Annotated in this window: 35 protein-coding genes, 1 rRNA gene and 1 CRISPR repeat array; of the genes, 9 read left to right on the top strand and 27 right to left on the bottom strand. The window is 67.1% G+C overall.

Annotation, left to right across the window (positions count from 1 at the left end; all coding sequences use genetic code 11):
* A CRISPR array of direct repeats spans nt 1-1,617; the repeat unit is 29 nt; unit sequence CGGTTCATCCCCGCTCTCGCGGGGAACAC.
* Nucleotides 1,618-1,728: 111 nt separating this feature from the next.
* Complete coding sequence (locus C556_RS0112725; protein ID WP_018748639.1) at nt 1,729-2,145, bottom strand: DUF4124 domain-containing protein; 417 nt, start codon at nt 2,143-2,145, stop codon at nt 1,729-1,731.
* A 157-nt stretch (nt 2,146-2,302) separates the two neighbouring features.
* Between C556_RS0112725 and C556_RS0112720 the strand changes: the two genes are divergently transcribed.
* The gene (locus C556_RS0112720; protein ID WP_018748638.1) at nt 2,303-3,808 is read left to right on the top strand and encodes a M48 family metalloprotease; all 1,506 of its coding nucleotides are present in this window, start codon (nt 2,303-2,305) and stop codon (nt 3,806-3,808) included.
* A 340-nt stretch (nt 3,809-4,148) separates the two neighbouring features.
* On the opposite strand, the gene C556_RS0112715 is transcribed toward C556_RS0112720, so the two are convergent.
* On the bottom strand, nt 4,149-4,943 hold the full coding sequence (locus C556_RS0112715; protein ID WP_018748637.1) for a hypothetical protein: 795 nt from the start codon (nt 4,941-4,943) through the stop codon (nt 4,149-4,151).
* A gap of 130 nt (nt 4,944-5,073) precedes the next feature.
* Here C556_RS0112715 and C556_RS0112710 point away from each other — a divergent pair, with 130 nt between their 5' ends.
* The 4 genes from C556_RS0112710 to C556_RS22315 all read left to right on the top strand — a co-directional run bounded on the left by C556_RS0112710 (nt 5,074) and on the right by C556_RS22315 (nt 8,842).
* The gene (locus C556_RS0112710; protein ID WP_018748636.1) at nt 5,074-5,814 is read left to right on the top strand and encodes a helix-turn-helix domain-containing protein; all 741 of its coding nucleotides are present in this window, start codon (nt 5,074-5,076) and stop codon (nt 5,812-5,814) included.
* A gap of 434 nt (nt 5,815-6,248) precedes the next feature.
* On the top strand, nt 6,249-7,868 hold the full coding sequence (locus tag C556_RS0112705) for a DEAD/DEAH box helicase (protein WP_040431148.1): 1,620 nt from the start codon (nt 6,249-6,251) through the stop codon (nt 7,866-7,868).
* Between the two features lie 111 nt (nt 7,869-7,979).
* Nucleotides 7,980-8,459 carry an SRPBCC family protein gene (locus C556_RS0112700; RefSeq protein WP_018748634.1) on the top strand — a complete coding sequence of 160 codons (480 nt, stop codon included), beginning with the start codon at nt 7,980-7,982 and terminating at the stop codon, nt 8,457-8,459.
* A 227-nt stretch (nt 8,460-8,686) separates the two neighbouring features.
* Entirely contained in the window at nt 8,687-8,842 is a 156-nt protein-coding gene (locus C556_RS22315; RefSeq protein WP_018748633.1) for a DUF1328 domain-containing protein, read from the top strand.
* Nucleotides 8,843-9,102: 260 nt separating this feature from the next.
* Here C556_RS22315 and efp read toward each other — a convergent pair whose 3' ends face one another.
* On the bottom strand, nt 9,103-9,669 hold the full coding sequence (gene efp / locus C556_RS0112690) for an elongation factor P (RefSeq protein ID WP_018748632.1): 567 nt from the start codon (nt 9,667-9,669) through the stop codon (nt 9,103-9,105).
* A gap of 85 nt (nt 9,670-9,754) precedes the next feature.
* Nucleotides 9,755-10,900 (bottom strand): elongation factor P maturation arginine rhamnosyltransferase EarP, encoded by a 1,146-nt coding sequence (gene earP / locus C556_RS0112685; RefSeq protein ID WP_018748631.1) that lies wholly within the window; start codon nt 10,898-10,900, stop codon nt 9,755-9,757.
* A 535-nt stretch (nt 10,901-11,435) separates the two neighbouring features.
* Between earP and C556_RS21725 the strand changes: the two genes are divergently transcribed.
* Nucleotides 11,436-11,963 carry an FxDxF family PEP-CTERM protein gene (locus C556_RS21725; protein WP_018748630.1) on the top strand — a complete coding sequence of 176 codons (528 nt, stop codon included), beginning with the start codon at nt 11,436-11,438 and terminating at the stop codon, nt 11,961-11,963.
* Nucleotides 11,964-12,372: 409 nt separating this feature from the next.
* On the opposite strand, the gene wecC is transcribed toward C556_RS21725, so the two are convergent.
* From wecC to C556_RS0112590, 18 genes are all read right to left on the bottom strand, one after another.
* Nucleotides 12,373-13,620 carry a UDP-N-acetyl-D-mannosamine dehydrogenase gene (gene wecC, locus C556_RS0112675; protein ID WP_157236154.1) on the bottom strand — a complete coding sequence of 416 codons (1,248 nt, stop codon included), beginning with the start codon at nt 13,618-13,620 and terminating at the stop codon, nt 12,373-12,375.
* Nucleotides 13,621-13,622: 2 nt separating this feature from the next.
* On the bottom strand, nt 13,623-14,747 hold the full coding sequence (wecB, locus tag C556_RS0112670; protein WP_018748628.1) for a non-hydrolyzing UDP-N-acetylglucosamine 2-epimerase: 1,125 nt from the start codon (nt 14,745-14,747) through the stop codon (nt 13,623-13,625).
* Nucleotides 14,744-15,502 (bottom strand): WecB/TagA/CpsF family glycosyltransferase, encoded by a 759-nt coding sequence (locus C556_RS0112665; protein WP_026263059.1) that lies wholly within the window; start codon nt 15,500-15,502, stop codon nt 14,744-14,746. The genes wecB and C556_RS0112665 overlap by 4 nt, the downstream gene beginning before the upstream one ends.
* A 31-nt stretch (nt 15,503-15,533) precedes the next feature.
* A complete protein-coding gene (locus C556_RS0112660) occupies nt 15,534-17,729 on the bottom strand; it encodes a heparinase II/III family protein (RefSeq protein ID WP_018748626.1) in 2,196 nt (731 codons plus the stop codon).
* The gene (locus C556_RS20295) at nt 17,713-18,777 is read right to left on the bottom strand and encodes a glycosyltransferase family 4 protein (protein ID WP_018748625.1); all 1,065 of its coding nucleotides are present in this window, start codon (nt 18,775-18,777) and stop codon (nt 17,713-17,715) included. Before C556_RS20295 ends, C556_RS0112660 begins: the two co-directional genes overlap by 17 nt.
* Nucleotides 18,774-19,805 (bottom strand): glycosyltransferase family 2 protein, encoded by a 1,032-nt coding sequence (locus tag C556_RS20290; protein ID WP_018748624.1) that lies wholly within the window; start codon nt 19,803-19,805, stop codon nt 18,774-18,776. Before C556_RS20290 ends, C556_RS20295 begins: the two co-directional genes overlap by 4 nt.
* Nucleotides 19,802-21,031 (bottom strand): polysaccharide pyruvyl transferase family protein, encoded by a 1,230-nt coding sequence (locus tag C556_RS0112645; RefSeq protein ID WP_018748623.1) that lies wholly within the window; start codon nt 21,029-21,031, stop codon nt 19,802-19,804. Before C556_RS0112645 ends, C556_RS20290 begins: the two co-directional genes overlap by 4 nt.
* Before the next feature lie 186 nt (nt 21,032-21,217).
* A complete protein-coding gene (locus C556_RS0112640; RefSeq protein ID WP_018748622.1) occupies nt 21,218-22,744 on the bottom strand; it encodes a lipopolysaccharide biosynthesis protein in 1,527 nt (508 codons plus the stop codon).
* Nucleotides 22,741-24,246 carry a hypothetical protein gene (locus tag C556_RS23030; protein ID WP_018748621.1) on the bottom strand — a complete coding sequence of 502 codons (1,506 nt, stop codon included), beginning with the start codon at nt 24,244-24,246 and terminating at the stop codon, nt 22,741-22,743. Before C556_RS23030 ends, C556_RS0112640 begins: the two co-directional genes overlap by 4 nt.
* Entirely contained in the window at nt 24,243-25,301 is a 1,059-nt protein-coding gene (locus C556_RS21720; RefSeq protein ID WP_018748620.1) for a nitroreductase family protein, read from the bottom strand. Before C556_RS21720 ends, C556_RS23030 begins: the two co-directional genes overlap by 4 nt.
* Nucleotides 25,298-25,984, bottom strand: a complete 687-nt coding sequence (epsI, locus tag C556_RS0112625; RefSeq protein WP_018748619.1) for an exosortase-associated protein EpsI, B-type — start codon at nt 25,982-25,984, stop codon at nt 25,298-25,300. The genes C556_RS21720 and epsI overlap by 4 nt, the downstream gene beginning before the upstream one ends.
* Entirely contained in the window at nt 25,981-26,868 is an 888-nt protein-coding gene (gene xrtB / locus C556_RS0112620; RefSeq protein WP_018748618.1) for an exosortase B, read from the bottom strand. Before xrtB ends, epsI begins: the two co-directional genes overlap by 4 nt.
* A 1-nt stretch (nt 26,869) precedes the next feature.
* On the bottom strand, nt 26,870-27,739 hold the full coding sequence (gene epsG, locus C556_RS0112615) for a chain length determinant protein tyrosine kinase EpsG (protein WP_018748617.1): 870 nt from the start codon (nt 27,737-27,739) through the stop codon (nt 26,870-26,872).
* Between the two features lie 10 nt (nt 27,740-27,749).
* Complete coding sequence (gene epsF, locus C556_RS0112610; protein ID WP_018748616.1) at nt 27,750-29,156, bottom strand: chain length determinant protein EpsF; 1,407 nt, start codon at nt 29,154-29,156, stop codon at nt 27,750-27,752.
* Between the two features lie 10 nt (nt 29,157-29,166).
* Nucleotides 29,167-29,973, bottom strand: coding sequence for a polysaccharide export protein EpsE (epsE, locus tag C556_RS0112605; RefSeq protein ID WP_018748615.1), 807 nt, complete (start codon nt 29,971-29,973; stop codon nt 29,167-29,169).
* Nucleotides 29,970-30,893, bottom strand: coding sequence for an EpsD family peptidyl-prolyl cis-trans isomerase (locus tag C556_RS20280; RefSeq protein ID WP_018748614.1), 924 nt, complete (start codon nt 30,891-30,893; stop codon nt 29,970-29,972). The genes epsE and C556_RS20280 overlap by 4 nt, the downstream gene beginning before the upstream one ends.
* Before the next feature lie 524 nt (nt 30,894-31,417).
* The gene (locus C556_RS0112595) at nt 31,418-32,890 is read right to left on the bottom strand and encodes an undecaprenyl-phosphate glucose phosphotransferase (RefSeq protein ID WP_018748613.1); all 1,473 of its coding nucleotides are present in this window, start codon (nt 32,888-32,890) and stop codon (nt 31,418-31,420) included.
* Nucleotides 32,891-33,086: 196 nt separating this feature from the next.
* Entirely contained in the window at nt 33,087-34,235 is a 1,149-nt protein-coding gene (locus C556_RS0112590) for an outer membrane beta-barrel protein (protein WP_018748612.1), read from the bottom strand.
* 894 nt (nt 34,236-35,129) lie between these two features.
* Here C556_RS0112590 and C556_RS0112585 point away from each other — a divergent pair.
* Nucleotides 35,130-35,372: a DUF6868 family protein gene (locus C556_RS0112585; RefSeq protein ID WP_018748611.1), complete on the top strand. Its 243-nt coding sequence runs from the start codon at nt 35,130-35,132 to the stop codon at nt 35,370-35,372.
* A gap of 101 nt (nt 35,373-35,473) precedes the next feature.
* On the opposite strand, the gene C556_RS0112580 is transcribed toward C556_RS0112585, so the two are convergent.
* Complete coding sequence (locus C556_RS0112580; RefSeq protein ID WP_026263056.1) at nt 35,474-36,274, bottom strand: mechanosensitive ion channel family protein; 801 nt, start codon at nt 36,272-36,274, stop codon at nt 35,474-35,476.
* Between the two features lie 107 nt (nt 36,275-36,381).
* The gene (locus C556_RS0112575) at nt 36,382-36,636 is read right to left on the bottom strand and encodes a hypothetical protein (protein WP_018748609.1); all 255 of its coding nucleotides are present in this window, start codon (nt 36,634-36,636) and stop codon (nt 36,382-36,384) included.
* A gap of 258 nt (nt 36,637-36,894) precedes the next feature.
* Between C556_RS0112575 and C556_RS0112570 the strand changes: the two genes are divergently transcribed.
* Nucleotides 36,895-38,484 carry an alpha-amylase family glycosyl hydrolase gene (locus C556_RS0112570; RefSeq protein ID WP_018748608.1) on the top strand — a complete coding sequence of 530 codons (1,590 nt, stop codon included), beginning with the start codon at nt 36,895-36,897 and terminating at the stop codon, nt 38,482-38,484.
* Between the two features lie 173 nt (nt 38,485-38,657).
* Here the strand turns inward: C556_RS0112570 and C556_RS0112565 are convergent, their stop codons facing one another.
* A complete protein-coding gene (locus tag C556_RS0112565; RefSeq protein WP_018748607.1) occupies nt 38,658-40,256 on the bottom strand; it encodes an alpha-amylase family glycosyl hydrolase in 1,599 nt (532 codons plus the stop codon).
* A gap of 598 nt (nt 40,257-40,854) precedes the next feature.
* On the bottom strand, nt 40,855-41,031 hold the full coding sequence (locus tag C556_RS23025; protein ID WP_157236150.1) for a hypothetical protein: 177 nt from the start codon (nt 41,029-41,031) through the stop codon (nt 40,855-40,857).
* Nucleotides 41,032-41,149: 118 nt separating this feature from the next.
* Here C556_RS23025 and C556_RS0112560 point away from each other — a divergent pair, with 118 nt between their 5' ends.
* Nucleotides 41,150-41,398: a hypothetical protein gene (locus C556_RS0112560; protein ID WP_018748606.1), complete on the top strand. Its 249-nt coding sequence runs from the start codon at nt 41,150-41,152 to the stop codon at nt 41,396-41,398.
* A 145-nt stretch (nt 41,399-41,543) separates the two neighbouring features.
* Here C556_RS0112560 and rrf read toward each other — a convergent pair.
* Nucleotides 41,544-41,656: ribosomal RNA gene (gene rrf, locus C556_RS0112555) — 5S ribosomal RNA — on the bottom strand.
* Between the last annotated feature and the right edge of the window lie 94 nt (nt 41,657-41,750).

The raw sequence follows: 41,750 nt of genomic DNA, 5'->3' as shown, positions 1-41,750 counted from the left end.
CGGTTCATCCCCGCTCTCGCGGGGAACACGATGCCAATGCAGGTAACACGCATGATGTGTCCGGTTCATCCCCGCTCTCGCGGGGAACACACGTGGGCAGCGCTCGCCGAACACGTTGTTTTCGGTTCATCCCCGCTCTCGCGGGGAACACGACGCAGGCCGAGACGAACGGCCGCTGCTGGACGGTTCATCCCCGCTCTCGCGGGGAACACCGGCAAAACCAAAATCTTGAGAGGAATACGGGCGGTTCATCCCCGCTCTCGCGGGGAACACTTGGAGTGGTTCTCGGCAAGTTTGCGTTGCCACGGTTCATCCCCGCTCTCGCGGGGAACACCGCAACGCCGGATTTAGGTCTCTCACCGAGGTCGGTTCATCCCCGCTCTCGCGGGGAACACGGATCTCGCCGCCTCGATCTCTCCCAGGATGGCGGTTCATCCCCGCTCTCGCGGGGAACACATGATCCTGCAAATCATGGGCGCATTCGCCGAAGGTTCATCCCCGCTCTCGCGGGGAACACAACACTCAGCAATTCAATAATGTATTTTCTATCGGTTCATCCCCGCTCTCGCGGGGAACACGCTCAATTAAGCGTTATGACTGGAGCGTCAATCGGTTCATCCCCGCTCTCGCGGGGAACACTTGCTTTTGAGCTTCTTGTTCTTGATCTTGAACGGTTCATCCCCGCTCTCGCGGGGAACACGTGTAAGTGCGTCGTTCTGTGCACGGGATGATACGGTTCATCCCCGCTCTCGCGGGGAACACTTTTGTAATGCAGAAAAGACCGCAACAACGGCCGGTTCATCCCCGCTCTCGCGGGGAACACTCCCTAGGCGCATCCGGAGCCGGCAAGACCACCGGTTCATCCCCGCTCTCGCGGGGAACACCCCCCCTGCCCGAAGTGCCTAAACTGGCGTCGCGGTTCATCCCCGCTCTCGCGGGGAACACCTGGGCAATCGCCGGATCGGCGTGCGCCATGAAGGTTCATCCCCGCTCTCGCGGGGAACACTGTGGCCCATCGTTTCGCATCGATCCAGTTGCCGGTTCATCCCCGCTCTCGCGGGGAACACATTTATTTGCCAATTGCCGGCATCCCTCGTGTCGGTTCATCCCCGCTCTCGCGGGGAACACTGGCTGGTCGTGGCGGACGTCTCCAGTGGCTACGGTTCATCCCCGCTCTCGCGGGGAACACCCGCCAGGGGTAGGCGTTGGCCCGCCGTCCTTCGGTTCATCCCCGCTCTCGCGGGGAACACTCTCAGCGATACCGCCCGAGATATTCGCGATTCGGTTCATCCCCGCTCTCGCGGGGAACACTTAAATATTGCCGATAGCTCACACCTTGATCGCGGTTCATCCCCGCTCTCGCGGGGAACACTCCGGCATCGTGATGGTGGCCATCCCGCAAAACGGTTCATCCCCGCTCTCGCGGGGAACACTTACCGCGAATTCGTCGCATACTCCCGGTAATTCGGTTCATCCCCGCTCTCGCGGGGAACACGATGGATAAGTGTTTTTTGCATCAGACGTACACGGTTCATCCCCGCTCTCGCGGGGAACACATCGATAAACTCCAGCTCAATCTGCCTGGGGGCGGTTCATCCCCGCTCTCGCGGGGAACACACCATTTACAACACATTGATTCCCCAGTCAAAAAACCATCTGCTGAAAACCACCAACCTTACGGGCGCAGCCGCGCCTCTGTCGTAGTCTTCGTCCAGCCTCCACACCCACTCACTTCCGCAACCGGATCCCCCCGCCTGCCGGCTGTGGTGGCCGGGGGCGGGCGCGCCAGTCGTAGAGGCGACGCAGGTTGTCGGGGGAGCAGAACACCGTGTCGCGGTTGGGGTTGTCCACGCTGCACAGGTCGGTGGCGCGCTGGTCGGGGTCGATGCGGGCCGGCTCGCCGGGGTCGGCGGGTTCGTTGCTGGCGATGGGCTCGGGGGTAGGCGGCGGCGCCTGGGTGGGATCGGGGACGGGGAAGGCGTCGGCGCTGGAGACGGCACCACCGGTGTAGTCCAGCCGCTTGCCGTCGCAAGGGCGGTCGGCGTAGATCACCTGGCCGTCCTTCAGGCATTTGTAGACTTCGGCCCCGGCCTGGCCCGCCAGCAACAGGCCGGCGAGGCCGCAGCAGAGCATGGCATGTCGCATGGCTTTTCTCCCTTGGTCCTGGCTTCGGTATGGGCGCGAAGAAGGGGCTCGGACTGCCGTGCAGGCGTCATAACCGACAGCCGGTCGCCGCATGTTGTCGAGCCGATTGGCATTGCCTTACAACGTGCGCCTGTCGATTGCGGAACCGAGTTGCGAGATGAACGAACAGCCCATCCTCGACCCGCAGCGCGTCGCTGCGCTGGAAAACGATGCCCACGCCCGCCCCACGCTCTATCGTATGCGCGTGACGGCGATGGCGGTACTCGGCTACCTGGCGGTGCTGGGGCTGGTGCTGCTGGGGCTGCTGATCTTCTTCATCGGTGTGCATACCGACCGCGTGCTGCTGACGGTCAGCGGCATCGCCTTCGCCGTGACCAGCGTCTACCTGGTGGCCAGCTGCCTGACCCGCGGCGACGATGCGCCCCCGGGGCGGCCGCTGCAACGCGCGGAGGCGCCGGATCTGTTCCGCCTGCTGGACAAGCTGGCGCGCAAGTCCGGTGCGGCGCTGCCCGATTCGGTGGTGATCGACCAGCGTTTCGCGGTGATGCTGGTGGAGCAGCAAGGCACGCTGGCGCTGCGCCGGCCGCGCCGCCACCTGGTGCTGGGGCTGCCGCTGCTGCTGGCGCTGTCGTCGTCCGAGCTGGCGGCACTGCTGGCGCAGGAATACAACCGGCTGCGCAGCGACCAGGGCCGTCTGGCAGACTGGCTGTGCGCGCTGCGCCGGCGCTGGGCGGCACGCTATGCCCGCCTGCAGGACGAGCACGGAGCGCTGAGCGAATTCGTGGCGCGCTTCTACCTGTGGTACATCCCGCGCTTCCAGACCTACACCCTGGCGCTGGCGCGCGAGCAGGAAATGGCGGCCACCCAATGGTCGGCGGAGGTGATCGGCAGCCAGGCCGCGGCGCACGCGGCGCTCAAGATGGCGCTGTTCGGCCGCTTCTTCGAACACCACTATTGGACCGCCTACTGGCGTCAGGCCGACAGCCGGGCCGAGCCGGGCCTCGCGCCGTATGCCGGCATGGCCGAGGGCTTCCGCCAGGGCGAGCGGCTGTGGCGCTCCAGCCGCTGGCTGAAGGAGGCGCTGGCCGAGCGCCCGAGCTACGACGATCCGCACCCCAGCCTGAAGCAGCAACTGGACCGCCTCGGGCTGGGCGCGTCGCCGGTGGGCTGGCCACGCCAGAGCGCGGGCGAGAAGTGGCTGGGTGTCACGCTCGGCAAGCTGGTGGGCGAGTTCGATCGCGAATGGCTGGCGTTGAACAACCAGGCGTGGAAAACCCGCTATCGCACCGCGCGCCAGGAAGAAGCCGAGCTGGAAACATTGCGCATGTACAGCCCGGACGCGCTGGACCTGAACCAGCTGTGGCGGCTGGCGCAGCTGACCCATTCCCGCCTGGGCGCCGCCGAGGCGCGACCGTTGATCGAGCGCGTGCTGGCGCAGCAGCCCGACCACGCGCAGGCGCGCTACCTGCTGGCGGCGATGCTGCTGGATGCCGGCGACGAGCGCGGTCTGGGCTGCATGGAGCAGGCGATGAAGCTGGACCAGCAACTGGTCGACGAGGGCATGGCGCGTTGCCAGCGCTACCTGGGCAAGCGCGCGCGCCAGCACGATGTGGAGGACATGTGGGCACGGCTTTCCACTTATCACGGGTGGGCGCACGCTTGATTGCCTGGGGGTAATGGCCTTTTTTGCTGCGGGGTATGCATCAGCTTGCCCCCGGCAAAGCCGGGCGCTCAGGGTTCGTGGAGCGCCTCGTAGCGGCAATCCTTGATTGATCCCACTCCCCCCGCCCTCGCCGCCGCGAGGGAGCCTCGCTGCGCTCGATGCTGTGGCAAGCGGGGGTGGATCACCGATGGCGTGCTGCCTCGCCTGTTGCGTGCGACACCGCTGCACATCGGATTGACTTGAACTGGACTTCGCTTGCTGGACTTGCATGTGGGGCGGCTGATCCGGCTGCTGCGGATCAACCGCTCGAATCCAGCGGGGTACCGGGCGTCGTCCGAGATCAGCCCTGCCGTGCCGCACGCTGGCGCAGCATCCATGCCAGCAGGGCGCAGGCCGCGGCGGCCAGCAGGTGCTTGAGGTGGTGGCCGCTGAGCCAGCCGCCGCTCAGGTCGTACACCACGGCGTCGCCCAGCTCGGCCACCTTGGCCAGGCCGTAGCACAGGCCCGCCTGCAACATCGCCAGCCGTTCCGACCACGGTGCGTCGGCGCGGTGCTGCCAGCACGGCACCAGCAGCAGCGGCGCCAGTTGCAACCACAGGTACGGACGCAGATCGCCGCCCTGCTCGCTTCCCAGGCCAGTGAAGTGCCACCACGCCACGCTGACCACGGCGAGCAACGCCGCCAGGGCCGCGGCCTCCCGCCCCCAACGGCGTGCGCCCGCCTCGGCCCAGCCCGCGGCCAACAGACCACCGGCCGCCAGCGCGATCGGCAGGCGATCCCACACCAGCCGCGCGTCGTCCGGCGCCCAGTGGTAGTAGGCCGATCCCAGCGCCGTCAGCGCCACGCCGGCGAAAAACAGGCGCCAGCCGACCCAGGCGCTGTCGTCGGCATGACGCGGCAGGCGTCGCACCTGGCGCAGGCCCCACCAGCCCACCAGCAGGAACGGCAGGTTGGACCAGACGTTCAGCGCGGCCGGCGTGCCCCACAGCGCCACGTCGCCGACGAAATGGTGATAGTCGGGCCATTGGCGGATGGGGCCGTACAGCCCCAGCGCCAATACGCTGGCCCACGCCAGCAAGGTGATCCACGACCAGCGACGCCGCGCCGGGGTACGACCGATGACCAGGGTTTGCATGAAGTGCTTCCTTTGCGATGAAAACGCCGCAAGGTTGCGTTTCAGGCCCTGTTTCCGCCATCGCCACGCGAAAAGTGCCGTTCATCGCATACTCTGGTATCGTTTTTCGATACTTAACAAGGAATGACGCATGCGGGAAGTGGACGAACTGCTGGTCGCGCTCAAGCGCCACCTGCGCCAACGCGGGCTGACCTACCGGGCCCTGGCGCCGCAACTGGGGCTGTCGGAGGCCAGCGTGAAGCGCCTGTTCGCCAATGGCCGTCTGACCGTGGAACGGCTGGCGGAAATCTGCCGTCTGGCCGATCTCACCGTGGCCGAACTGGCGTTGGCCGCGCAGGCCGGGCACGAGGTATCGCGCCTGAGCGCGGCGCAGGAGGCGGAGCTGGTGGCGGACGAATTGCTGTTGCTGGTGGCCGTGTGCGTACTCAACCACTGGCAGGCGACCGACATCCTGGCGCACTACCGGCTGGATGAACCGCAGCTGGTGCTGCGGCTGACGCGGCTGGACCGGCTGGGCCTGATCGCGCTGCTGCCGGGCAACCGCATCCGCCTGGCGGTGGCGCGCGATTTCGACTGGCTGCCCGACGGGCCGATCCGGCGCTATTTCCGCGAGCACGCGGAAGACGATTTCCTGGCGGACGGCTTCGCCGACGAGGCGTGCTTCTTCTTCAGCCACGGCATGCTGACCCCGGCGGCGCGCGAACGGCTGGTGGGGCAACTGGCCGAACTGCGCCGCGAATTCGCCGCCCAGCACCAGGCCAGCCTGCCGCAGGCGCTGGGCCAGCGGCGCGGCCACGGGCTGCTGGTGGCGCTGCGAGAATGGGAGCCTTCCGCATTTGCAAAATACCGGCGGACGCCCACTGGCGCGTGAAAAACGATTACGTATAATGCGAGAACTTTGCGCGATCCGATGCCATATCCCGGCCCTGCCCGGCCAGGAACCTGCCCCAGCCTTGTCCGCGGCAGTGTTCCAGGTGACACCGGTGCGCAAGGCGCGAAGCGCGCGGTGGTGTGAACACCCCGAGCGGCTTGTCACGCAGCAGCACCCCGATCATGCCCCGCACCCACAGGGCCGGATCGGAAAAAGCCCATGCACTGCGTGATGCTCCTTGGAAATAATGGGTTTTACCTGCGTCGCACGCCCTGCGCCTGACCTGTTTCGGGCCGGGCGCTGCCACGAAAAACGCGTGGACAGGCGCTCAGATCGCCGCTCCAGTACTCGTTTCCAGTCCGTCCTTTGTTTTGTCGAACCGCTGCTCGACTGGTGCCCCCGTGGGGGATCGCGGCGGTCTACACGGAATCTTTATGTCCTTTGCTTCCCTCGGTTTGAACGAGGCGCTCGTACGCGCCGTCACCGAACTCGGTTATACCGAACCCACTCCGATCCAGACCCAGGCCATTCCCGCCATCCTTTCCGGCGGCGACCTGATGGCCGGCGCCCAGACCGGCACCGGCAAGACCGCCGGCTTCACCCTGCCGATCCTGCAACGGCTGACCGAAACCCCGCGTGAAGGCGCGCCGCGCATCCGCGCGCTGATCCTCACCCCCACCCGCGAACTCGCGGCCCAGGTGGAGGAATCGGTGCGCAACTACGGCAAGCACGTGAAGCTGAAGTCGCTGGTGATCTTCGGCGGCGTGGCGATCAACCCGCAGATCGACAAGCTGAAGAAAAAGCCCGACATCCTGGTCGCCACGCCCGGCCGCCTGCTCGATCACGCCTCGCAAGGCACCGTCGACCTGTCCGGCGTCGAGATCCTGGTCCTGGACGAAGCCGACCGCATGCTCGACATGGGCTTCATCCACGACATCAAGAAAGTGCTGGCGCTGCTGCCGGAAAAGCGCCAGAACCTGCTGTTCTCGGCCACCTTCTCCGACGACATCAAGGCGCTGGCCGACAAGCTGCTGGACAAGCCGGCGCTGATCGAAGTGGCACGCCGCAACGCCACCGCCGACAGCATCGCGCAGAAGGTCCACCCGGTGGATCGCGACAAGAAGCGCCAGCTGCTCACCCACCTGATCAAGCAGCACAACTGGTTCCAGGTGCTGGTGTTCACCCGCACCAAGCACGGCGCCAACCGCCTGGCCGAGCAATTGTGCAAGGAAGACGTCCCGGCGCTGGCGATCCATGGCAACAAGAGCCAGGGCGCCCGCACCCGGGCACTGTCCGAATTCAAGGCCGGCACCCTGCAGGTGCTGGTCGCCACCGATATCGCGGCGCGCGGCATCGACATCGACGAACTGCCGCACGTGGTGAACTACGAGCTGCCCAACGTTCCCGAGGATTATGTGCACCGCATCGGCCGCACCGGCCGCGCCGGCGCCGAGGGCGAGGCGATCTCGCTGGTGTGCGTGGACGAACTCAAGCTGCTGACCGACATCGAGAAGCTGATCAAGCGCGATCTGCCCAAGCAGGTGATCGAAGGCTTCGAGCCCGATCCGCATGCCAAGCCCGAGCCGATCCAGCTGCGCAGCGGCCAGCGCCAGCAACAGCGCAACCCGCGCCAGGGCGGCGGTCGCGGCCAGGGCCAGCAACAGGCACAGGGCCAGGGCGAAGCGCGCGCGCAGGATGGGCAACGCCAGCAGCAGTCGCGCAAGCAGCGCCAGGGTCAAGGCCAGGGTGGCGGCCAGGGGCAACAGAACCAGGGTCAGCGCGGCAACCAGCAGCAAGGCCGCAAGCAGGGCCAGGGGCAAGGTCAGGGCCAGCAGCAGCCGCGCGGCCAGCAGGGCAAGGGCCGTGGCCAGCAGCAACAACAGAGCCAAGGTCAAGGCCAGGGCGGCAACCGCGGCACGCGCAACGGCAACGTCGAGCATCGCGGCAAGGACACCTCGATGTGGGACGAGCGCCAGCCGGCCAGCAACGAGAACACGCCGGTGTCGTCGTTGTTCGGCATGCCGCCGCGCCGCTCGACCGGCCGCCATCACTGAGCGCCCGCGCGGTCGCTTAATCTGAACGGATCGGCCTGCCCCACGGGGAGGACGATCCGCCCCGAAAGGGCGGCGCTGCCGCCCTTTTCGCTTCCACCCGGGACAAACCCCATGCACTTCGAACACCTGCTGCAAATCAACGACGACAGCAACCCGATGACGGTGGTGCTCAGCGCCGAGCAGTTGTGGCGCGGCCTGGTGCATCGCGCCCAGGCGCCGCAGGATTTCATGGAGCAGGTGGATCACGTGGCGCTGCTGCACCGCGAGGACAACTACCTCGAACGCGAGATGCGCATGGGCAACCTCAGCGTGATCGACCACATCACCTTCACCCCCGGCCAGCAGGTGCACTACGACACCCAGCCCGGCGACACCCACGGCGGCGGCTCGCTGACCATGACCATCGAACAGCCCGGCCCCGGCGCGCTGTTCCTGCGCGTGGTCTACGAAACGCCCCTGCCCGACACGCCCAGCGGCACCGACACCGACGACAGCTACTACGTCGATTACGTGAAGGAAGCCTACCGCCAGAGCGACATCGACACCGTGCGGCGCATCCGCGAACTGGCGCAGCGCGGCTTTTTCGACTGAGCGTGCCACCGGCGCCTCCGCTCGCTTGCGCGCCGCCGTAGGGGCGAAGGACGATTCGCCCTACAACCGTTTCGGCATCCGCCTACAGCGCATCGGGCGGGCTGCCGCTGGCCGGAAAACCGCGTGACGCAACCGCCGCCGCCGAGCCGGAAAACCGGCAATATTCCCTACGGAACAATCAGTTAGCGCCCCTAGAGTGACAGCACAACATCGCCGAGGAGCTTGCCATGCTGCACTACGCCATCGTTTTTCTGATCGTCGCCCTGATCGCCGGGGTGCTGGGTTTCGGCGGCATCGCCGGGACCGCCGCCTGGATCGCCAAGGTGCTGTTCGTGGTGTTCCTGGTGCTGTTCGTGGTATCGCTGATCCGCCGGAACACATAGGCCGGAACCTCGTAGGCTTAAACCCCACGTCTTGAACCACTGAGAACACAGAGAACACGGAGTTTCACAGAGAAAACCAAGGCAACCGAGCGTCGGGCTTGAAGCGTCCCCTGCTTTTGCCTTTCTCCGTGATCCTCTGTGCCCTCTGTGTTCTCTGTGGTTCAAGATTTGGGGTTCCGTCGAATACCACCCAGCGCGCCCCGGCGCAGCAAAACAAAACGGCCGCAGTTGCGGCCGTTTTGTTTTGGCATCGATCCCGATCAGGCGGCGCGCTTCTTGAATTCGCCGGTGCGGGTGTCGATTTCGATGCGATCGCCGATTTCGACGAAGGCAGCGACCTGGATCTGGGTCTCGGTGCCCTTCAGCTTGGCGGGCTTCATCACCTTGCCGGAGGTATCGCCGCGCACCGCGGGCTCGGTGTATTCCACTTCGCGCACGATGGTGGTCGGCAGTTCGACCGAGATCGCCTTGCCTTCGTAGAAGGTCACTTCGCAGACTTCTTCCATGCCGTCGACGATGAAGGCCACGGTGTCGCCCACGTTCTCGGCTTCCACTTCGTACTGGTTGTACTCGGAGTCCATGAACACGTACATCGGGTCGGAGAAGTACGAGTAGGTGCATTCGCGCTTTTCCAGCACCACCACGTCGAACTTGTCGTCGGCCTTGTACACCGCTTCCGACGGGGCGTCGGACAGCAGGTTCTTCATCTTCATCTTCACGACCGCAGCGTTGCGGCCGGACTTGTTGTATTCGGTCTTTTGGACCACGAGCGGCTGGCCATCGACCAGGATCACGTTGCCCGCGCGGAGTTCCTGAGCAGTTTTCATGACACTTCCTGTTGCCAAGTTCGGTCGATGCGCAGCCGGCTGGGCCACCACCGATGAACCTTCGATTGAGAAATAGAAAAACTCGCTATTCTAGCTTGGCCCGCGCAAAACTGACCAGATTGGCGGCGAGGTCCCTTTGGCCATCCAGATGGGCGGCCCAGCCCTCGGCATGCGCCGCCAGCAGCGGCAGCCAATCCGCCAGCGCGGCCCAATCGGGCGCCCCGCCCCGGTTCCACGCCAGCCAGAAATCGCGCACCGTCTGGACGGCCTCGGCCGGCAGGCCGGTCAGATAAACCGCCAGGAACGCCTCCAGTTTGTCCAGGTGCGCGTCGTCCTGCTGCGGGTAGATGTGCCACGCCAGCGGCCGCGCCGCCCATTGCGCGCGCACGAAGCTGTCCTCGCCGCGCACGAAGTTGAAATGGCAGCTCCACAGCAGCAGGTCGTATTCGTCCTGCGCCACGAAGGGCACGCTGTGCGCCGTCAGCGCCCCGCGCGTCACGCCCTGCGCCAGTTGCTGCGAAGTCACGCCGAGCGCCGCGGCCAGCGCCCGCACCACCTTGCCCTGCGGCACCAGCAGCAACACCGGCCGTTCGCCGGCGATCCAGGCATCGAGCAACGGCGCCAACGGCGGGTCGGCATAGGCGAACAACGACACGCGCAAGGCGTCGGGCGCCGCGTTCACGCCCAGGCGCGTCGCCAGCCAGTGCCGGGCGGCAACGTCGTCCCATGCGGCGCGGCGCGTGCTCAGCGCCGCTTCGCGCGGCAGACCGCCGGTGCGCGCGTTGAAGCCGGGAAAGAAGAAATACTTGCCCAGCCCGCCCGGCTGCGGCGACGCCAGGCCGTGGCAATCGGCGACCCAGGCTTCGGCCGACAGGTACTCCAGGTTGATCCACACCGGCTTGCGCGCCCGCGCGGCCATCCGCGCCGGCCACGACGCCGGCAGCGTACAGGCGAAGGCTTCGATCACCACGTCGCCGGGTTCGACGCCCGCCGCCTCGGCCTGCGGCCAGTGCACGACATCCACGCCGGCCAGACGCTGGCGCGGCCGTTGCGGGTCGAGCGCCGGTGCCAGCGGCGCGAAGCTGGCGAGATCGTCCACCCACAGGCGTACCGACTGGCCGAGCGCCGCCAATTGGCGTGCCAGCCGCCAGCACACGCCGATGTCGCCGTAGTTGTCGATCACCTGACAGAATACGTCCCAGCGCAGCTCGCCCAAGCCTTTGTTTTCCAAACCGTTCCTCCAAGACCAACGGGATGTGAGCGCGCCAGCTTACCCGCGCCGGCCACGAGCGGCTAACAAAACCCTCCTGGCTGCGTCGCGCGGGGGCGCCGAGCTGAACTTGCCGTACTACGCGTACTGTCTGCGTTCGCGCTTCTTACCAGGACCGCTTCGCTGGGTTTTGTTAGCCGCTCCAAGCCCCGCCTGTCCACATCGGTGCGTCGCATTGCACGATTCGTGCGCCCGAATATTGCGATTTTACTGCCGGAAGTGGAATCGAAATATGTCGCTTATTCAGCAGATGGATTGCTCGTTTGTGAACACAACGTCCATTTTCATTCAAGTAGTCTGGCAATTACGATTACAAACAAAATTGAATCCCGCAATTACTTACAGAAATACTTTCACTTATTTGCCGTCCATCTGTCTTACGCCAATTGATTCTCCCTTTTTGAATTGCCTCCAATAATATGTGAAGGCTGGTCAACCCCGTCATCAGAATGGGAAACCGGCAAATTGATGCAATTCAATCGAAAGGAGTGTCAACATGCAACTTAGCAAGATGAAGTCGCTCATCGCCGGCCTTGCGCTGGTGGCTGCCGGTGCCCAGGCCCAGGTCATCGACTGGGGTGCGCACGATCCGCTGGAAGGCGCTTTGGTCAAGCACGGCCCGGCCGAATCCGGCCAGTGGTTCGAAGACTACGTCACCTTCTCGCTGGGCCAATCCTCGCACCTGTGGCAAAGCACCGTGGTCAGCAACCTGGGCACGTTCCTGAGCCTGACCAACGCCCAGCTGGAGCTGTTCCAGGGCGTCTACAACGACGCCAACGTCGATACGCTGCTGGGCACCCAGGCCTTCGACGGCACCACCGGCAACCTGACCCGCAACTTCGCCAACCTGGCCAGCGGCGACTACTACTACAAGGTTTCCGGCTTCGTCGCCGGCAGCCTGGGTGGTCAGTACGCACTGGCTTCGGCCGTGGCTCCGGTGCCGGAACCCGAAACCTATGCCCTGATGGGCCTGGGTCTCGTGGGCCTGATCGCCGCGCGCCGCAAGAAGCACAAGGCGCAATAAATCTTTCGCAGTGTACGCCCCCTTGCAGTAGAAAAAGCCCCGGGGAAACCCGGGGCTTTTTTCATATCGCGCGCGATTTCATCCCGCCGATTCAATTCATCGAGCCAATACCCGTCCCGCCATCCTGGAGCGGCAACAATCTGCGCAAAATCGAATATCAAAACTGTCAATTCGATTTAACAATCCCCCCATGCCGCAACCCTGAATGGGCGCAATCGCGGACTCGCCTGCCATTTATCGACAATAGCCGGTAAAGCAAACCCCAGATCTTGAACCACAGAGGACAGTGAGAACACGGAGTTCCACAGAGCAACCCTGAAGCTTTTGTCTTGCTCCGTTTTTCCTCTGTGTTCTTCGTGTCCTCTGTGGTGCAAGGCGTGGGGTTTTGCTACCCCACAGCTCAGCCCCCTCAGCGCGACCAGAAGAAGCCGCGGGTATCGATCACCACGCGGGTTTGCAGCTTTTCGCGGCGCACACGCTTGAACTGCTTGTGATCGACCAGCAGCAGCACGATGTCGGCCTGCTCGATGGCTTCTTCGGCGTTGCTGAATTCCACCTTGCCTTCCAGCTTGTTCGGCAGCTTGTCGATGTGCGGCTCCACCACCAGCATGCGGCCCAGGTCGCGCTCGGCCAGGTCGGCGACGATGTCCATCGCCGGGCTTTCGCGCAGGTCGTCGATATCGGCCTTGAACGACAGGCCCAGGCACGCGATCACCGGGTTCTTGAAACGGTCGGCGGCGCGCGCCACCTGCTCGATCACGTGGTGCGGCTTGTTGTCGTTCACCTCGCGCGCGGTGCGGATGATGCGCGCCTCCTTGGGCGCGGAATCGACGATGAACCACGGGTCGACCGCGATGCAATGGCCGCCGACGCCGGGGCCGGGCTTGAGGATGTTGACGCGCGGATGGCGGTTGGCCAGCTCGATCAGCTCCCACACGTTGATGCCCAGCTTGTCGCTGATCAGCGAAAGCTCGTTGGCGAAGGCGATGTTCACGTCGCGGAACGAGTTCTCGGTGAGCTTGGCCATCTCGGCGGTGCGGCTGTCGGTGAGCAGGCATTCGCCGCGCACGAAGATCTGGTAGAGATCGGCGGCCATTTCGGCGGCCTTGGTCGTCATGCCGCCGACGATGCGGTCGTTCTCGACCAGCTCGCGCAGCACGTGGCCGGGCAGCACGCGCTCGGGGCAATAGGCCAGCTGGATGTCGGCGGCGTCGCCGGCCTGCTGCGGGAACGAAAGATCGGTGCGGTACTCGGCCAGCCAGCCGGCCAGTTGCTCGGTGGCGCCCACCGGCGAGGTCGATTCCAGGATGATCAGGTTGCCCTGGCGCAGCACCGGCGCGATGGCGCGGGCGGCGGCCTCGATGTACGACAGGTCGGGCTTGTGGCCGTCCATGAACGGCGTCGGCACGGCGATGATGAAGGCGTCGGCCTCCTGCGGCGTGGTGCGGGCGACCAGGTTGCCCTCCTTCACCACGTGGTGCACCAGGCCGTCCAGGTCGGGCTCGACGATATGCACCTGGCCGCGGTTGATGGTGTCCACCGCGTGCTGGTTCACGTCGACGCCGATCACCTTGACGCCGCGGCTGGCCAGCACCGTGGCGGTGGGCAGGCCGATGTAGCCCAGGCCGATCATGGCGACGGTATTGAATTTGTACATGGTCATGCGCTCCAGTTTTCGAGGATGTCGTTGATGCGGCGCGCGGCCTGGCCGTCGCCGTAGGGGTTATGGGCGCGGCTCATCGTCTGGTAGGCGGCCGCGTCGTCCAGCAGGCGGCGGGCTTCGTCGACGATCAGCGCGCGGTCGGTGCCGACCAGCTTCACCGTGCCGGCGGCCACGGCTTCGGGGCGTTCGGTGGTGTTGCGCATCACCAGCACCGGCTTGCCCAGCGACGGCGCTTCCTCCTGCACGCCACCGCTATCGGTCAGGATCAGGTCGGCCCGGCCCATCAGATAGACGAAGGGCAGGTAGTCCTGCGGTTCGATCAGGTGCACGTTGTGCCGACCGGCCAGCAGCCGGCGCACGGGTTCCTGCACGTTGGGGTTGAGGTGCACCGGGTAGACGATCTCGATGTCGCGGCGCTCGGACAGCTCGGCCAGCGCGGCGCAGATGTTCTCGAAGCCGCCGCCGAAGTTCTCGCGGCGGTGGCCGGTCACCAGTACCAGCCGCCGGTCCTGCGCCAGGAAGGCGAAGCGCGTGGCCATGTGGTCGGCCAGCGCGGCGTCCTGCTTCAGCCGGCGGTCCACTTCCAGCAGCGCATCGATCACGGTGTTGCCGGTGACCTGGACCGTTTCCGGGCGCACGCCTTCGCGCAGCAGGTTGTCGCGCGCGGTGTCGGTGGGCGCGAAATGCAGCGCGGCCACCGCGCCGGCGATCTTGCGGTTCATCTCCTCGGGCCACGGCGAATAGATGTCGCCGGTGCGCAGTCCGGCCTCGACGTGGCCGACGGGGATGCGCTGGTAGAACGCCGCCAGGCTGGCCGCCATGGTGGTGGTGGTGTCGCCGTGCACCAGCACGATATCGGGCCGCCACTCGGCGAACACGCCGCGCAGCCCGGTCAGCGCGCGGGCGGTGATGTCGGTGAGATCCTGGCCCGGCTGCATCAGGTCCAGGTCGAAGTCGGGCTTGAGCGCGAACAGCTCCAGCACCTGATCCAGCATCTGCCGGTGCTGCGCGGTGACGCACACCTTGGCCTCGAAACGCGGATCGGCCTGCAACGCGGCCACCACCGGCGCCATCTTGATCGCTTCGGGACGGGTGCCGAAGACCACCATCACCTTCTTCATGCGCGCTGCTCCCGCACGAACGGGCGCTTCGCCATGGCCTTGGCCAGCATCACGAAGAAGTACATGTCGTCGATGAAATAGCGCTTGAACATGCGGCGCGGCTCCTGCAGGAAGCGGTAGAACCACTCGAAGCCGGTCTTCTGCATCCACACCGGGGCGCGGCGGGTCTTGCCCACCATCACGTCGAAGGTGCCGCCGACGCCCATGGCGAACGGTACTTTCATCTGTTCCTGGTAACGACCGAGGAACTGTTCCTTCTTGGGCGAGGTGATGGCGACGAACAGGATGTCCGGCCGGGCCTCGGCCACCTGCCGCACCACCTCGGCCTCTTCGTCGGCCTTCCAGTAGCCGTTGCGGTAGCCGGCCAGTTGCAGCGCCGGATATTGCGCCTGGAATTTCTCCGCCACGGCGCTCACCACTTCCTCGCGCGCGCCCAGCAGGAACACGCGCCAGCCCTGCTCGGCCGAATGGCGCATCAGGTTCTCGAACAGGTCCACCCCGGTGACGCGCTCCTTCAGCGGCTTGCCCAGCAGCTTGGATGCCCACACCACCGGCATGCCGTCGGCGTTGATCAGCGCGCAGTCGTTGATGATCTGCTTGAGCGCGGGATCGCGGTGCGCCTTGACCACCTTGTCGGCGTTGATCACCACGTGCTGGTGCGGCCGGCCCGAGGCGACGAATTCGCCGATGCGGCCCAGCGTTTCCTGCATGGAAAGATTGTCTACATCGCAACCCAATATGTTCAGCCTGCTCATGTCATGGTCTCCGTTTTTGTCTTGGGGTGTTTCAACCCGAAATCTTCAGCAAGCCATCCGGCCCCGCTTCGAGGCGATAGCGGTCGATCGTCAGCGCGCCCTTTTCCAGCGTGGCCGCGGGCAAGGTCCGACAGCCGATGTCCAGCACGAACAGGTAGTCGGCGGCGGCGCTCGGCGCGCGCGCCACGAAGCGCGCGTGCCACGGCACCGCGTCGCGCTTGCCGCGTTCCAGCGGCCACTTCTGGTCGTCGTCCTGTACGAAATCGCTGGGCGGGCCGCTCAACTGGCGCACGCACAGCGAGCGCGCGCCCTCGCCCATCTGCTGGTAGCCGTCGCGCCCTTCGCGCCAGCCGGTGGTGCTGTGCAGGTTCCATTCCCAGCGGCGCGGCGTCGCCGACGCCAGCTGGTCGCGCACCAGCAGCAGGTTGGGCCGCAGATAGGCCCAGGCCCGCACGTGGCGCTTGAGCGCGCCGGCGTAGGCGCCGGTCAGGTCGGCCGCCACCGTGTCGTTGGCGCCGGTTTCGAAATCGAAGAAGCGCACGCCCGGCGCGGCCCGCCCCAGCGGCTGGCCCTGGCCGCCGTCGAAGGTGATCGCGTTGTGCGCCACGGTATTGCGGTACCAGTTCTTCCAGTGCGGCGAGCCGTACCAGTCGTAGGCGCCGCTGCTGCCGGCCAGGATCTTGCCGTTGGCGTGGATCAGGAACGCGCCCTGGTCGGCGTGGCTGTGGTTGACGCTGCTGCCGCGCGGATCGGCCTTGAGGTAGATCGACACCTCGCGCCCGCCGGCCTGCTGCTGCATGGCGACGATGCCGCTGTCGGGGAACAGCGCGGCGTTGGCCTTGGCGGGAAAATCGCTGCGCGTCTCGGCGGCCAGGCCCACCGCGCTGGCCAGCACCACCGCGGCCTTGCGCTCGGTGGGCTTGTGCTGCGCCGCGTACCAGGCGGAGAACGGCGAGCGCACTCGATCCATCGCGGCCAGCGCGTACACCGGGTTGACCGGGGTTTCGTGGCCATCGCCGAACAGGCTTTCCGGCGAGCCGGGCGGCAAGGCATAGGCGAAGAAGCGCGGCACATTGCGCAGCCAGATGTGCTGGTAGGGATCGAAACGGGTCGCCGCGCGGATCGCGTCCCATGCCGGCAGCGCCGTCATCAGACTCCATTGCTCGTAGGCGCCGCTGCCGAAGTAGCCGCCGTCCTGCGCGCCGTAGGGATGGCCGGCGTAGACGAACCAGCGCAGGTGCGCGGTCAGCGCGTCGCGCGCCACCTGCGAATCGGGCGCGATCAGCGCGGCGGCGGCCAGCATGGTGCCGATGCCGTCGAAGTGGATGGCGTTGGTCGGACGCAGCCGGTAGGTGGCCATGCCGATGCTGCGCTGGGTATCGCCGATGCCGGCCTCGATGCGACGGCGCAGGCGCTCGCGCTCGGCGGCCGGCAGTTGCTCGCCCAGCACGTCGTACACGTACGCCAGCGTCCACAGCCGCTGCCGCGCCGCGCGCGGGCTCTGCCGGTACGACGGCGTGAAGTCGTCGTCGTCGCCCAGTTCGGCCAGCACCTCGCGCACGTCGGCCAGGTAGTCGGCCTGCCCGGTGTGGTAGCGCAGCATGGCGCCGTACAGCAGGCGGTTGGACCAGCGCTCGACCTCCTGGTAGGCGTCGAGCGACGCGGCGCCGCTTTCCAGGGTGGCGGCCCGCTTCATCCGCGTGGCGGACACCCGATCCAGCCGGCGGTAGGCCGCCTCCACTTCCTTGATCGCCCAGCCCTGCCCGTTGCCGGCCCGGGCCTTGCCGCCGTCGAACAGGAACGGCCGGCGCAGGCCGCTGCGCCACAGCGCCGGCTGGCCGAAGTCTTCCAGCCTAGGGCTGTCGGCGGCGATGCGGAAGCATGTGGGCGCGCCCGCCGCCCCGCCCTGCGGCGCGACGCGCCAGCAGTATTCGCCCGCAGCCAGCGGCTGGGGCGCGATGTAGTTGTTTTCCTGGAGGTCGACGCTGCGCAGCACCTTGCCGGCGCCGTCGCTCAGGGTCAGGCGGTAGCGCCCGTTACCGGCCGCCGGCCACGCGATGTACGGCGGGTTCTGGTAGAGATCGAGCCCGGCCGGCGGCACCGCCTGCTGGGCGATGTTGGCAGCGGGCGCCGCCTCCGCCTCGTCGGCGCGGCCGGGCACCGCCTGCATGGCCAGTACGACCAGCGCCAGCGCGACGAAGGGGCTCGGCTTAGCCTTCGACCACATCGTAAAGCTCCTTGAGCTGGTGCTGCACCGCGGGGAACGAGAACAGGGTGCGGGCGCGCTCGCGCGCCTCGTGCGCCAGGCGCGCGCCCTCCTCGGGGTGCTGCGCCAGGCGTTGCAACGCCTGGAACAGCGCGTCGGCGTTCTGCGGCTCGATCAGGACGCCGGCCGCGCCGTCGCCCAGCGCGAACGGGATGCCGCCGACGCGGGTGGCGACGATCACCCGGCCGTAGGCCATCGCCTCCAGCACGCCGAACGGCAGCGCCTCCTGGTGCGACGGCAGGACGAACACGCCGCAGTCGCGCAGCAAGGCTTCCTTCTCGGCGCCGGTCACCCAGCCGACGAAGTTCACCGCGTCGGCGACGTCGTATTGCGCCACCTTTTCCCAAAACCACGGCATCTGGCCGCTGCCGGCCACGGTCAGCCGCGGCGACGCGCCCTGCTGGCGCAGCCGGCGCAGCGCATCCAGCAGTTCCTCGATGCCCTTGGCGGCTTCGATGCGCCCCAGGTAGAGCAGCGACAGCGGATCGGCCTGGCTCGCCACCTGCTCGGGGCAGCTGACGGCGTTGGGGATCACCACCACCGGCGCGCCGGGCGCCAGCCGGTCCACCCAGGCCCGCCATTCCGGGCTGAGCACCACCACGGTGGCGGCGCGGCGCAGCAGGTCGACCAGCAGGCGGCCGATCAGCTTGTGCTGGTTGCGCTGGTAGTAGATCGGGAACATGCCGCCGTGCAGGTGCACCACGTAGGGCCGGCCGAAGGCGCGCGCCAGCCAGACGAAGCCCAGCTTGCGCCACAGGCTGGCGCGGGTGGCGACGTGCACGTGCAGCAGCGCCACCTTGCCGCGCAGCAGCAGGCCCAGCAGTTGCAGCCACACGCCCAGCGCAACCACGAACTTGCGCAGGCGGTTGGCCTCGACGTGGCTGGACAGGTAACGGATGCGCAGCGCGGCCAGCAGGCCCGATTCGCCCGCCGACTTGGCCCAGAACGCCATGCCGCCGTGCGCCAGCGGCGAGGGGCCGACCATCACCACCTGTCGCCGCGCGCTCATCGGGCCACCTCCGCCACGCGCTCGTGCCCGACGTCGGCGCGCGCGCCGGGTTCCAGGCATACCGCGTCGATGCGCTTGTACGGCGAATCCAGCGGGTACAGCAGGCCGCGCACCAGCGCCGCCAGCCGGTAATGCCAGTGGAAGTACGAGAACGCGGTGTCGAGCAGGTTGCGCTTCTTGGCCAGCAGTGCCAGGAACACCCCCAGCCAGGCCGCGCCGGCGGCGACCGCCAGCGGCCACCATGCCAGCCCGGCCAGCGCCAGCAGCGCCAGGCCGCCCAGCAGCAGCGGCTGCTTGCTGATGCCCAGCGCGCCCTTGGCGTAGCCGTGGCGCAGGCCGGACTTGAGCAGCATGCCTTCCGAGCGGGCGTAGCCGTTGCGCCAGTGGCGCAGCAGCATGGCGCCGGTGCTCAGCGCGTGGCCGGTGTGCTGCACCGCCGGCAGCGGCAGCCGCACCATTTGCCAGCCCTTGGCGCGCAGGCGCATGCCCAGTTCGGCCTCTTCGTAGGCCGGCAGGAAGCGGTGCGCCAGGTAGCCGGCCTGGTCGACCGCCGCCTTGCGGTAGACGCCGCCGCCGTTCAGCCACGGCACCACGCCCGGCGTGGCCGACGGCTTCTTCTTCACCCGGCCGCGGTCGAACATGTTGCGCACGCAGGTATCGATCAGCAGGCCGCCGACGCCCGCCAGTTCCGGCCGGCGCTCCAGCTCGGCCAGCGCCGCGCCGACGAAGCCGGGCTGCACCACCATGTCGCCGTCGATCAGGTACACGTACTTGCCGCGCGCGAACTGGTAGGCCAGTTGCGCCGCCGCGCCGGCGCCGCGATCCTCGATACGCCGCAGCTGCACGATCTGCACCGGGTAGCGGCGCGCGATCTCGACAGTGCGGTCGGCGGACAGGCTGTCGGCCAGGATGATCTCGCACGCGATGCCGCTGGTTTCGCGCAGCAACGCCTCGATGCACGCGGCGATGTGCGTCTCCTCGTTGAGCGCCTTGATCAGCACCGACAGCAGCGGAGCGGGCTGGGTCATAGCAGGGTCGCCAGGCGACGGACGCCGTCGAGCGCCTGTTGTTTGAGCACCGGCACGCGTTCCTCCAGCCGGGCCTTGATCGTGGTCTCGTCCTGCTCCAGGCGGCGCAGCATGGCGCTGAGCGTGGCGGTGCTGACCAGCGGGGTTTCCAGCACGTACTCGGTGTGGCCGAACAGGTCGGCGTTGATGCCCTTGGCCTTGACGCTGTAGGCGATGGAGCACGTCGGCACGCGGGTGGACAGCGCGGCGATGGTGGCGTGGGTGCGCGCGCCGATGAAGAAGCGGCACTGCGAGATCACGTATTTGAGTTGCGGCGCGTTGAGGCCGGACGGCACCAGCCCGACGTGGGCCTGGTGCTGGCCCAGGCGGTCGTACAGCTGCTTGAGATAGGCTTCGTCGCTGTGCTCGGGGTTGCCGTCCAGCGAGGCCACGTGCGGGATCAGCATCACGTGGTAGCCATCGTCCACCGCCTGGCGCACGAAGGCGGCGGCTTCCTCCTGCAACACCGCGCGGGCTTCGCCGACCGGGCGATAGCGATGGATCAGCGAGCTGATGTTCAACCCCAGCACCGGCCGCTCGCTGCGCGACCAGAACGGGCCGAGGTCGATCGGCTCGGGCAGCATCCAGAACGCGGAATCGGCCACCTGGTGCAGGTTGCGCGACAGGCCGTGGCGGCGCAGGTAGTCGTAGCTCACGGTTTCGCGCACCGACACCATCGACAGCCGGTCCAGGTGGGCCATCACCTGCGGCACCACGCGCGGTTCCTTGTCGAACGGCCCCACCGACGCGCCCCACAGCGTGGCGGGCTTTCCCTGGCGCAGCGTGTACTCGGCGATGTTGACGAAGTGGAACAGCGACACCAGCCCGTAGTCGAGCGAGTAGTTGTCACCGCCGATGGAGATCAGCGCGTCGGCGCGATCCAGGTCGCGGCGGTGGGTGGCGTCGTAGCCGGTCATCGGCCACTGCACCGATTTGAACACCGGCGCGCGGCGGCTCAGGCGCCCCCACCAGCGATGCGCCGACTTGAGCGGAATCGCAGGCACGAAACGCACGCCATCGTCCGCGGCGCTGGGCCATTGCCGGCTGTCGCGGGCCATGTCGAACGACGGCACCATCACTTCGCAGCCGGGAAACACCTGGCGCAGCAGGTAGGCATTGGAACGCGTCAACGCTTCGCAGCCGCGGTTGCCGAAATTGTCCTGACCGGTCAGATAGAAATGCTTCACTTCAATGTTCTCTCAGTGGGGATGGGTTGAAAGGCAAATTCAAACCTTGGACCACAGAGGACACTGAGCGCACGGAGAAAACCCAAAGCGAGAAAACCCAAGGTCTTTCGGGTTTCTCCGTGCCCCCTCCGTGTTCTCTGTGCTCTCTGTGGTCCAAGATTTGGAATCGGTTTTTGCACCGCCGCCTCACCACACGAACAGCCGCCCCAGGCGGCCGGGGGCGACGCGGTTGACCCAGTCGCGTTCGTTGTCGCTGAACGGGCGCAGCCAGTGCAGCACCAGGGCGTACAGCGCCATGGCGGCGAAGCCAGTGGCGTAGGCGGCCAGCGGGGTGGCATGGGGGATGACGAACACGCCGGCGACCAGCGCCAGGGTGGTGCCGAGCAGCTTGCCGAAGCCGCGGAAATCGATGGCGATGGGGGCGCCGCTGCGCTTCAGGCCGTACCAGCACACCGCGCACCACAGCACCTCGCTGACCAGCGCGCCGCACACCACGCCCTGCCCGCCGTACCAGTGGCCGCCCAGCAGCGCCACCGGCAGGCCGGACAGCGCCGCCAGCGTGGCCGCCAGGCTGATGTTGGGCGAGCCGGTGGACATGTTGATCATGGCGAACGCGGTATGGACGCACTGCATCGACACCACCAGGATCATCACCAGCATGATCGGGTAGGCGCCGCCGTACTTGCCGTGGCTGATCAGGTCGAGGAACGGCTCGCCGGCGTAGACGAAGAAGATCAGCAGCGGGAACAAGGTGAAGTAGTTCATCTTCACCACGAAGTTGAACATCTCGTCGAGCACCTGCCGGCTGCCGCTGGCGGCGTAGCGCGCCACGAACATGGGCCGGATCACCCCCAGCAGCAGGTAGCCCGGCAGGTAGTTGCGCAGCATGTCGGACAGCGCCTGGGCGAAGCCGTAGTAGGCCGCCTGGATCAGCCCGGAGAACTTGCTGACCAGGATCCGCAGCACGTTGTTGCCGTAGATCTGGCCGATCACCTGGCTGATGTAGAACTGGAAGCACACCGACAGCATGGCGCGCCGTCCGCCGCGCAGCGGGCCGCTGGCCGCCGCCGCGCGCTCGCCCCGGCTGTAGAACGCCAGCGCCACCAGGCCGTACAGGCACGCGGCGACGGTGGCGGCCAGGTCGATGGCAACGATGCCGTAGAGCGTCGCCGCGTCGCCGTCCCAGGCGATCGCGCCGTAGGCGACCATGCGCAGCGCCGAGCGCACCAGGAACACGAACTGGGTGTGCCCCTGCAACAGCAAGGCGGGGAACACTTCGGTGAAGAAGCGCATCGCCGCCTCGAACACCAGCAGCACCGAGAACAGCAGCAGCAGGTCGGCATCCAGCTTCAGGTCGAACGCCTCGGCCAGGTGATCGAACGCCAGGAACACCCCGAGCGCGAACAGCACCGACAGCAACTGGCGCGCCACGCAGCTCCACCACAGCGCGCGATGCAGCGCCGCGATGCGCCCCTGCACCCGCAGTTCGGTGATGTATTTCTGGGCGAAGGTGGACAACCCGAAGCCGGTGTAGAGGTAGAAGATCTCGACGAAGGCGAAGATCGCCACGTACAGGCCGTACTCGGCGGGCTCCAGCAGCCGCGCCAGCAGCACCAGCGCCGCGAAGGTCAGGCCGGCCGACGCCGCCTTGCCGGTGAGGAAAGCGACGATGCTGCGCCGGGCGCCGCTGGCGGTATACGGATGCGCACTCACGATGCCCGTGCCTCCGTGTCGCCGCCCAGCAGCTTGCCCGCCAGCACCGTGTACGCCGCCAGGAACAGCAGGAACACCTGCATCACCGGCACCGCCATCACGTCGGTGTTGTAGATCAGCAGCAGCACCGCGGTCAGCATGGCGGCGGACGTGGCGCGCAGCCACGGCGCGTGGAACGAATCCGGCGCCACCTTCATCGCCAGGCGGCGCGCGCGGTGCGACAGCAGCAGGAAGAAGCCGCACAGCAGCGCGGTGCCCGCCAGGCCGCTTTCCCACAGCAGGATGGCCAGCGACGAGCGTCCCAGGCGGAATTGCGGGAAGTAGTGCCGCGCCTCGCTGCCGATCAGGGTCTTGGCCACCTTCACCGAGCCGACGCCGTGGCCGACCAGCGTGCCGTGCAGGTCGCGGCCGAAGTGGCGGTCGGCCCACAGCGCGATGGCGGCGACGCGCCCCATCTCGCCGGTCTCCATGTTGATCATGTTGGGGTCGACCGTCAGTTCGATGGTGTGCTCGATGTATTCCGGCAGGTCGCGGATCACCTGGTTCTCACCGAACTGCTTGAAGTACACGGTCAGCCCGCCCCACAGCAGCAGGCACAGCAGGATGGCGCCGACGATGAATTGCAGCGGCCGGCGGAACAGCACGTCGGCATACAGGTAGAGCGCCAGCAGCGGCAGCAGCATGAACACCACCTTGACCTCGGCCATCCCGATGCACAGCAGCGCCGCCAGCATCGCGCCCCAGAACAGCGCCGGGGCGATGCGCCGCTGGCGATACAGGCCCAGGCACGCGAAGCAGCCCACCAGCAGGAACACCGCCATCGCGCCGCTGGCGCCGCCGCCCTGCGGATCGCCGCCGAACGAGCCGACCACCGAATCCCAGCGCGCGCCCGCGGTGCGGGTCGGCACCACGAAGATCACCTGGTACAGCACGAACGGCACCTGGGCGATCATGGCCCACGGCACCAGCGACAGCGCGCGCTGGTACAGCGACAGATCGCGCTGGGTCAGCAGCAGGAAGAAGAAGAACGACAGGATCCACAGGTAATCCTTGCCGCCCAGCAGGAACTGCCACAGGCCCGACCAGTACAGCGCCGACGAGAAGGCGCCGATCAGGATGAAGCCCAGCAGCAACAGCACCGGCGCCATGGCCTGGCCGCCGCCGCGCGCGTCGCGGTGGATCAGCGCCTCCATCGGCAGCCGCAGGTAGAGCACCAGCCCCAGCAGCGCCGGCAGCCAGTTGGCCTGCTCCAGCCGCAGGAAGTAGATCGCCTGCCCGACCACCACGAAGGCGATGCCCAGCATCGCCCACACCAGCATGGCCGGCGGCACGAAGAACAGCACCAGGATGGCGGTGGCGCCCAGCACGCCGGCGGCGGCCTTGGCGCCGAGCATGCCGATGGCCGCGCCGGCCAGCAGCGAGAAGCCGGCCAGGATCAGCAGCAGCAAGGCGGCCTGGACAGTGGCCCGGCTGGGCCAGGACAGGGAACGCAGGACCGTCACGCCACGGCCTCCAGGCGATGGACCACGTCGTGCACGTGCTTGCGGTGCGACAGCGGCACCAGCGTCTCGGCCTTGGGATAGCCGACGGCGATCAGCATGATGATGGCCTCGGCGTCGTCCAGGCCGAAATGGCGATGCACCGCCTTGTCGGCCGACGGCGCCACGCACCAGTTGAGGCAGCAGCTCACCAGGCCCTGCGCCTGCAGGCCCAGCAGCAGGCTCATGGCGAACAGGCCGCCGTCGACGTAGGGCTGGTTGCGTTCGCTGGCGTCGAAGAAGCCGCGCATGTCGGCCGTCACCATCAGCACCAGCGGCGCGGTGTCGCCGAAGCCGCGGTTGCCGTTCTGGTAAGCCAGCAATTTGTCGCGGATCGCCGGCTGGTCGGCCAGGTGCACGCGGCACGGCTGGCGGTTGCACGCCGACGGGCTCAGTTGGGCGATGCGCACCGCCTCGTCGATCACCGACCGCTCCACCGCTTGCGGCGCGAAGTCGCGGAAGCTGCGGCGGATGCGGTACAGCTCGTCCAGCGACTGGCGATGGCGCTCGAAATCGATGTGTTCCAGGCTGAGCCGCAGCGGCGTGGTCGCGGCGGCGGCATCGCTGTCGGGCCAGCGCGGCGGCGCCAGGAAGGCCGACACCCGGCGCGTCACCGCGCCTTGTTTGTCCAGCGACAGCGCCACCAGGCAGTCGCGATAGGCCAGCAGGCTGTCCAGCGCGCCGCGGTAGATGGCGTCGTCGGTGGGAAAGCCCTTGGCCTCCCACGCCAGCAGCAGGCGCATCACGTGATCCGCCGCCTCGCCGCCGAACATGCGCTTGGCGCCGGGCATGCACATGCCCTTTTCCAGCTTGTGGTAGTAGAACAGCAGCCGCGCCTGGAGCTGGATCTGCGTCTGGCCCTGCATGCGGCCCCAGAACATGTGGCGGCCGACGCGGCTGACGTCGTACCAGTGGTAGACCAGCTTGCGCGCGGAACGCAGCTTGAGCTTGACGTGCCAGTACTGCTCGAACAGTCGTTCGTTGGCCGCGATGCGGGCCTTCAACCAACGCTTGATCATGCCCCCTCCGTGGCGCCGAAGAACAATGGGCGCGTGCTCGGCGGCAGGTCGTGGTACAGCGCGGCGAGGAAGCGCTGCTGCACCGCGTATTCGTCCTGCGGCGAGGTGCCGAGGGTGGACACGCGGAAGATCATGCCGTCGGGGATCACGCCGCGCACGCCGTAGGCCAGCTGCGCCAGCTTGTGCTGGGTGCCGTTGAGGGTGATGCGTTCGCCCACCGTCATCCAGTAGGTGATCGGCTCGTTGCGTTCGCCCAGGGTGGCGACCAGCCGGCGCACCGGCAGCGCGTGGCCGCCGACGTCCAGCGTGCCGTCCTGGCCCTGCGACACCACGAAGCCCTGCGCCGGGTAGCAGACGTCGGGCTTGTGCACCCGCAGGCCGTCGCTCTGGTCGCGACCGTAGGCGATGGACAGCATCACCCGCTCGCCGCGGCTGTTGACGTAGGTGCGGCCCAGCGTCTCGGTGTACAGCTCGGCCAGCTTGGCGCGCAGCTCGGGCGGCAGCGACACCACGTCCTGCGACGCCTCCAGGCGCCAGTCGCCCAGGCGCTGCGGGATCATCGCCTCCAGGGTGACGCGGCGGGTTTCGGCCAGCGATTCGGTGGGCTTCATCGCCCAGGCCAGCGCGGCGGCGGCCAGCATCAGGATCGCCAGCGGAATCTGCCAGCGGGTTGCGCGATTCATGCAATCACCTCGCGTTTGCGGAAGAACAGCCCGAGCACGCGGTCGAACAGGAACAGCGAGCCGAGCGCGGCGGCGAACAGGAACAGGCCGGCGGCGCCGTGCACGAAGCCCTGCCCCGCTTCGTCGCCGAAGTGGTAGGTCACCAGCACCAGCACGATCACCCGCAGCACGTTGGCGAAGAACGCCAGCGGCAGGATGGCGGCGATCAGCAGCAGGTTGCGCAGCACGCTGCGGTGCGCGGTCAGGTAGACGTACAGCAGGCCGACGGCGGACAGGCTGAACAGCGAATTCAGGCCGGAGCAGGCATCGGCCACCAACAGCTGGTACGGGCCCACGTTGAGCAGCACGCCGCTGCGGGCGACCGGGTAGCCGGCGGCGTACAGCACCATTTCCGCCAGCGCCGACACTTCCTGCTTGAGCGAGGCGGTGATGGCGTCGATGACGAAGCCGGGCAGCGGCACCAGGAACAGCAGGAAGAACAGCGCGAAGCTGCATGCGCGCACCGCGGCCCAGCCCTTGGCCGACAGCAGGATCGCCATGGTCAGCGGAATGAAGGCGCCGATCTCCAGCAGCAGGATGGCCTGCGAGCGGCCGAAGGCGTAGCACAGCGCCCCCAGCAGGCCGAACAGCAGGCCCCAGGCCGGGGCGCGCGCGTCGGGCAAGGCGGTCAGCGCGTCGCGGCGCAGCCAGAACAGCCACAGCACCAGCGCCAGCACGATGGGGCCGTGGCCCAGTTCCTCGGTCTGCCACACGGTGCGCGACAGGTCGTAGACCGTGGGCACGGCCAGCACCAGCAGCGCCACGCACAACAGCGCGTTGCGCCACAGCAGGCCGCCGAGGTCAGCGATCCCGAACGGGGTCGTGGCTTCGCTGCGGGCCGTCATGTCAGCGGCTCCCTTCGTTCAGCACGGCGCCGATCACGTGGGCGCCGGCGGCTTCCAGTTGCTCACGCAGCTGGGTCAGCTCGCGCAACCGCGAGCGGTGGCGGTCGGTCACCAGCACCATGCCACGCACCCGGGCGGCGATCAGTTGCTGGTCGGCGGCGTCGGTGGCGGGCGGGGTGTTGACGATCACCACGTCGTACTGCTCGACCATGCGTTGCAGCAGCAGCGGGAAATTGGCGCGCGACAGCAGTTCCTGCGGGTTGGGCGGCAGGGTGCCGGCGGCCAGCAGCGACAGGCCGTCCAGCGCGTCGATGCCGGTGACGCACTCGTCGCCGCAGCGTCCGGCCAGCAGGTCGGACAGGCCGTGGCGGTTGTCCAGGCGGAACAGCTCGTGCAGCGTCGGGCGGCGCAGGTCGGCGTCGATCAGCAGCGTGCGCTCGCCCAGTTGCGAGAACACCACAGCCAGGTTGGCGGCGAACACGCCGGTGGGCGCGCCGTTGTCGAAGCCGGCGAGGCCGATGGTCTTGTGGCCCTGGGCGATCCAGCGCAGCACCAGCTGGCTGCGCAGGCTGCGCAGCGCCTCGACCGCCGGGCTGAACGGCTGGTAGGCGGCGATCAGTTCGTGGCCGAGCGACAGATCGTTCGGCGCCAGGTACGAGTACGAGAACTGCCGCGCCAGCGCGTGGCGCAGGTCCGGCTCGGCCAGGTAGCCGAGCTTGACCGCGGCTTCGCCGAAACGCAGGCCCTCTTCGCGGTGCACGTCGAGCACGTGCTCGGCCTGCTGCGGGGTGAGCTTGCCCATCTCCAGCAACACCTTGCCGATGTGGCTGGCCTCGGGGGGCAGCATGCTGCCGACGGATTCCTGTTTCATGGCGCGGACCTCAAGCAGGTTGCAAGGAGGAAGGATTGGCCGGACGCGAACGGCCGGGCAGCCAGCGGCGCTTCTTGCGCGCCGGGGCAGGCGCCAGGGACAGCTCGGCCAGCACCGGCAGGTCGAGCGCGTGCTCGATGTCGCGGGCGGAGCGCACGCGGCGGTCCAGCAGTTCGGCCACCAGCGCGCAGCCGATGCCGAGCAGGCCGCCGGTGAAGATCGCCAGCGCCAGGTTGAGCAGCAGGCGCGGGCTGGACGGCTTGAGCGGGATCGGTGCGGCTTGCAGCACCGAGATGTTGGTGGCGGCGGCGCGGCTTTCCAGCATCGACTGCGAGTAGCGGTCGAGCGTGGTGTCGTAGGCGCGCTGGGCGTTCTCCACCTGGCGTTGCAGCACTTCCAGTTCGGTGCGGTCGCCCTTGAGCTTGAGCACCCGTTCCTTCTGCTGCGCCAGCGCGGACGCCAGCGACGCCTGGCGCGCGGCCGAGCTGCTGGCGGCGCTGGACAGGCCGGTGGCGTACTGGCGGGTCAGCTCGTTCAGCTCGTTGCGGGTGGCGTCCAGCTCGGCCTTGGCGGCGACGTAGTGCGGATGGTTGGGGCCGACCTTCTGCGCCAGTTCGTCGAACTTGGCCTGCTGAGCGGCGAGCTGGCTCTTCAGCTGCTGGATCAGCGGGTTGTTGAGCACGTCCGGCGCGTTGTCGCCGCGGGCGCGCGAGCGCGCGTCGTAGGCTTGCGACTGCGCCATCACCACTTGCGACGACAGGTCGTTCAGGCGCTGGGTCTCGGTGTCCAGGCGCTCGTCGCTGGCCACGATGCCCTGTTCGCGCTGGTAGTCGGAATAGCGGCGCTGCGCGGTCTCCAGGTTCTTCTGCAAGGTCTTGAGCTGGGCCTCGAAGAACACCGAGTTCTGCTGCGCGGCGTTGGTGCGGATGTCGCTCACCGTCTTGACGTAGGCCTGGGCGAAGGCATTGGCGATGGCCGATGCGAACTGCGGGTCGGCGGCGGTGAAGCGCAGGCTGATGATGCGCGAGTCGCGCGCCGGCTCCACTTCCAGCGAGCGCAGCAGCGATCTGGCCAGCCAGTCGCGGATGTTGCCGTGGCCCTCGGTGTCGGCGACGAAGGCTTCGCGGGTCTCGGGCAGCTTGTCCAGGCCCAGCGCGTCCACCACGTTGAGGGCGGTGTTGTGGCTGGTGATGATCTGCGCCTGGGTGGCCATGTAGTCGGGCGCCATCACGTTGGGCGCGGCCAGGCCGTTGATCGGGTCGACCGGCTTGGCGTCCACGGTGAGCACCACTTCGCCGGTGTACTGCTTGGGCAGCAGCAGGCTGACCACCACGGCGCCGACCACCACCAGGCCGAACACCATCAGCGCCAGCCACAGCCGGGCACGCAGGATCAGCAGGAATTGTTGCAGGTTCATTGTGTTGCCCTCAGAACAGCGCTTCGCGCACGAACACCACGTCGTTGGCCTGGACCACGTCGGTGGGCTTGGCCTGGAGCACGTCGGTGCCGCCGTCGTGCTTGGCGCGGTGGATCTCCAGCCCCTTCTGCGACGCGCGCAGGTTGTAGCCGCCGGCCACCGACAGCGCCTGCATCACGGTCATGTTGCGTTCCAGGCGGAACGAACCGGGCCGGTTGACCTCGCCGTAGACGTAGATCTGCTGGGCCCGCGGGATGTACAGCACGTCGCCCGCGCGCACTTCTTCGGCCTTCGCGGTGCCGTCCTGCGCCAGCAGCGCGGCCAGCGAGAATTCGCGACGCTCATTGCCGCGGGTCAGCACTAGGGTGTCGCCGCCGTTGGGATTGACGCCGCCGGCCAGCGCCAGCGCGTCGATCAGGGTGGCGGCGCTGTCGAGGGCGTAGCGGCCGGGGTTGGAGACTTCGCCGAGCACCGCCACGCGCTGCGAGCGGTACTGGGTGATCAGCACGTTGACGCTGGGCTTGTTGACGAAGCCGCCACGCTCCAGCAGCCCGGCGATGCGGCTCTCGGCCTGCGAGAACGACAGTCCGGCCAGCTTGACCGCGCCCACCAGCGGGAAGCTGATCTCGCCGGATTGCGTCAGCTGGATCTCGGTGGTGAGGTCGGGGTGGTCGTAGACGGCCACCTTGACCACGTCGCCGGCGCCGAGCACGTACTCGGCGTCGCGCGGCTGCGGGTCGGCGGCGTGCGCGGGGGCCAGCACCAGCAGGGTGGCGGCGCACAGGGCCGCCAGGCGTTCGATGCAGCCCTTCATCATTTCAGCCCCTTCACGCCGGCCTTGAGGTGTTCGGCGGTGCCGCCGGTGCCCGCTTCGACCGCGGGCGCCGCCGCGCCGGCCTGGGCGGTGGCGGTAGGCGCGAAGCCGTTGACGTACTCGACCTGGGCCTTGCCGCGCAGGTCGGCAAGGCGGGTGCGCGCGTCACGCTCGGTCTGGCCGTTGCGCAGGTAGGCGGTGATGGCCTGGGCGGCGTCGGCCTGGCTCACCGGCGCCGGGCGGCTTTCCTCCAGTTGCAGCAGCACGGCGCGGCCGTTGCTGTCCGGCAGGCTGACGATGTCGCCGACCTGCAGGGTGGAGATGCGCGCCAGCAGCGGCATCGGCAGTTGCTCGGCGGCGCGGCGGGTGCGGCTGGCCTTGTACTCGACGCCGGCGGCCTTGAGCGCGGCCTCGGTGTCGGCGGCGGTGTGGGCGTTCTCCAGCGTGGCGAGCAGCGCCTTGTCGCCGGCCGCGGCGGCCGGGACGCTGAAGCTGGCGAAGTCGTAGATGCGACGTTCGGAGAACAGCGCGGGGTTGTCGTTGTAGAACTTGGTGCGCGCCTCGGCGGTGGGGTCGGCCGGCTTGCCGATCACGCGCTCGGCGGCGGCCTGCGCCAGCAGTTGGCGCCGGCTCTGCTCCAGCGCCTGCAACACGTTCGGATCGCGGTCGAGCTTGAGTTCCTCGGCCTTCTGCACCAATAGCTCCTGGTCGACCAGTTGCTCCAGCACTTTCTGCTTGGTCTCGTCGCTCACCGGCTGCGGCTGGCGCGCCAGGACGAAGTTGAGCTGGTGAACGGTGATCTCCTTGCCGTTCACGCGGGCCAGCACCTGGCTGGGCGACTTGGCTTCCTGCTTGTCGCCGCAAGCGGCGAGCGCCAGGACGAGCAGGACGATACCGAATCGCAGGGGTCGGACGTTGCGCATGGCATTCCTTTCGAATGGTTGTTGGTACAGGGGCCCGTGGTCAGGCCCCGTTGTTGGTTTCAGCAAACGATGCAGTTCATTCGGGTACTGGGTATTCGAGTACGGCCAATCGGTGGTTCTTCCAAAGAGCATTACCGTGCCACCGCCAGCCCTCCCCGCGCACCGCACGCGGTACGCGAGCCGAGTCTTCCGCCAGCGCAATCAGCGACCGGCACCGCCCGGACTGGCGCCACCCACGAGCGCAGCGAGGCTCCCTCGCGGCGGCGAGGGCGGGGGGAGTGGAATCGTGTGGCAAGAGCCGTTGTCGGCTTCGCCCCGATGACGAGCATCCGGCTTTGCCGGAGGCTTGCCGCCAGCCGATCTCCAACCGCCGGGAACAGATTCCGCAGGCTCGTGCGGCGAGGGCGGGGGGAGTCGGGTTGAAGCAGGGGAACGCCGTGGCTGGCATCCCAGCGGAGGCTTCGCACCGGGCTTTGCCGGGGGCCTGCTGCGGCCCGATTCGATAGCGGTCGCATGCCAGCCCCCTAATAGGCGTTCTGATCGCGCGCCATGCTGGTCGCCGTCTGCAGCACGATCTTCAGATCGAGCCACAGCGACCAGTTGCGCAGGTAGTCGAGGTCGTACTCGATGCGCTTCTGCATCTTGTCGATGGTGTCGGTCTCGCCGCGGTAGCCGTTGACCTGGGCCCACCCGGTGATGCCGGGTTTCACCTTGTGGCGGATCATGTAACCGCGGATCAGCTTGCGGTACATCTCGTTGTGCGCGTTGGCGTGCGGGCGCGGGCCGACGATGCTCATCTTGCCCTCCAGCACGTTGATGAACTGCGGCAGCTCGTCGAGCGAGGTGCGGCGGATGAAGCCGCCGATCGGGGTGAGGCGCTGGTCGTTCTTCTGCGCCTGCACCACCTTGTCGCCGTCTTCCATCACCGTCATCGAGCGGAACTTGTAGACCAGGATGCTTTCGCCGTTGGCGCCGTAGCGGCGCTGCTTGAACAGCACCGGGCCGGGCGAGGTGAACTTCACCGCCAGCGCCACCGCCAGCATCACCGGCCAGATCAGCGCCAGGATCACCAGCGCCAGCACGATGTCGGACACGCGCTTGACCACGCCGGACATGCCGACGAACGGGCTTTCGCACACCGCCACCACCGGGATGCCGCCCACGTGGTCGAAGCGCGCCTGGATCAGGTCGCAGACGAAGAAGTCGGGCAGGAAGTAGATCGACGCGGTGCTGTCCTTCAGGTCTTCCAGCAGCGACAGCACGCGCGGCTGCGAGGTCATCGGCAGCGACACGTAGATGTGGCCGATGTTGTGGGTCTTCACGTATTCGACCAGCGCGGCCAGCTTGCCCAGCAGTTCGTCCGAATGGATGCCGTCCAGGCGGCTGGCGCTGCGGTCGTCGAAATAGCCGGCGAACTCCAGGCGCAGCTGCGGGTTTTCGCGGATGCGGTTGGCCAGCGCGATGCCGGCCTGGTTGGCGCCGATCACCACGGCGCGCGCCAGCGGGGTGTTGCTCGGGTGCAGCAGCGCGGCGCGGAACAGTACGTGGATGCCGATCAGCACCACCGGCGCCACCAGGTGCCAGGTGATGAGGAACGGCGGGTAGAAGTAGGCGTTGAAACCGGACAGGCGTCCGATCAGCCAGAGGAAGCCGACCACGCAACCCCAGCCGGCGACGAAGCGCCCCAGGCCCATCAGCGGGCGGCTCACGCCGGGCACGAACAGGAAGGTGCCGTCCAGCAATTGCGCCGACAGCAGGAACGCCAGCGCGGCCCATACCAGCAGATAGCCGTTCCAGGCGATCTCGAACGGGATGGCCAGCAGGTACAGCACGGCGACCACCACGATGGGGTCGAGGAAGCTCTTGCAAAAGCTCGCCAGCGGCGCGGCGTGCGCCAGCTGCCCGAACCGCTCGTTGGAGAGCGTGGACTGGATGAACTCGGGGCCGCGCTGCGGCTCGGCCTGGTGACTCAAGACAAAATCGACGTTCGCGTTCATTCGTGTGTACTCCTGCCGGGGTCGGCTCGGAACCTGTCCTGGCAACCGCGACGGTCGCGCGAGCCTGGCTCGCTTGCGCCATGCTCGTCGGTTTCAGATTCCCAGGCCCTTGTGGGGCTCGCCTCGGCGCTGTTTCGACTGGATCAGCCAGTGCCGCTTCCGTTGGCCGCACAGTGGTTACTGCGCGGCTTTCCGCCTAGAACCGCCAGGTCGCGGTCAGGCCGTATTGCATGCTGTCGTACTCATTGGTCTGCAGGTTGGAATCGCGCCCGTTCTGCTCCACGTAGCCCACCAGGTCGATCGAGTTGGTGGGGCGGTAGGTGCTGGCCAGGCGCCAGTAAAGGGTCTGGTCCTCGATGTCGCCCAGGGTGTCGCGGGCGATTTCGCGGTCCTCGTAGCTCACTTCGCCGCTGAAGATCCAGCGGGGGTGGTAGCGCCAGTCGGCGCGCACGCGGTAGGTGTCGGTGATGCGCCGGACCAGGTTCTGCCCCGGATCGTCGAAGGCGCGCTCGTAGGCCAGCTCGACGCTGGTGCGCTCGGTGGCCTGCCAGCGCAGGTTGAGGCCGCCGATGAAGTTGTCGGTGGCATCGCCGCCCGCCTTGTCCTTCCACGACACCCAGCCGACGCTGCCGCCGAAGGTGGTCAAGGCGGTCAGCGGGATCTGCCAGCCGAAATCGACGCCGTGCTGGCGATAGCCGCGCAGGTCGGCGCGGGCGAAGCCGTAGTCCTCGGTGTATTCCAGCTCGGACACCATGCCGCGCACGGTAAAGGTGCTGCCCTTGCCGGTCTGCGCGGTGGCGCCGACGGTGGCGTGGCGTTCGTCGTAATCCAGGAACTGCCGCGCCTCGTGGCGTTCCTCGGTGGCGCCCACGCCCGCGCCCAGCGACCAGGTCGGCCCCAGCTGCCAGTTGCCGCTGGCTTCGGCGTTGCGGGTGCGGTACAGGTCCTTGATGCCGCCCAGCACGTCCTCGAACGAGGACAGCGATTTGCGGTCGCTGTAGCTGAGCCGGCCGGCCAGCGTGCTGCCCACCGCCCATTGCCAGGCGCCCTCGCCCTCCCAGCCGGTGTAGTCCAGCTCGTCGTAATGGAAGTAATGCGGGCGGTAGACCTCGCCGTTCAAGGTGAACAGCTGGCGCGATACCGGCCACTGGGCCTTGACGCCGACCCGCGGCTCGACCATGTGGTCGCCGCGCTGGGAATCGCCCAGCACCACGCCCGCGTTGTCCGAATCGGCCAGGCGGAACAGGTTGTCGTCGTAGCGGTAGCGCAATTTCGCCTCCAGGACCACGGCATCGCTTTCGTCGTAGGCCGCATGCGCGGCCGGCAGCATCGCAGCGCACAGCATCACGGCCGGCACCGACCGGACGGCCCGGTGCTTACCTTTCATGTTGCTGTTACGCACCCAGTTCCCCTTGAGAAACGCCAAAATCACTTACTCTCGTAGAAATTTACGGGAAAAATGGTGGCAAACGACCATCAGAGCGTCAATTGCCAAAATTACCTTTCTACGCGCCGCCTGAAAGGGCATGCATCTTAACCGAGATACCCAGACAGCGGATCATGATATTTGCATTAAAAGCAATCTTCATTGTTTGTAGAATTTTGTCATGAGCATTGACAAGCTTATGATGATAAAGAGCTTTTCATCAAAAACCCACGCCGTTCCCAGCCGCAGACTACCCAATCGACATTAAGCTTCCATTTACGGCGCATTTCAAATCTCATAAATAATCAAATACTGATATTTGAAATCCCATACACAAAAATGCATGAATTTATAACTTACAAGCGTGGCGCCGAGTCCCGACAAAAGGAAGAAAAACCCGGGCAACCGGAGCTAAACACCTACAAATTGTCATAAAAATAGAAAGAAAAATGAAAGTAATTTCCTGATGAAAACTACATCCGTCAGCAGCATCGGGATAACCGTCGGTGCTCGTAGCGAACTGTGACACGACCAACGGGCGCTTGAGGCACCTTAACGGACGTCAAAAATGTGCGGTTGCAGCATCACCCATCCGACGACGCGGAGAAAAAGCGGGATGGACGGTGCTGGTGACCGCGCTTTTTCCGGCCGACAGGAACCTTGTTGCAGCGGTCGGGGTGAACGACCTCACAGCGATCGATGCCCGCCAACGGAGCCGGCGGGCCGGGGAAAGAGGCGACGGCGGACGGCGCCGAGACCATCGCGCTTATATTGAAAGTGGCGATCCAGCCGGTTTCGCGTGGGGGCACTGCAATGAACGGCATCGACCTCAAGGACTTCCTGCTGTGGAGCACCGTGATCAATTACATCGTGCTGCTGGTCTGGTTCGGCGCGCTGGTGGTGGCGCACGACTGGGTCTACCGGCTGCACACCCGCTGGCTCAAGCTGTCGCCGGCGGCGTTTGACGCGGTGCACTACGGCGGGATGGCGGCGTACAAGATCGGCATCCTGCTGTTCAACCTGGTTCCGCTGATCGCGCTGTGCGTGGCCAGGTAACGGCATCCCGACCTCGAACGCCGCGGTGAAGGACGATCGGGCACGAAAAGGCCTTGGTCAGACCACGGCGGCGGGGAAGCGTCGCTCGAAACGCCAGGCGCTCAGGGCATCGGCGGCGCCAGCCGCTGTTCCAGCTCCGGCCGCAGGCGGCGCAGCAATTCGGCGCGCACGGCGGTGTAGTCCGCGTTGTCCACCCACACCTGCGCCGACAGCCGCGCGCCGGTGTCGGTGTAGTCGGCCACCGCGATCGCCGGCTCGGGGGTGCGCTGGATGCGGCTGTCGGCGGCCACCACTTCGCGCATCAGCGCCAGGCCCGATTCCACCTGGGCCGTGGTCACCTGGAAGCTCACCTCGATGCGCCGCGTGGCGTTGCGGGTGTAGTTGGTGACGGCATTCGACCACAACTGGCTGTTCGGCACGTAGAGCGCCGCGCCGTCGCTCTTGGCGAGCTGGGTGGAAAACAGCCCCACTTCGCGCACCGTGCCGGCCACGGTGCCGACGCCTTCGATGTAGTCGCCGACGCGGAACGGCTTGAGCAGCAGCAGCATCAGGCCGGCGGCGATGTTCTGCAAAGTGCCTTGCAACGCCAGGCCGATGGCCAGGCCGGCGGCGCCCAGCGCGGCGACGATGCTGGTGGTCTGCACGCCCAGCCGGCCCAGCACGTTGACCAGGGTGAGGATGCGCACGCCCCACAGCACCACCGCGCCCAGCAGCGGCGCGGCGGTCGGATCGCCGCCGGCGCGCACCACCAGCCGCTCCATCGCGCCGGCCAGCCGCCGCGCCAGCCAGAAGCCGATCAGCAGGATCAGCAGCGCCACGATCAGGTCGATGCCGTAGTTGGCGGCGCGGTTGAACAGGCTGTCGAAGAAACGCTCGACGCGGTCGAAATGGGTCAGATCCATGGCGGGCTCCCTGATGGTGATGCCGGCCTGCATGGGCCGGGCGGATGGGGAGTGGTTATATCGCGGATCGATCGCACCGCCAGCGGTAATGGTTGCCCGTTACGGCATCATTCCGCTTCGACGCTGGGATCGGGGCTGGGCGGTCGCGCGCCGTCGGGATCGGGCAACGGCACGTCGTCGGGCACGCCGGCCGGGTCGGCCAGCGGCGCGTCGTGGCGCAGTGCTTCGACGTTGGTGTCGCGCTGGTCCTCGCGCTCGATCTGCGCATCGAGCGGTGCGTCGGCCTCGCGCAGCGCGGGGTCGAAGTCGGGATCGTCCGGCTGGACCACGCGTTCGTCTTCTTCCTGGTAGGGATTGGGCATGGGGCCTCCTTGGGTGGGCGAAGTGCGGCAACGGCCGCGCTTCGACAGTCGGCAACATCCATGCCATGACCACCCCGACCGCGCGCGGCGCAGTTCAGCGATGAATCCGTCGTGCCCACGCCCCGGCGCCACGCAGGATTTACACGCGACCGGAGCAAGTTTGCGCGGCCCTGCCGGCCACGGCAGATGGCGGCGCGCAGCGGGCTTGGCACGGTCCCTGCATCGGACAGCCCATCTCGAATACGCGGCAGGACGGACATGACGGATTTCGCGTGGTGGCAACGCGGGGTGATCTACCAGATCTATCCCCGCAGCTTTCAGGACGCCAACGGCGACGGGGTAGGCGATCTGGCCGGTATCCGGCGACGGCTGGACTATCTGGCCTGGCTGGGCGTGGACGCCCTGTGGATTCCGCCGATCTACCCGTCGCCGATGGCGGACTTCGGCTACGACATCGCCGACCATTGCGCCATCGATCCCCTGTTCGGCACCCTGGACGAATTCGACGTGCTGCTGGCCGAAGCTCATGAACGGGGCCTGCGGGTGATCCTGGATTTCGTGCCCAACCACACGTCTGACCGCCACCCATGGTTCGAGGAAGCCCGGCGCAGCCGCGACGCTCCGCGCCGCGACTGGTATCTGTGGGCCGACCCCGGCGCCGACGGCGGCCCGCCCAACAACTGGCGCTCGCATTTTGGCGGCGCGGCCTGGACCTTCGATCCCGGCAGCGGCCAGTACTACCTGCATACCTTCCTCGCGGCCCAGCCCGACCTGAACTGGCGCAGCCCCGAGGTGGCCGAGGCGATGGCGCAGGTGATGCGCTTCTGGCTGGACCGCGGCGTGGACGGGCTGCGGCTGGACGCGATCTGGCACCTGATCAAGGATCGCCACCTGCGCAACAATCCGCCCGATCCGGGTTGGCATCCCGGCCTGCCGGAACACGAGAAGCTGCTGCATGTGTTCACCAGCGACCGGCCCGAGGTGCAGCCGCTGGTGTGCGCGCTGCGCGACGTGGTCGACGAGTACCGGGAACGGGTGCTGATCGGCGAGCTGTACCTGCCGATCGAACGGGTGGTGGCCTATTACGGTGCCCGCGGCAACGGCATCCACCTGCCGGCCAATGCACTGTTGATCGGCGCGCCGTGGGACGCCGAGAGCATCGGCGCGGCCGCCGACCGCTACGAGGCGCTGCTGCCCACCTTCGGCTGGCCCAACTGGGCGCTGGGCAACCACGACAAGCCGCGCATCGCCGGGCGTGTGCCGCGCGGGCACGAGCGGCTGGCCGCGTTGCTGCTGCTGACGCTGCGCGGCACGCCGACGCTGTACTACGGCGACGAACTGGGGATGCGCGACGGCGATATTCCGCCGGCGGCAATCCAGGATCCGATCGAACGCAACATGCCGGGCCTGGGCCGGGGACGCGATCCGCAACGCACGCCGATGCCGTGGGACGACAGCCCGCACGCGGGCTTCAGCACGGCGGAACCCTGGTTGCCGCTGTCCGCCGACGGCCCGCGCCTGCATGTGGCGGGACAGCAGGCGGATCCGGCTTCGTTGCTGCATCTGTATCGGCGACTGCTGCAACTGCGCCGCGCCGAATCGGCGCTGGCCGTGGGGCGCTACCTGGGCCACGGCGCGCCGGCCGGCACGCTGCATTTCGAGCGCGAACATCAGGGGCGTCGGCTGGCGGTGGCGCTGAACTTCAACGAAACCGCGCGCACGCTGTCGGGCCTGGCCGGGCAGTTGGTGCTGTCCACGCTGGGGCGCGACGAAGGATGCGCTCTGGACGGCACGTTGACGCTGCTGCCCGGCGAAGGCGCCATCGTGGCGCTGGCCGAGCAGGTCTGAACGCGGCGGCGCATCGACCTTCCGGCAACCGATGCGCCTTGGAGCGGCTGACAAAACCCGGCGCAGCGGCTGTGGCAAGGCGTGCGAAACGCAGCCAGTACAAGGCGTACGGCATGAGGCTCGACTCCCCCGCCCAATGCGGCCAGAAGGGCTTTGTCAGCCGCTCTTGACGATCAGTTGCAACTGGCGCGGACGATCACGCCTTCGAAGCCGTCGAGCAACAGCGTTTGCGCCACCGGCTCTCCTTCCCGCTTCAGGCTGGTGGAGAGCAGGATCTCGCCGCATAGCAGATCGCCCAGGTCGACCACCTGTTGGGCGGCGTCGAAATTGAGCAGCACCAGCAGGCGCTCGTTCTCGTGCTCGCGCAGGTAGCCGACCAGCTGCGCGCCGGCGCTGAAGCCCCGGTAGCGGCCGATCGCCAGCGCATCCCAATCGTCGCGCAGGTGGATCAGCTTGCGGTAGAGGTGCAGCAGTGAATGCGGGTCGCGCGCCTGCGCCCGCACATTCACGTCGCGATAGTCGGCCGCCATCGGCAGCCAGGGCTCCGCCGTGCTGAAGCCGGCGTTGACGCTGTCGTCCCATTGCATCGGACTGCGCGCTGGATCGCGCCCCAGGCCAAGCCCGGGCATGTTCTTCTCCAGTGGATCCTGCACCTGTTGTGGCGAGATGGGCACGTCGGTCATGCCCAGCTCATCGCCGTAGTACAGCGTCGGCGTGCCGCGCAGCGTCAGCAGCAGCATCGCGGCCAGGCGGGTCTGGGCCGCGCCGACACGGCTGGCGATGCGGTGGTTGTCGTGGTTGCCCAGCACCCAGTTGGGCCAGCCGTGCGGCGGCAATGCGGCCTCGTACTGGTCGATGGCCGCACGAATCAGTGCTGGATCCCAGGCCATTCCGATCAACTGGAAATTGAATGGCAGGTGGACGCCGCCCGCGCCGGTGCCGTAGTAGGTGACCAGGCGCTCCACCGGCAGGTAGATCTCGCCGACCATCATGCGGTCCGGGTAGTGGTCGAGCAGCTCGCGCATGCGAGCGATCACGTCGTGGACTTCGGGCCGGTCGGTGTTGTAGGTGGACAGCAGGCGGCGATGCTCGCCCATATGCGCTTCGTATTCGGGGTTGTCCGGGTTGTGGCGGAAATCCTCGTCCTTGATCAGATGCCAGATCACGTCGATGCGAAAACCGTCGACGCCGCGGTCCAGCCAGAAGCGCATCGCGTCGAGCATGGCGTCCTGCACCGCCGGGTTGCGCCAGTTCAGATCGGGCTGTTCCTTGAGGAAGGCGTGATAGTAGTACTGGCCGCGGGCCGCGTCGTACTGCCAGCCGCTGCCGCCGAAGCTGGAAAGCCAGTTGTTGGGCGGTCCCCCGTCCGGTGCCGGGTCGCGCCAGATGTACCAGTCGTGCTTGGGGTTGTCGCGGGACGCGCGCGATTCTGCGAACCAAGGATGCTGGTCCGAGGTGTGGTTGGGCACGAAATCCAGGATCAGCCGCATGCCGCGTGCGTGCGCTTCGGCCAGCAGCGCATCGAAGTCGTCCAGGGTGCCGAACAAGGGATGGATGTCGGTGTAGTTGGAGACGTCGTAGCCGAAGTCCGCCATCGGCGATGGATAGATCGGCGAGATCCAGATCGCATCGACCCCCAGCCACGCCAGATAATCCAGCCGCTGGCGGATGCCGGCCAAGTCCCCCACCCCATCGCCGTTGCCGTCCTGGAAGCTGCGCGGGTAGATCTGGTAGACCACCCCTTCCTGCCACCACTGATGCTTTTTCAACATAAGCGTGCCTCCAGCCTCGATGCGGGAACGCGGAGATCGGGTCGAGCCCCGGCGGCATGGCCACAGCGGCCCGCCCGCGCCTGACTACACCGTAGCGCACCCGGGCATGGCGCCTTGAAATAAGGCGCATCCTGCGGCGGATCGAACGGCGGCGTCATCGGCGGATGCGAGGGTTCCTGGATCGGTGGCGGGTTGCGATGAGGGTCGATCGGCTCGGGAGTCACATCCGGTTCGGGATCGTGTTCCGGCGGATGACGCGGCTGGGTGGGCGGCATCTCCGGCTGATGGGGCGGCACCTGGATCGGCTCCTCGATGGGCGGACCTGCCGGACCGGGTCGGGGGGGCTCGATCGGCGCCGGGACAGGCGCGGGACCAGGAGGGATCGGCGGCGTGGCATCGGGTTGCGGATCCGACCCTGCGCTGGACAGGAACGGGAAAAGCACGAGGGGAGAAATCGAGCGAACAGGCATGTGGACCTCCTGTGTCGAAAGCGGGATTTGAAATCTGGAAGACGGCGAAAAACAGACGATCAAGGTGCAGTGGGGATGCAGTTTTTGCGCAACCGCCTGTAAAACCGCCAAGTCAGATGCCGCGCCAATCAGATGCGGCCCGGCCCTTTGGGCACACGGGGGCCGCTGCTGGGCGCCGTGCCATCGGGATAATTGGCTTCGTAATTGCTGCGATCCGCCTCGTTGGAGGCGGTTTCATGCTCCGCGGGGATCGGCTGCGGGCGGGCCGGGCCGCTCTCGGGAACGGTAGGGGATGTTTGGCTCATGATGTACTCCCAGGGGTACGGCAGGATGCCGCTTCCCCACGTGGGAGCAAGAAGGATTCCAGGGCTTGGCACGCGCCTTGCAAGTCGAAGGGCATCACTTGCCTTCGAGGAGGCCATCATGGAACGAACCACCCTGCACCACGGCTCCGGCCCCAGCCTGCCGGACTACGACCAGGCGTACCGGCAGGTCTACGATGCCGCCGAGTTGAACGATCTGCCCGATTTCGACGAGTGGACACCCCTGCCCGCCCGACACTACGTGCCTGCGGGACAAGGCCTCGAATGGCTGGATGGCGGGCGCCATGCCAACAGCGCCGCCTGGCTGCGTCTGCATGCACGCTTCAAGCCGCAGGACATTCTGGGGTGAGTCCTGAAGTGAGGAAGGGATATGGCGAGAGGGCTGAGGAGGCGCGAGGGAGGCAGGCAACGGCCCTGCCTTTACCGCAGATCTGTTCCAAACCCCCTAAAGTAAAACCCCCGAGCCTTTTGGGTCTCGGGGGTTTCGCATAAGAGCCTGGCGATGACCTACTTTCACACGGGAATCCGCACTATCATCGGCGCTAAGTCGTTTCACGGTCCTGTTCGGGATGGGAAGGCGTGGGGCCAACTCGCTATGGTCGCCAGACGTAACTCTGGAGTCACGACTGTACTTCGTCACAACTCGCAATTCGATAGAAGAAGCAATACTACTCAGGCGCGGTCAGCTTCCGCTCACCCCA

The sequence above is a fragment of the Chitiniphilus shinanonensis DSM 23277 genome, assembly GCF_000374805.1.
Lineage (GTDB): Bacteria > Pseudomonadota > Gammaproteobacteria > Burkholderiales > Chitinibacteraceae > Chitiniphilus > Chitiniphilus shinanonensis.
This window is presented reverse-complemented; position numbering and strand designations above follow the sequence as displayed.

What these genes read in the sequence shown, in the direction of transcription:
- C556_RS0112660 (WP_018748626.1), bottom strand. Translation starts at nt 17,729, where the DNA reads ATGTGGTCGAAGGCTAAGCCGAGCCCCTTCGTCGCGCTGGCGCTGGTC.
- C556_RS20295 (WP_018748625.1), bottom strand. Translation starts at nt 18,777, where the DNA reads ATGAGCGCGCGGCGACAGGTGGTGATGGTCGGCCCCTCGCCGCTGGCG.
- C556_RS0112700 (WP_018748634.1), top strand. Translation starts at nt 7,980, where the DNA reads ATGCACTTCGAACACCTGCTGCAAATCAACGACGACAGCAACCCGATG.
- efp (WP_018748632.1), bottom strand. Translation starts at nt 9,669, where the DNA reads ATGAAAACTGCTCAGGAACTCCGCGCGGGCAACGTGATCCTGGTCGAT.
- C556_RS0112665 (WP_026263059.1), bottom strand. Translation starts at nt 15,502, where the DNA reads ATGAGCAGGCTGAACATATTGGGTTGCGATGTAGACAATCTTTCCATG.
- C556_RS21725 (WP_018748630.1), top strand. Translation starts at nt 11,436, where the DNA reads ATGCAACTTAGCAAGATGAAGTCGCTCATCGCCGGCCTTGCGCTGGTG.
- C556_RS0112720 (WP_018748638.1), top strand. Translation starts at nt 2,303, where the DNA reads ATGAACGAACAGCCCATCCTCGACCCGCAGCGCGTCGCTGCGCTGGAA.
- C556_RS20290 (WP_018748624.1), bottom strand. Translation starts at nt 19,805, where the DNA reads ATGACCCAGCCCGCTCCGCTGCTGTCGGTGCTGATCAAGGCGCTCAAC.
- C556_RS0112570 (WP_018748608.1), top strand. Translation starts at nt 36,895, where the DNA reads ATGACGGATTTCGCGTGGTGGCAACGCGGGGTGATCTACCAGATCTAT.
- epsG (WP_018748617.1), bottom strand. Translation starts at nt 27,739, where the DNA reads ATGAAACAGGAATCCGTCGGCAGCATGCTGCCCCCCGAGGCCAGCCAC.
- C556_RS23025 (WP_157236150.1), bottom strand. Translation starts at nt 41,031, where the DNA reads ATGAGCCAAACATCCCCTACCGTTCCCGAGAGCGGCCCGGCCCGCCCG.
- C556_RS0112595 (WP_018748613.1), bottom strand. Translation starts at nt 32,890, where the DNA reads ATGAACGCGAACGTCGATTTTGTCTTGAGTCACCAGGCCGAGCCGCAG.
- epsE (WP_018748615.1), bottom strand. Translation starts at nt 29,973, where the DNA reads ATGATGAAGGGCTGCATCGAACGCCTGGCGGCCCTGTGCGCCGCCACC.
- C556_RS0112705 (WP_040431148.1), top strand. Translation starts at nt 6,249, where the DNA reads ATGTCCTTTGCTTCCCTCGGTTTGAACGAGGCGCTCGTACGCGCCGTC.
- xrtB (WP_018748618.1), bottom strand. Translation starts at nt 26,868, where the DNA reads ATGACGGCCCGCAGCGAAGCCACGACCCCGTTCGGGATCGCTGACCTC.
- C556_RS0112560 (WP_018748606.1), top strand. Translation starts at nt 41,150, where the DNA reads ATGGAACGAACCACCCTGCACCACGGCTCCGGCCCCAGCCTGCCGGAC.
- epsF (WP_018748616.1), bottom strand. Translation starts at nt 29,156, where the DNA reads ATGAACCTGCAACAATTCCTGCTGATCCTGCGTGCCCGGCTGTGGCTG.
- epsI (WP_018748619.1), bottom strand. Translation starts at nt 25,984, where the DNA reads ATGAATCGCGCAACCCGCTGGCAGATTCCGCTGGCGATCCTGATGCTG.
- C556_RS0112710 (WP_018748636.1), top strand. Translation starts at nt 5,074, where the DNA reads ATGCGGGAAGTGGACGAACTGCTGGTCGCGCTCAAGCGCCACCTGCGC.
- C556_RS0112725 (WP_018748639.1), bottom strand. Translation starts at nt 2,145, where the DNA reads ATGCGACATGCCATGCTCTGCTGCGGCCTCGCCGGCCTGTTGCTGGCG.
- C556_RS0112590 (WP_018748612.1), bottom strand. Translation starts at nt 34,235, where the DNA reads ATGCTGTGCGCTGCGATGCTGCCGGCCGCGCATGCGGCCTACGACGAA.
- C556_RS0112565 (WP_018748607.1), bottom strand. Translation starts at nt 40,256, where the DNA reads ATGTTGAAAAAGCATCAGTGGTGGCAGGAAGGGGTGGTCTACCAGATC.
- C556_RS0112715 (WP_018748637.1), bottom strand. Translation starts at nt 4,943, where the DNA reads ATGCAAACCCTGGTCATCGGTCGTACCCCGGCGCGGCGTCGCTGGTCG.
- wecC (WP_157236154.1), bottom strand. Translation starts at nt 13,620, where the DNA reads ATGTACAAATTCAATACCGTCGCCATGATCGGCCTGGGCTACATCGGC.
- C556_RS20280 (WP_018748614.1), bottom strand. Translation starts at nt 30,893, where the DNA reads ATGCGCAACGTCCGACCCCTGCGATTCGGTATCGTCCTGCTCGTCCTG.
- C556_RS21720 (WP_018748620.1), bottom strand. Translation starts at nt 25,301, where the DNA reads ATGATCAAGCGTTGGTTGAAGGCCCGCATCGCGGCCAACGAACGACTG.
- C556_RS0112580 (WP_026263056.1), bottom strand. Translation starts at nt 36,274, where the DNA reads ATGGATCTGACCCATTTCGACCGCGTCGAGCGTTTCTTCGACAGCCTG.
- wecB (WP_018748628.1), bottom strand. Translation starts at nt 14,747, where the DNA reads ATGAAGAAGGTGATGGTGGTCTTCGGCACCCGTCCCGAAGCGATCAAG.
- C556_RS22315 (WP_018748633.1), top strand. Translation starts at nt 8,687, where the DNA reads ATGCTGCACTACGCCATCGTTTTTCTGATCGTCGCCCTGATCGCCGGG.
- C556_RS0112575 (WP_018748609.1), bottom strand. Translation starts at nt 36,636, where the DNA reads ATGCCCAATCCCTACCAGGAAGAAGACGAACGCGTGGTCCAGCCGGAC.
- C556_RS0112585 (WP_018748611.1), top strand. Translation starts at nt 35,130, where the DNA reads ATGAACGGCATCGACCTCAAGGACTTCCTGCTGTGGAGCACCGTGATC.